This is a genomic window from Micromonospora rhizosphaerae (assembly GCF_900091465.1).
Lineage (GTDB): Bacteria > Actinomycetota > Actinomycetes > Mycobacteriales > Micromonosporaceae > Micromonospora > Micromonospora rhizosphaerae.
The window spans coordinates 2,758,332-2,814,492 of the sequence record NZ_FMHV01000002.1 but is presented as its reverse complement, the minus strand read 5'-3'; the positions used below and the strand labels follow the sequence as shown (position 1 = coordinate 2,814,492).

General features: G+C 69.5%; 53 protein-coding genes and 3 pseudogenes (2 of these 56 only partly in view). 24 read left to right on the top strand and 32 right to left on the bottom strand.

What is annotated here, in order from left to right; all coding sequences use genetic code 11:
* Positions 1-317, top strand: partial view of a TIGR03943 family putative permease subunit gene (locus GA0070624_RS13600; RefSeq protein ID WP_091341014.1) — the end only. 403 nt of this gene lie to the left of the window's left edge; the window shows 317 of its 720 coding nt (coding positions 404-720); the start codon falls outside the window, past its left edge; its stop codon occupies positions 315-317.
* A 153-nt stretch (positions 318-470) separates the two neighbouring features.
* On the top strand, positions 471-1,655 hold the full coding sequence (locus tag GA0070624_RS13595; protein ID WP_245718773.1) for a low temperature requirement protein A: 1,185 nt from the start codon (positions 471-473) through the stop codon (positions 1,653-1,655).
* A gap of 86 nt (positions 1,656-1,741) precedes the next feature.
* Here the strand turns inward: GA0070624_RS13595 and GA0070624_RS13590 are convergent, their stop codons facing one another.
* Together GA0070624_RS13590 and GA0070624_RS13585 are read right to left on the bottom strand one after the other, a co-directional pair.
* Positions 1,742-2,179 (bottom strand): PPC domain-containing DNA-binding protein, encoded by a 438-nt coding sequence (locus GA0070624_RS13590; protein WP_091341009.1) that lies wholly within the window; start codon positions 2,177-2,179, stop codon positions 1,742-1,744.
* A 33-nt stretch (positions 2,180-2,212) separates the two neighbouring features.
* A complete protein-coding gene (locus tag GA0070624_RS13585) occupies positions 2,213-2,788 on the bottom strand; it encodes a Dps family protein (protein WP_091341007.1) in 576 nt (191 codons plus the stop codon).
* 195 nt (positions 2,789-2,983) lie between these two features.
* On the opposite strand from GA0070624_RS13585, the gene GA0070624_RS13580 reads away from it, so the two are divergent.
* From GA0070624_RS13580 to GA0070624_RS34700, 6 genes are all read left to right on the top strand, one after another.
* Positions 2,984-3,679 (top strand): NAD(P)-dependent oxidoreductase, encoded by a 696-nt coding sequence (locus GA0070624_RS13580; RefSeq protein WP_091341005.1) that lies wholly within the window; start codon positions 2,984-2,986, stop codon positions 3,677-3,679.
* Between the two features lie 30 nt (positions 3,680-3,709).
* Positions 3,710-4,483 (top strand): SDR family oxidoreductase, encoded by a 774-nt coding sequence (locus GA0070624_RS13575; RefSeq protein ID WP_091341003.1) that lies wholly within the window; start codon positions 3,710-3,712, stop codon positions 4,481-4,483.
* A gap of 138 nt (positions 4,484-4,621) precedes the next feature.
* Positions 4,622-5,797 (top strand): glutathione-independent formaldehyde dehydrogenase, encoded by a 1,176-nt coding sequence (locus GA0070624_RS13570; RefSeq protein WP_091348775.1) that lies wholly within the window; start codon positions 4,622-4,624, stop codon positions 5,795-5,797.
* Between the two features lie 44 nt (positions 5,798-5,841).
* The gene (locus GA0070624_RS34705) at positions 5,842-5,991 is read left to right on the top strand and encodes a hypothetical protein (RefSeq protein WP_176731684.1); all 150 of its coding nucleotides are present in this window, start codon (positions 5,842-5,844) and stop codon (positions 5,989-5,991) included.
* Between the two features lie 47 nt (positions 5,992-6,038).
* Positions 6,039-7,229 carry an MFS transporter gene (locus GA0070624_RS13565; protein WP_218105374.1) on the top strand — a complete coding sequence of 397 codons (1,191 nt, stop codon included), beginning with the start codon at positions 6,039-6,041 and terminating at the stop codon, positions 7,227-7,229.
* Positions 7,230-7,308: 79 nt separating this feature from the next.
* Complete coding sequence (locus GA0070624_RS34700; RefSeq protein ID WP_176731683.1) at positions 7,309-7,464, top strand: hypothetical protein; 156 nt, start codon at positions 7,309-7,311, stop codon at positions 7,462-7,464.
* A 46-nt stretch (positions 7,465-7,510) separates the two neighbouring features.
* Here GA0070624_RS34700 and GA0070624_RS13560 read toward each other — a convergent pair whose 3' ends face one another.
* From GA0070624_RS13560 to GA0070624_RS13530, 7 genes are all read right to left on the bottom strand, one after another.
* Positions 7,511-8,575 (bottom strand): SRPBCC domain-containing protein, encoded by a 1,065-nt coding sequence (locus tag GA0070624_RS13560; RefSeq protein WP_091341001.1) that lies wholly within the window; start codon positions 8,573-8,575, stop codon positions 7,511-7,513.
* A 104-nt stretch (positions 8,576-8,679) separates the two neighbouring features.
* Positions 8,680-9,738, bottom strand: a complete 1,059-nt coding sequence (locus tag GA0070624_RS13555; RefSeq protein WP_091341000.1) for a S8 family peptidase — start codon at positions 9,736-9,738, stop codon at positions 8,680-8,682.
* A gap of 162 nt (positions 9,739-9,900) precedes the next feature.
* Complete coding sequence (locus tag GA0070624_RS13550; RefSeq protein ID WP_281180973.1) at positions 9,901-10,587, bottom strand: DUF2637 domain-containing protein; 687 nt, start codon at positions 10,585-10,587, stop codon at positions 9,901-9,903.
* Between the two features lie 264 nt (positions 10,588-10,851).
* Complete coding sequence (locus GA0070624_RS13545) at positions 10,852-11,946, bottom strand: glycoside hydrolase family 172 protein (RefSeq protein ID WP_091340996.1); 1,095 nt, start codon at positions 11,944-11,946, stop codon at positions 10,852-10,854.
* Between the two features lie 20 nt (positions 11,947-11,966).
* Positions 11,967-12,797: a carbohydrate ABC transporter permease gene (locus GA0070624_RS13540; RefSeq protein WP_091340995.1), complete on the bottom strand. Its 831-nt coding sequence runs from the start codon at positions 12,795-12,797 to the stop codon at positions 11,967-11,969.
* The gene (locus GA0070624_RS13535) at positions 12,787-13,758 is read right to left on the bottom strand and encodes a carbohydrate ABC transporter permease (RefSeq protein ID WP_218105154.1); all 972 of its coding nucleotides are present in this window, start codon (positions 13,756-13,758) and stop codon (positions 12,787-12,789) included. The genes GA0070624_RS13540 and GA0070624_RS13535 overlap by 11 nt, the downstream gene beginning before the upstream one ends.
* Positions 13,759-13,809: 51 nt before the next feature.
* Positions 13,810-15,201, bottom strand: a complete 1,392-nt coding sequence (locus GA0070624_RS13530; protein WP_091340993.1) for an ABC transporter substrate-binding protein — start codon at positions 15,199-15,201, stop codon at positions 13,810-13,812.
* A gap of 553 nt (positions 15,202-15,754) precedes the next feature.
* Here GA0070624_RS13530 and GA0070624_RS13525 point away from each other — a divergent pair.
* Positions 15,755-16,753: a LacI family DNA-binding transcriptional regulator gene (locus tag GA0070624_RS13525; protein ID WP_091340991.1), complete on the top strand. Its 999-nt coding sequence runs from the start codon at positions 15,755-15,757 to the stop codon at positions 16,751-16,753.
* 102 nt (positions 16,754-16,855) lie between these two features.
* Here GA0070624_RS13525 and GA0070624_RS13520 read toward each other — a convergent pair whose 3' ends face one another.
* From GA0070624_RS13520 to GA0070624_RS13495, 6 genes are all read right to left on the bottom strand, one after another.
* The gene (locus tag GA0070624_RS13520; RefSeq protein ID WP_091340989.1) at positions 16,856-18,502 is read right to left on the bottom strand and encodes a fucose isomerase; all 1,647 of its coding nucleotides are present in this window, start codon (positions 18,500-18,502) and stop codon (positions 16,856-16,858) included.
* Entirely contained in the window at positions 18,499-20,037 is a 1,539-nt protein-coding gene (locus GA0070624_RS13515; RefSeq protein WP_091340987.1) for an FGGY-family carbohydrate kinase, read from the bottom strand. The genes GA0070624_RS13520 and GA0070624_RS13515 overlap by 4 nt, the downstream gene beginning before the upstream one ends.
* 107 nt (positions 20,038-20,144) lie before the next feature.
* Positions 20,145-21,782, bottom strand: a complete 1,638-nt coding sequence (locus tag GA0070624_RS13510; protein ID WP_091340985.1) for a RecQ family ATP-dependent DNA helicase — start codon at positions 21,780-21,782, stop codon at positions 20,145-20,147.
* Between the two features lie 465 nt (positions 21,783-22,247).
* Positions 22,248-23,183 carry a rhomboid family intramembrane serine protease gene (locus tag GA0070624_RS13505; RefSeq protein ID WP_091340983.1) on the bottom strand — a complete coding sequence of 312 codons (936 nt, stop codon included), beginning with the start codon at positions 23,181-23,183 and terminating at the stop codon, positions 22,248-22,250.
* A gap of 241 nt (positions 23,184-23,424) precedes the next feature.
* On the bottom strand, positions 23,425-23,712 hold the full coding sequence (locus GA0070624_RS13500) for a DUF1905 domain-containing protein (protein WP_091340981.1): 288 nt from the start codon (positions 23,710-23,712) through the stop codon (positions 23,425-23,427).
* A gap of 79 nt (positions 23,713-23,791) precedes the next feature.
* The gene (locus GA0070624_RS13495) at positions 23,792-24,193 is read right to left on the bottom strand and encodes a hypothetical protein (RefSeq protein ID WP_091340979.1); all 402 of its coding nucleotides are present in this window, start codon (positions 24,191-24,193) and stop codon (positions 23,792-23,794) included.
* A 628-nt stretch (positions 24,194-24,821) separates the two neighbouring features.
* On the opposite strand from GA0070624_RS13495, the gene GA0070624_RS13490 reads away from it, so the two are divergent.
* On the top strand, positions 24,822-26,183 hold the full coding sequence (locus GA0070624_RS13490) for an MFS transporter (protein ID WP_218105153.1): 1,362 nt from the start codon (positions 24,822-24,824) through the stop codon (positions 26,181-26,183).
* A gap of 123 nt (positions 26,184-26,306) precedes the next feature.
* On the opposite strand, the gene GA0070624_RS13485 is transcribed toward GA0070624_RS13490, so the two are convergent.
* The 3 genes from GA0070624_RS13485 to GA0070624_RS35255 all read right to left on the bottom strand — a co-directional run bounded on the left by GA0070624_RS13485 (position 26,307) and on the right by GA0070624_RS35255 (position 29,565).
* Positions 26,307-27,881: a DHA2 family efflux MFS transporter permease subunit gene (locus GA0070624_RS13485; RefSeq protein WP_091340975.1), complete on the bottom strand. Its 1,575-nt coding sequence runs from the start codon at positions 27,879-27,881 to the stop codon at positions 26,307-26,309.
* A 206-nt stretch (positions 27,882-28,087) separates the two neighbouring features.
* A complete protein-coding gene (locus tag GA0070624_RS13480; RefSeq protein WP_176731681.1) occupies positions 28,088-29,089 on the bottom strand; it encodes a lysylphosphatidylglycerol synthase transmembrane domain-containing protein in 1,002 nt (333 codons plus the stop codon).
* 119 nt (positions 29,090-29,208) lie between these two features.
* Positions 29,209-29,565: a hypothetical protein gene (locus tag GA0070624_RS35255; protein ID WP_091340971.1), complete on the bottom strand. Its 357-nt coding sequence runs from the start codon at positions 29,563-29,565 to the stop codon at positions 29,209-29,211.
* Between the two features lie 147 nt (positions 29,566-29,712).
* On the opposite strand from GA0070624_RS35255, the gene GA0070624_RS13470 reads away from it, so the two are divergent.
* Positions 29,713-30,168, top strand: a complete 456-nt coding sequence (locus GA0070624_RS13470; RefSeq protein ID WP_218105152.1) for a GNAT family N-acetyltransferase — start codon at positions 29,713-29,715, stop codon at positions 30,166-30,168.
* 15 nt (positions 30,169-30,183) lie between these two features.
* On the opposite strand, the pseudogene GA0070624_RS13465 reads toward GA0070624_RS13470, so the two are convergent.
* From GA0070624_RS13465 to GA0070624_RS13455, 3 genes and pseudogenes are all read right to left on the bottom strand, one after another.
* A pseudogene (locus GA0070624_RS13465) lies at positions 30,184-30,932 on the bottom strand (IS5 family transposase).
* A gap of 277 nt (positions 30,933-31,209) precedes the next feature.
* The gene (locus tag GA0070624_RS13460; protein ID WP_091340966.1) at positions 31,210-31,569 is read right to left on the bottom strand and encodes a cupin domain-containing protein; all 360 of its coding nucleotides are present in this window, start codon (positions 31,567-31,569) and stop codon (positions 31,210-31,212) included.
* 71 nt (positions 31,570-31,640) lie between these two features.
* Positions 31,641-32,363: an NIPSNAP family protein gene (locus GA0070624_RS13455; RefSeq protein ID WP_176731680.1), complete on the bottom strand. Its 723-nt coding sequence runs from the start codon at positions 32,361-32,363 to the stop codon at positions 31,641-31,643.
* Positions 32,364-32,487: 124 nt separating this feature from the next.
* Between GA0070624_RS13455 and GA0070624_RS13450 the strand changes: the two genes are divergently transcribed.
* On the top strand, positions 32,488-33,447 hold the full coding sequence (locus tag GA0070624_RS13450; RefSeq protein WP_281180971.1) for a GlxA family transcriptional regulator: 960 nt from the start codon (positions 32,488-32,490) through the stop codon (positions 33,445-33,447).
* A gap of 65 nt (positions 33,448-33,512) precedes the next feature.
* A pseudogene (locus GA0070624_RS36825) lies at positions 33,513-33,692 on the top strand (cell division protein DivIVA); the annotation flags it as partial.
* Positions 33,693-33,804: 112 nt separating this feature from the next.
* Here the strand turns inward: GA0070624_RS36825 and GA0070624_RS13445 are convergent.
* Both GA0070624_RS13445 and GA0070624_RS13440 read right to left on the bottom strand, forming a co-directional pair.
* Positions 33,805-34,983, bottom strand: a complete 1,179-nt coding sequence (locus GA0070624_RS13445) for a low temperature requirement protein A (RefSeq protein WP_176731679.1) — start codon at positions 34,981-34,983, stop codon at positions 33,805-33,807.
* Positions 34,984-35,277: 294 nt separating this feature from the next.
* Positions 35,278-36,147 carry an aldo/keto reductase family oxidoreductase gene (locus GA0070624_RS13440; protein ID WP_281180970.1) on the bottom strand — a complete coding sequence of 290 codons (870 nt, stop codon included), beginning with the start codon at positions 36,145-36,147 and terminating at the stop codon, positions 35,278-35,280.
* A gap of 185 nt (positions 36,148-36,332) precedes the next feature.
* Between GA0070624_RS13440 and GA0070624_RS13435 the strand changes: the two genes are divergently transcribed.
* Complete coding sequence (locus GA0070624_RS13435; protein WP_091340955.1) at positions 36,333-37,217, top strand: helix-turn-helix transcriptional regulator; 885 nt, start codon at positions 36,333-36,335, stop codon at positions 37,215-37,217.
* Positions 37,218-37,301: 84 nt separating this feature from the next.
* Here GA0070624_RS13435 and pdxY read toward each other — a convergent pair whose 3' ends face one another.
* The gene (pdxY, locus tag GA0070624_RS13430) at positions 37,302-38,153 is read right to left on the bottom strand and encodes a pyridoxal kinase PdxY (protein ID WP_091340952.1); all 852 of its coding nucleotides are present in this window, start codon (positions 38,151-38,153) and stop codon (positions 37,302-37,304) included.
* 216 nt (positions 38,154-38,369) lie between these two features.
* On the opposite strand from pdxY, the gene GA0070624_RS13425 reads away from it, so the two are divergent.
* The 4 genes from GA0070624_RS13425 (at position 38,370) to ddaH (ending at position 41,724) form a co-directional block, all read left to right on the top strand.
* Positions 38,370-39,617 (top strand): MalY/PatB family protein, encoded by a 1,248-nt coding sequence (locus GA0070624_RS13425; protein ID WP_091348764.1) that lies wholly within the window; start codon positions 38,370-38,372, stop codon positions 39,615-39,617.
* A 210-nt stretch (positions 39,618-39,827) separates the two neighbouring features.
* Positions 39,828-40,772 carry an FAD-dependent oxidoreductase gene (locus GA0070624_RS13420; protein WP_091340950.1) on the top strand — a complete coding sequence of 315 codons (945 nt, stop codon included), beginning with the start codon at positions 39,828-39,830 and terminating at the stop codon, positions 40,770-40,772.
* Positions 40,773-40,795: 23 nt separating this feature from the next.
* Positions 40,796-40,930, top strand: coding sequence for a hypothetical protein (locus GA0070624_RS36385; protein ID WP_281180969.1), 135 nt, complete (start codon positions 40,796-40,798; stop codon positions 40,928-40,930).
* 23 nt (positions 40,931-40,953) lie between these two features.
* The gene (gene ddaH / locus GA0070624_RS13415; RefSeq protein WP_091340947.1) at positions 40,954-41,724 is read left to right on the top strand and encodes a dimethylargininase; all 771 of its coding nucleotides are present in this window, start codon (positions 40,954-40,956) and stop codon (positions 41,722-41,724) included.
* Positions 41,725-41,787: 63 nt separating this feature from the next.
* Here ddaH and GA0070624_RS13410 read toward each other — a convergent pair whose 3' ends face one another.
* From GA0070624_RS13410 to GA0070624_RS13400, 3 genes are read right to left on the bottom strand one after another with little or no spacing between them, the layout of a single operon-like run.
* Positions 41,788-43,293, bottom strand: a complete 1,506-nt coding sequence (locus GA0070624_RS13410) for a tripartite tricarboxylate transporter permease (RefSeq protein WP_091340944.1) — start codon at positions 43,291-43,293, stop codon at positions 41,788-41,790.
* 20 nt (positions 43,294-43,313) lie between these two features.
* Positions 43,314-43,775, bottom strand: coding sequence for a tripartite tricarboxylate transporter TctB family protein (locus GA0070624_RS13405; RefSeq protein ID WP_091340941.1), 462 nt, complete (start codon positions 43,773-43,775; stop codon positions 43,314-43,316).
* Between the two features lies 1 nt (position 43,776).
* Entirely contained in the window at positions 43,777-44,799 is a 1,023-nt protein-coding gene (locus GA0070624_RS13400) for a tripartite tricarboxylate transporter substrate-binding protein (RefSeq protein ID WP_218105151.1), read from the bottom strand.
* Between the two features lie 176 nt (positions 44,800-44,975).
* On the opposite strand from GA0070624_RS13400, the gene GA0070624_RS13395 reads away from it, so the two are divergent.
* Positions 44,976-45,659 (top strand): response regulator transcription factor, encoded by a 684-nt coding sequence (locus GA0070624_RS13395; RefSeq protein WP_091340939.1) that lies wholly within the window; start codon positions 44,976-44,978, stop codon positions 45,657-45,659.
* Positions 45,660-45,665: 6 nt separating this feature from the next.
* Positions 45,666-47,147 carry a sensor histidine kinase gene (locus GA0070624_RS13390; protein WP_091340936.1) on the top strand — a complete coding sequence of 494 codons (1,482 nt, stop codon included), beginning with the start codon at positions 45,666-45,668 and terminating at the stop codon, positions 47,145-47,147.
* 38 nt (positions 47,148-47,185) lie between these two features.
* On the opposite strand, the gene GA0070624_RS13385 is transcribed toward GA0070624_RS13390, so the two are convergent.
* Positions 47,186-48,193, bottom strand: a complete 1,008-nt coding sequence (locus tag GA0070624_RS13385) for a TAXI family TRAP transporter solute-binding subunit (RefSeq protein ID WP_218105150.1) — start codon at positions 48,191-48,193, stop codon at positions 47,186-47,188.
* 169 nt (positions 48,194-48,362) lie between these two features.
* Positions 48,363-49,415, bottom strand: coding sequence for an FAD-dependent oxidoreductase (locus GA0070624_RS13380; protein ID WP_091340932.1), 1,053 nt, complete (start codon positions 49,413-49,415; stop codon positions 48,363-48,365).
* A gap of 279 nt (positions 49,416-49,694) precedes the next feature.
* Here GA0070624_RS13380 and GA0070624_RS13375 point away from each other — a divergent pair, with 279 nt between their 5' ends.
* Positions 49,695-51,029, top strand: a complete 1,335-nt coding sequence (locus tag GA0070624_RS13375) for an MFS transporter (RefSeq protein ID WP_091340930.1) — start codon at positions 49,695-49,697, stop codon at positions 51,027-51,029.
* 476 nt (positions 51,030-51,505) lie between these two features.
* Positions 51,506-52,432 (top strand): NAD-dependent epimerase/dehydratase family protein, encoded by a 927-nt coding sequence (locus GA0070624_RS13370; RefSeq protein ID WP_091340927.1) that lies wholly within the window; start codon positions 51,506-51,508, stop codon positions 52,430-52,432.
* Positions 52,433-52,561: 129 nt separating this feature from the next.
* Here GA0070624_RS13370 and GA0070624_RS36380 read toward each other — a convergent pair.
* Both GA0070624_RS36380 and GA0070624_RS13360 read right to left on the bottom strand, forming a co-directional pair.
* Positions 52,562-52,717, bottom strand: a pseudogene (locus tag GA0070624_RS36380) (helix-turn-helix domain-containing protein); the annotation flags it as partial.
* 87 nt (positions 52,718-52,804) lie between these two features.
* Positions 52,805-53,866 carry a saccharopine dehydrogenase family protein gene (locus GA0070624_RS13360; protein ID WP_091348759.1) on the bottom strand — a complete coding sequence of 354 codons (1,062 nt, stop codon included), beginning with the start codon at positions 53,864-53,866 and terminating at the stop codon, positions 52,805-52,807.
* 103 nt (positions 53,867-53,969) lie between these two features.
* Between GA0070624_RS13360 and GA0070624_RS13355 the strand changes: the two genes are divergently transcribed.
* Entirely contained in the window at positions 53,970-54,926 is a 957-nt protein-coding gene (locus tag GA0070624_RS13355; RefSeq protein WP_091340925.1) for a helix-turn-helix domain-containing protein, read from the top strand.
* Between the two features lie 539 nt (positions 54,927-55,465).
* Here GA0070624_RS13355 and GA0070624_RS33955 read toward each other — a convergent pair.
* Complete coding sequence (locus GA0070624_RS33955) at positions 55,466-55,657, bottom strand: hypothetical protein (RefSeq protein ID WP_141715006.1); 192 nt, start codon at positions 55,655-55,657, stop codon at positions 55,466-55,468.
* A gap of 261 nt (positions 55,658-55,918) precedes the next feature.
* Here GA0070624_RS33955 and uppS point away from each other — a divergent pair, with 261 nt between their 5' ends.
* Positions 55,919-56,161, top strand: the 5' portion of a protein-coding gene (uppS, locus tag GA0070624_RS13350; protein ID WP_091340923.1) for a polyprenyl diphosphate synthase. Its footprint extends 540 nt past the window's final position; the window shows 243 of its 783 coding nt (coding positions 1-243); the start codon lies at positions 55,919-55,921; its stop codon lies beyond the right edge, outside the window.

Sequence of the window (56,161 nt, the reverse complement as noted above, 5' to 3'; positions counted from 1 at the left end):
ACGGCTACCGCGCCATCTACGACGAGGGCCGCACCCTGCGGGGCCGCGAGATCGAACTCACCGGCTTCATCGCCACCGGCCCCGACGGCCAGCCCATGCTCGCGCGCATCATCCTCGCCTGCTGCGCCGCCGATGGCGTACCCATCAAGATAGGTCTTCGCGGTGATGTGCCCCGCCTCCCCTCGGACTCGTGGGTGCAGGTGCGGGGCCGCTGGATCCCACACACCGCCAAGGACCGGATCAACGACTCCCACATCCCGTACCTCGAGGTCGACAGCTGGCAACGGATCAGGCCGCCCACCGAGCAGTACGAGTGATCCGGGGCGGGCGGTCACCCGGGGCCCGTCAAGCACCGCGAGGTCGCGCACCTTGCCCACGGAATCAGCTGCGGAGCGGCGGGTAAGGCAGCAGCCCCGAGACGGAGCACGGCTTACAGGACTGGCGATCTGATGGCGACGAGCAGGGCAGCCTTGCTGCTGCGCGAAAGGGGGGGCCCGGAGCGCGCCACCTTCCTGGAACTCTTCTTTGATCTGGTGTTCGTCTTCGCGCTCACCCGCGTCTCGCAGCAGGCCGTTGAGCATCTGACCGGGGATAAGCGAATCGCCCTCCTGGAATCCGGCCAGCCACTTCTGCTGCTGCTGGCGCTGTTGATGGTCTGGTACGCCACGACGGCCGTCACCGACATTTACGACCCGCAACGGCCGGAGATCCAACTGCTCGTCGTCGCGACCATGCTCGGCGCCCTGCTGATGGCGGTCGCCGTCCCGCAGGCGTTCGGTGAACGCGGCCTGGTCTTCGCGGGAGCCTACGTCGCCATCCAGATCGGGCGTGGACTCTACTTCGTGCCCGCCCTGCGCGGCCATCCGGCACAGCGCCGGGCGGAGCGCGTGCTCTTCTGGTATGGAATGTCTGCCGTCCCGTGGATTGCCGGCGCCCTGGCCCCCGGAGCTGTGCCCCGCGCGGCGCTGTGGACGCTTGCCCTCGCCATAGACTACGGCGGCATCGCGCTCGGCCAGCCAACACCGCGCCTCGGCCGGCAGCCCGCGGCGGAGTTGCCGGTCGTGGTCGAACACCTGTCTGAGCGGTATCGGCAGTTCTTCATCGTCGCACTCGGCGAGCCCATCCTGATCACGGGTATCACGTACAGTGGCAGCAACTTTGAGGCCGACCGGACCACGGCCCTTCTGGTGTCATTCGCCACCATCGTGCTGATCTGGCGGATCTACATCTACCGCGCGGGCGAACTCTTACCGGCGGCCATGCGGGCGTCCCGCCATCCCGCCCGTCTGGCCGGCTTGACGGCATTCGCCCACCTGCTCATGGTGATCGGCATCGTGGCCATCGCCACGGGCAACGATCTTGTAATTGCCCACCCGGCTACGCGCACCGACCCGACCTGGGTCGCCGTCATCCTCGGCGGACCCGCGTTGTATCTGGCCGGCAGAGCCGTCTTCGAGTACGTGGTGTCCGCACGCGTGTCCCGGTCGCGGGCGATCGGGACGCTCGGGCTGGCCGCCATGGCCCCGGCGATGACCCCCGCGCCGCCGCACATAGCCGCGATCGCGCCCGTCGTCGTCCTGGCCGGAGTCGCCGTCGCCGACGCGGCGCGCGCCCGGCGGGAGCGATTCGCCCCGCCGTCACCTCCCCCAAGATGATCACTGCTTCCGCACGTTCGCGTCACGGGTCCAAGTGCAGCAGGGCGGCGTGACGGCCACGGGCTGACCACGGGCCACCGGATCGCTCAGTCGGCCCCGGAGATCAAGGCCAGGCCGGTCTCCGAATCCACCCGTTTCGCCAACTCCGGCGCCACCTCCGAGATGATGACCTCCAGCGTCGGCCAGACCTCGCCGCGCAGCAGATGCCCGCCGACCGTGCTGCCGTCGGACCGTCCCAGCACCGCGTGCACGTGCAGGGCGGGCTCGCCGTCCTGCTCAGCGACGTCGCCGAGCAGGGAGAGCACCTCGACCTGCTCGGCGACCGGGATCCGCCGGTAGTCGCCGGCCTCCCGATCGAACCAGCCGACCTCGGCGTCGGCGAACCCGCCCACCGCGGACACCCGGGCGGCGAGCAGCCGCTGCTCGCGCAGGGCCGCCCCGACGGCGACGACCGCCTCCTCCCCCTTGTCGCAGACCACCACCAGGACCCGCCCGGTCTGGTGGCGCACCTCCCGCGCCCTCATCGTCGATCTCCCAGCATTTGCGGCGGGCTCGGTCTAGACCCGGACGATGGGGGTGTCGACGAGGTGCTCGGCGATGAACCACGTCTGCAGTTCATTGGTGCGGATCACGTTCGATACCAAAAGGTCGTTGCTGCCGTCGTCGCCAGCCTCCGCCACCCGCGCTGCGGCGTCGTGCGCGTCGTTGAGGATCAGCTCGTGCGCTTCCAGCAGGCGCGAGAGCATCGCTGGCACCTCCTCGGCGCCGTCGGGCGGGCGGGGCACCCTGGTCAACTCGGCGACGTGGCGCGGATCCCCCACCGCGATCCCGCCGAGCGTCTGAATACGCTCGGCGATCATGTCGATCAGCTCGAGCTGTTCGTTCGCGTGTTTGTCCAGCAGCAGATGAAGCTGGTAAAACGTCGGCCCGCGCATGAGCCAATGATGCTTCTTGTAGAGCGAGTGCAGAATTTGGGTATCGGCGAGGATCCTGTTCAACCGTTCACACGAATACATTCGCGCGTCGTGTGAAAGGCCGATCGGTAGCTGCCGCACGGTCCCGAACGCCTGGATTTCCCGGCCATGCTGGTGTAGTAGCGGCTGGCTGTCCGAACGGACCTTTTGCTGGGTCATGGTGTCTCCTCCGATGCCTGGTCCGCCACGCTGGGCCACGTCCCCCGCCGCGGCCGCCCTCGGCACTCACGGTCGGCAGGCGGTTCCACACGAGCGTAGGCGGCTGGGATCCCCGGGGTGGCCGTAATCCGAAGCGGTCAACCGTCGCCCGCCGCTGACCTACGCTGCCGAGTAGGGGGATATCCGGGGGGTCAGATGGCGGAGACGCAGCGGGTGGCCGTACTCGGACTCGGCGGCATGGGACGGCCGATGGCGGCGAACATTCTCCGCGCCGGCCTGCCCACGGTCGTCTGGAACCGCCGCCCGGAGCCGGCCCGTCAACTCGGCGAGCAGGGCGCGGAGGTGGCCGACAATCCCCGGGACGCGGTACGCGGGGCGGACGTGGTGATCACGATGGTGACCGACGCGGACGCGGTCGTCTCCATCGCCGACGACCAGGGAATGTTGGCCGCCATGGCGGACGGCGCGATCTGGGTCCAGATGAGCACCATCGGGGTCTCCGCCACGGAACGCATCGCCCGGATGGTGCATGAGCGGCGCCCCGATGTCGTGCTGCTGGACGCGCCGGTGGCGGGCAGCCGGGGCCCGGCGGAGAAGGGGCACCTGGTCATCCTCGCCTCGGGACCGGAGCAGGTCCGGGAACGGATCGCCCCGGTCTTCGACGCCATCGGGCAGCGCACCGTCCGCTGGTCTCGCCCTGGGCCGCCGAGAAACTGCAGCGGATCGGCCGGGACGACTACTCGGCGCAGTACCCGCTCTCCCTCGCCGTCAAGGACGTCAACCTGGCGCTGCGTGAAGTCGACATCGATCGGTTCGCCGTGGCGAACAGCCTGGCCGCGGAGTGGCAACGGGCGGCGGAACGCGGGCTCGCCCACGAGGATCTCACCGTGATCACCCGCGCCCTGCAGCACTGAGGCAACCATGGCGAACATCCTGATCACAGGAGCAGGCACCGGACTCGGTCGGGGCACCGCGCTCGGCCTGGCACGTGCCGGTCATCACGTCATCGCCGGCGCCGAGATCTGGCCCCAGGTCCGTGACCTGCGGTCCGAGGCACAGCGGCACGGTGTGCAGCTCGACGCGATCAAACTCGACGTGACCGATGAGATCGATCGGAGACACGCCTTCGGCTACGACGTCGACATTCTCGTGCTCAACGCCGGTGTCCAGGAGGCGGGCTCCGTGGTGGAGATACCCATGGCCCGGGTTCGCCGATCCTTCGAGGTGAACGTCTTCGGTCACCTGCAACTCGTCCAGGGCTTCGCCCCGCAGCTGCTCGACAGGGGAAGTGGGAAGATTTTCTGGGTGTCGTCGGCGGCGGGCATCCGGACCAGGCCGTGGGTCGGCATCTACGCCGCCACCAAACACGCCATCGAGGCTTTGGCGTGGGCGATGAGAATGGAACTCGGTCCGCGCGGCATTCGAGTGGCCACAATCAATCCCGGCCCCTACCGGACCGGGTACAACGACACGGGCGTGGAGGCGATGTTCCAGTGGCGGAACGACACGAGCGCCCTGCTGGAACGGCCGGACTTCAGTCAGTATCTCGACAACCAGTACGACCCGCAGGAGATGATCGACGCGATGGTCCGGGTAATTCCCATGGATCATCATCCATATCGGACCGTGTGCCCCGAGCTCAGCTTGGCGCAGGACAAGGAATTCGAATCCCAGGTCTGGGCGTCCACGGTATGAGGTCCAGCCACAGGTCCTGTCCAGGCGGGCGGTGATCCGGCGCTGCTGGTGGTGCTGACCGCCGCGGCTGGCTGCCTCGACGTGTTCTGCCTGACCCGGCGCACGGATGGCCCGGCTGACCGACCGGAGGAGGCGCGCATGAGAGCCGTGGTCTACGAGGACGTCCGGACCGTCGGGGTGCACGAGGTGCCCGACGCGACGCTGGAGGCGGAGACCGACGTGCTGGTGCGGATCACCTCCAGCGCTTTGTGCGGAACCGACCTGCACATGTACGACGGGCGGACCGGAGCGAGCCCCGGCCTGGTGCTCGGCCACGAACCGCTGGGCGTGGTCGAGCAGGTGGGCAGCGCCGTGCAGACCCTCCGGCCGGGCATGCGGGTGGTGATCCCCACGCACCTGTTCTGCGGCACCTGCGCGATGTGCTCCCGCGGGCTCTCCGCCGCCTGTCTCCGGGCCCGGGCCGAGGGGCCGGGCGCCGCGTACGGCTACGCCGGGATGGGCCCCTACCGGGGCGCCCAGGCCGACCTGCTCCGGGTGCCGTGGGCCGACGCGAACTGCGTAGCGGTGCCCGGGGAGCCCGGCGACGCGTACGAGGACGACTTCGTCCTGCTCGCCGACGCGTTCGTCACCGGCTGGCACGCCGCCGCCACCCTCGCCGGGGTCGAACCCGGCGACACCGTCGCCGTGTTCGGCGCCGGCACCATCGGCCTGCTCAGCGCGTACTCGGCCCTGCTCCGGGGCGCCCGGGTCGTGTACTGCGTGGACTGCGTGGACGCCCGGCTGGACAAGGCCGGCGAGATCGGGGCGGTCCCGATCGACTTCCGCCGCGGCGACCCAGTCGAGCAGATTCGCCGGGACCGGGCACGGGCCGGGCTGCCCCTCGGCGAGGAGATGTTGAGCGGGGTCGACAAGGTGATCGACGCGGTCGGGTTTCAGGCCCGCGATCGCGAACACCCCGAGCAGGAACGCCCCGACCAGGTCGTCGCCGACGCGGCCCGGCTGGTCAACCCGACCGGCGCGATCGGCGTTGCCGGGGTGTACCCGGACCGGGACCTGCACCCCCGCCCGGGCGCGACCAGCCACGAAGACCTGGTCGCACCGTGGGGGACGCTATTCGGCAAGGGCGTCGCGGTCCGGTTCGGCCGTACCCACGACCGCCGCTACACCCGGCTGCTGCGCGACCTGGTGGTCTCCGGCCGGGCCCGGCCCGGCGTCATCGTCACCCACCACGGCAGCCTCACGGACGCACCCGAGCTGTACCGGCGCTTCGACCGCCGCGAGGACGGGGTGATCAAGGCTTTGCTGCACCCGTAGTCACCTCGTGCGTGTAATCGACGCGGTCACGGGTAGGGACGCGCGTGACGTGGCAGCGGCGTCGAGTGGCGCTGGTAGTGCTGGTGGTGGTAGGCGGGTGGCTGGCCATCGCGCTCGGCACCGCCCGCGGCGTCAACTCGCACGAGTTCCGCAGGAACGAGGTGTGCATGGATCCACCCCAGGGCACGGCGTGAGCCGACGAGCCGCCGAGCCCCCTGGCCACCTGTCGGCGTGGCCGTTCGTGGTGTGGTTCGGCATCGTGGCGATGCTGGCCGATGTCGTCTACGAAGGCGCCCGGTCCATCACCGGACCCCTGCTGGCTCACCTCGGGGCGAGTGCTCTGGTGGTGGGGGTGATCACCGGCGTCGGTGAGGCGTCCGCGTTGGTGTTGCGGCTGGTGACCGGGCCGCTCGCCGACCGTACCGGTCGTTTCTGGGCGTGGACGATCGCCGGGTACGTCATCACCGTCGTTTCCGTCCCGCCGCTCGGCTTGACCTCGGTGCTGTGGGTGGCCTGCGCACTCGTCATCGGCGAACGGGTCGGAAAGGCCGTCCGGCAGCCGGCGAAGGACACCCTGCTGTCTCATGCGGCGGCCGTGACGGGTCGCGGACGCGGGTTCGCGGTGCACGAGGCGCTGGACCAGGTCGGCGCGTTGGCCGGTCCACTTGCGGTGGCCGGTGTGCTGGCGGCAACGGGGAACGACTACGGACCGGCGCTGCTCACGCTCGCGGTGCCCGGGGCGCTCGCGCTCATCCTGGTGGTGTGGTTGCGCGTCCGCGTCCCTCACCCTGCCCGCTACGAACCGGGCGCGACCACCGAGCCGACAGCGGGCAAGATGCCACGTCCAGCGCAGATCACGGCGGGTGTCGCCCGGCTGCCGGGCACGTTCTGGGTGTACGCCGGGTTCACGGGGCTCACCATGACGGGGTTCGCGACGTTCGGGGTGTTGTCCTTCCACCTGGTGCGCGCCGGCCTGCTCCCCGCCTCGGCGGTGCCCGTGCTGTACGCCGCGGCGATGGTCGTCGACGCGATGGCTGCCATCGCCACCGGATGGGCGTACGACCGGTACGGGGCCCGGGTCCTCGTCGTCCTGCCGGTCGCGGCCGCGTTCGTGCCCGCGCTGGCGTTCTCCGCCATGGTCGGGGTCGCCGTGGTGGGCGTGCTGGTGTGGGGCGCCGCCCTGGGCATACAGGAGTCGACGCTGAAGGCAACCGTCGCCGACCTCATCGAGCCGGGCAGACGGGCCACTGCCTACGGCGTCTTCGCCGCGGTCGTCGGTGTCGCTGCCGCGGCTGGCGGGGCGCTGGCTGGTTGGCTGTACGAGACGTCGATACCGCTACTGGTGGCCGTCACCGTCGCCCTTCAGTTGGTGGCCCTGGGCGTGCTGGTCACGACACTGCGCCGCGCCCGCGCCTCCCGACGTACCCGGTGAGTAGCGCTGCTCGCCAGCCGATCCGGCCGCCGCAATCGCCACCCGAAGCGGCAGGCGGTGGGTCGGTACGCTGAGCCCCGTGGATCGTTGCGACGAGTGCGCATTCGTCTATGCCAGCGCGTCCGGCGAGGAGCTGCCGCGGCTCCTGCGCGAGCTGGGAGCGCGGTACGCGGCCGCGCTGGCCGAGGTACGCGACCTGCGCCGGCGACCGGCCGAGCGGGTGTGGTCGCCGTGACGCCAGGTCGTCCGGTGGATGCCCTACGCCATGTGGCGACGCGGCTTCACAGGCCGGCGCACGGGTTGTCGTTGATCGTGCAGCCCTGGGGCGCCCTGGTGAGCGCGTCGCGGACGTCGAACCTGAATGTCTGCGCCTTCCCGGCCGGTACGGGCGGCCCGGTGAAGGTGACGGCCTGCCCGTCCTGCCGCCAGTCCGCCCCGCTGGCGCTCGCGATCGTGCCGCCCTCGGACAGGGTGACGACCACCGTCCAATCCCTGGCCGCCGCGCCGCCCGCGTTGTCCACCACCACCTCGCCGGTGTAGCCGAAGACCCGGGTCGACACGGTCTCGTAGCGGGCCGTCACGGGAGGGGCCGAGGGCGGGATCGAGGCAGGCGTGCGCGAGGCTTTCCCGGTGGGGGTCCGGCTCGGGCGGAGGTCGCTCGGAGTGGCGGTCCGCTTGGGGCGCGAGGCGGCGGTCGCCTCAGGTGAGCGGCTCGTGGCGCTCGGGGCGGTCGCCAGCACCGGCAATGGGTTCGGTCCGGCGCCGTGTTCCTGCTCGTCCGGCAGCACGGTCCACGCCGATACACCGATGGTCAGTGCTGCCGCGGCGAGGACAGCGATCAGCACGCGGCGGCGGCGGTCGGTCGGCACGTCATCAAACGCCTCCGTCACCGGCAACTCGGCCGTCATCCCGACCTCGCCGCGCCGCAGGTCGACCTGCTGGAAGGCCAGCCAGTCAAGGATGGCCCGGAGCCGCCCGTCCAGCGCCTGCTGGTAGCACTGCTCGCGGTGGACGCGCTGCTCGGCGGGCCAGGTGCCGTGCTCCAGGACCTCGCGGACCGACAGCCGGCAGCCCTCGGTCGTCGGGGTGATGGCACAGGTCAGGCGCGAGCGCCGGCCGGCCTCCTGGCAGTGCAGAGCGATCAGCTCCGGTGGCCGCCGATCGGTCACCTCCGCGTCGACGGCGGCGTCGAAGCCGGGCAGCCCCGCCGTGTGCAGCAGCAGCCGTCCCCGCGCCTCCACCTCGGCTTCGGTGAACCACCGGGCGAGCAACCCTCGATCCGTCAATGCGTGCCAGACCCGGTCAGCCGGGTGGGGCAAGTCGACCTGCGCGCCGATCTCGATCACGGCGAGACTCTACGGGTACGACATCGGCCGTACCGGACGGCCACCCGCCGCCAGCTGCATTCGATCCGCGCGAGAGTGGTGGCGGTGACGTTACCCGGTCGGAGTCAGGTGCGCGGCGCGGCCACGGCGGCTTGGGCGTCCACAAGGCCCCAGCCGTACGTCGGCGAGTAGACGCCGCGCAGGCCGGCGACCGGGGTGCGGGCGGTGGACATCAGCACCGAGTACACGTTGTCGAGGCTGCGGCCCTGGGCGAAGAGCAGAGCCGCGACTCCCGACACGTAGGGCGTCGCCATCGACGTGCCGGCGTAGGCCTCGTAGTCGCCCTGTCCACAGGCGGCCGAGCCGGTGCCCACCGGGACGCTGGACCACACGTCGTCGTCGCAGTTGACGAGGCCGGCGCCACCGGGGGCGGCCACCGCCTTCAGGTCAGCCTTCGCCCCCAGGTTGGAGTACCACGCCTTCACCTCGTTCCGGTCGGTGGCGGCGACGCACAGGGCACCGGGTTCCCAGGCCGGGGTGTCGCAGAGGGGTGCGGTCTCGTTGCCGGCGGCGGCGATGACGGCGACGCCCTTCGCCTGCGCGTACGCGATCGCCTCGGTCGCGTCGGCCTCGAGCCCGGTGAGGGTGAGGGCCTGGGAGCCCGGCAGCGCGCCGAGACTGAGGTTGACCACCTTGGCGCCGTGGTCGGCCGCGTAGCGGATGCCGGCGGCGATGTCGGCGAAGCTGCCACTGCCCGCCTCCAGCACCTTGATCGGCATGATCTTGGCGTCGGGGGCGACTCCGGCGACACCGACGCCGTTGCCGGTGGCCGCGGCCGCGATGCCCGCCACATGCGTGCCGTGCTCGTCGTCGGCGTCGGGCTTGCCGTTCGGGCCCCGCCAGTCGCCGTTTCCGCAGGAGGTCGGGCCGCAGTCGACGAAGGTCGCGCCGGGAACCAGCTTGGACTTGAGGTCCGGGTGGCCGAGGTCGACGCCGGTGTCCACCACCGCGATCACCACGCCCGTTCCGGTGCTGGTCGCCCACGCCTGTTCGGCGTGGAGCTGCCGCAGGCCCCACTGCTTGTCGTACAACGGATCGTTGACGGCCGCCTGCACGGGCGTGGCGGCGACGGCCACCAGGGCGGTGGCCACCGCGGTGCCGGCGAGTAACCGGGCGATCGACATGAGACCTCTCCTCAGGATGCGACAGCGCTTCATCAAGGGAATCGGTGATCAGGCGGGAGACGTAACAGCGGCAGCCGACACGGTGGTCTCGGCGTCCTGCCGGACCGGCAGCAGGAGGCGGCAGCACCGCGGCGCCGGCGCGCCGCACCGGTCCAAGATCAACTAGCCGACGGGCGTCCCGTTGAGGTGTCGTCGCGCTGTCCGGTCGGAGACGCCGGCGTGGCGGGCGATGTCCGCGATGGTGGCGGTGGGGTTGGCGGCTCGCGCGGCGCGCACACGATCGGCAGCGGACGGTTGGCCGGCGCTACCGGCCGGCTTCTTGGCGACCGTGCCGGTGCCACGTGCCGGCTTCCTGGCCACCGTGCCGGTGCTGCCCGACGCTCGAGATGCACTTGACCGGGGTGTCACATCGGCGCTCTGGTCGTCCGATGCGGGGACGTCAGCGCCCTTCGAAGTCTGCGTTCCGGCAACGGCAGGGGTGGCGGCCGGTCCTCCTCCCGTCAGCATCTCCACCACCAGCAGTAGCGCCAGGGCCGGCCAGGCGGAGATGAATCGCGCGACGATGTTGTCCGGCGCTGCCAGGACGTTCGCGATGATCGACGCTACGACGCCGATGGTGAACGAAACGCGTGCGGACAGGCGACCGGGCCGGCCGGCGGCCCGGTCGTCGGCCAGCACCGCTGAGGCCACGATCAGCATTCCGTCGACGCTGACGGGCAGCAGGTTGGCGAGGAGGGGTGACTGGCCGTGCTCGGCCGCGAGCTGCCGCATGTGGCTGTAGCTGGCGACGGCGGCCACGCCGGCGACGATGGCCGCCGAGGCCGTCCGCGCGACCCTGGTCAGGTTCATGCGTCCCCGCCGCGAGCCGCTGTGGTACGTGTTGCTGCGAGGTGGTCGACCTGGTCGACCGGCCGGCAGAACATCTCCACGCGGTGCGCGGGCCTGGTCCGCTTCCTGGCAAGGCCGCGCCGATAGCCCATCGTGAGGCTCACCTCCGGGTGGTTGTCCGGCGTGACCGTAGCGCACCGGGCCCGGCGGAGCCGACGGTGGCATCGGTTCGTGTGCGGGCGCGATCCGGAGCGCTGACGTTCGGTGACGGTCTAGTGGCCCTCATCAACTCCTTGCGAAACGTATCCGCTCGGCGACCGGCATCAGGTCGAACGGACGATGGGGCAGGGACTGATACCAGTACGCCACCGATGAGAAGTCGTCGGAGCGCTTGTTGGCGTGGCCGTGCTCGATGGTCACCCGGATCGATTCGGCGAACGTCACCGGATCCTCGATGTGGAAGCGGTAGAGCGAGATCTCACCGCTCCAGTTCTCGCCGCCGGGCAGGGTGATGCCGTGGTACGGCGCATGGTGCGACTGCGTGGGGCACCACGCCGTGTTGAAGTAGTCCTCGGTGCCGGTTCCGTGCAGGGACGGCGGGAAGGGTTCGCCGTCGATGAAGATCATGTCGTCGCCCTCGCCGTACCAGTTCCAGTCGCTCGTCTGGCGCAGGTTGCGAATGTTGAGGACGCAGCCGACGTAGTGCCCCCGGCCGACCGCGTCCAGGATGACGTAGTTGCCGTCACCGGTCAGGTTGGTGCCCTCCACCTGGAACTGCCGGTTGGTCTCCGCTCCCTGCGGCACGCCGTCGGTCGGCCGCTCGCAACGCCACTGGGCGTGGAAATAGCCGAGTTCGGCGGTGATGTCCTCGGCGGCGGCGGGCTCGAAGACTTCATAGTCGACGTAGTAGTAGAAGAAGACCGGCTCGTGCTCGAGCTCGCTGATCAGCTCGACCCGCGCACGCCGGGCGAACGGCATGTGGAACCACGAGTTGAAGGCCTTGCCGTCCTGCGGGCTCATCTGCAACGGCGCGGACACGAAGTTGGCCGTCCTGCCGTGGCCCATGCCGAAGAAGTCCCCGAGCGGCACGAGCACGCTGGGCGCCGCCGCATCGTCCCAGGTGATGCGGAGGACGAGTCGGCGCAGGTAGTCGCTCTCCACGGCGTCGGGAACGTCGCGGTGCGGCAGCGCGACCGTGCACCAGATGTGGTTGATCGAGCCGGGGCCTTCAACATCGGCCAGCAGCGCGGTGCTGCCGGGGGCGATGGTGAGCCGGTCGTCGTTTCCGCCGGTACGGTCCCAGCTCGAGGCCCGACGTCGCCGGCTCTTCCGCAGCCTGGGCAGGTCGCGCAGGCTGGAACCGTATTGGCCGTAACTCATGTTGTTTCCCTACTTGTGGACTACTTCAGACCGGAGGTCTTGATGGCGTCGACCAGCCAGCGTTGGCCAACGAGGAAGGCGAGCACGGTCGGGACGGCGGCGACGACGGTCGCGGCGAGCACGTAATGCCAGCCCGAGACGTACTGGCCCTGCAGGGTGGAGATGCCGACCTGCACCATCCGCAGATCGGGATCCTGGGTGGCGATCAGCGGCCAGAGGAAGGCGTTCCAGTTGGCCAGGAAGAACAGCACGCTCAGCGAGGCCAGGGCCGGCTTGCTCAGCGGCAGCACGATGGTCCACCAGCGCCGGAAGTAGCCGCAGCCGTCCAGGTCGGCGGCCTCCTCCAGCTCCTTGGGGATGTTCAGGTAGTACTGGCGCAGCAGGAAGATGCCGAACGCGTGGAAGATCGCCGGCAGGATCAGGCCGGCGTAGCTGTCCAACAGGCCGAGTTCGCGCACCACCAGGAACAGCGGTACGAGGATCACCGGCAGCGACACCAGCAGCGTGGAAATGATCACGCTGAAGATCAGCTGCCGGCCCGGGAAGCGCAGCCGGGCCAGCGCGTACGCCGCCATCGAGTGCAGGGCCAACGCGATCACCGTGACCGCCACCGAGACCACCGCGCTGTTGAACACGTACCGGCCCAGCGGGATCTGGGTGAGCACGTAGGTGATGTTGTCCAGGGTGAGCCGGCTGGGCAGCCCCGGCCGGAAGACCTCGTCGCCCGGCTTGAACACGGTGACCAGCAACCACAGCAGGGGCGCGACGGTCAGCCCGGCGATCAGGTACGCGACCAGGGCCCGGATACCGATGCGGGGCCTGCGGCGTCCGACGCGGGTCTCACTCTGCATGGAACCGGCCTCCCCGGGTCGCGACGAACATGATGCCGGTGGTGACGACCAGGAACGCCACCACCACGGTGGTCAGTGCCGACGCGTAGCCGTAGTGGTTGAAGCCGAAGGCCTGCTGGTAGATGTAGAAGACGACCGTGGAGGTGCTGTTGGCCGGGCCGCCCCGGGTCAGCACGTACACCAGGTCGAAGGCCTGCAACCCGGTGACCGCCCCGACCATCGAGTTGACCACCACGAAGAAGCTGGTCGGTCGCAGCAGCGGCCAGGTGATGTGCCGGAACCGCTGCCAGGAGCTGGCTCCGTCGATCAGCGCCGCCTCGGTGAACTCCCGCGGGATGTCCTTCAGCCCGCCGAGCATGATCAGCATGTTGTAGCCCATGAAGAACCAGACGCTGATCAGGACGTAGGTGGCCATGGCGAGGCCGGGGCTGCCGAGGAACGACACGTTGCCCAGGCCCACCGGGCGCAGCACGTTGGACAGCATCCCCTGCTTGTCGATGAGCAGGAACTGCCAGACGATACCGACCACGACAAGGCTGATGACGTTCGGCGCGAACAGCGCCGCGCGTACCCCGCCGACCCCTGGAAAGTGGTCCCGCACCAGCAGCGCCAACCCCAGGCTGACCAGGAAGCAGAGCGGGACGAACGTCGCCACGTACGTCGCGGTGACCCGCACGCTCTGCCAGAGTTGTTCGTCGGACGCCATCAGGCGGAAGTTGTCCAGGCCGACGAAGGTGTATCCGCCGAAGCCGTCCGCCTCGTACAGGGAGACGCCGAGCGCGAGCGCCATCGGCAGCCCGACGAAGACGATCAGGCCCAACAGGTCGGGCGCGACGAACGCGTAGCCGGCTAGGGCCTCCCGGCGTCGCCGCCCGGCCAGAGACGCCCTGCCCCGGCCCGGCCCGGGGGTACGCCCCGGCCGGGCCGTGCGGCCCGGGCTCGGTCGTTGAACGACTGTCACTGTGACTTCGCTCCTTCTCCGTGCCCGGGCACCCGGGCGGTGGGCGATCCGCTACAGGATCGACGCGCCCTTGTATCCCTTCACGAAGGTGTCGATCTTCCCCGCCGCGTCGGCGGCGGCCCCCGCGGGGTCCGCGCCGTTGAGCATGGTCGCCTGGAGAGCGTCGGAAACCGCCTTGTAGACCTCGGGCGTGTAGCGCGGCTCGCCGCGGCCGCCCGGGGCCACCTGCTCCATGAAGACCTTCAGCGCGGGCTTCTCGAAGGCACCGGCCTTGGTCGCGGCGTCCCGTACCGACTTGCGCGCCGGGATGTTGGTCTTTACCACGGTGTTCCACTGGCGCATCCGCTCGACGCCGTCGGCGTCGGTCGAGCCGAGCGCCCAGGCGATGAACTTGGCCGCCGCCTCCGGGTTGCCGCCCTTGGCGTTGGCCACGAACGCCCAGCCACCCAGGTCAGTGGTGTAGGTGCCGCCGGCGGGGACCGGCAGCGGGAAGACGCCGTACTTGACGTTCTTGGCGTCGGTCTCCATCTGCGAGACCGACCAGATCCCGCTCTGCTGCATGGCGCAGTAGCCGGCGCCGAGGTGCGCGGGCAGGTTTCCGCCGCCCTCGGCCTTGGTCTTCTTCGGTGCGGCGCCGGACTTGACCGCGTCCTGCCAGAACCCGAGCGCCTTGTGCACGGCCTCGGTGTTGAAGCCTGGCTTGCCGTTCTCCGGAATCGCCGAGCCGCCACCCATCCACATGAACGGGTACCAGGTGAAGTTCTGGTAGTAGCCGGGAGCGGTCTCGAACATGACCCCGAACCGCTTCGGGTTGGTCAGCTTGCCGGCCACGTCGAGCAGCGCGTCCCACGTCTTGGGGAGGTCGGCCTCGGACAGACCCGCCCTCTCGAAGGCGTCCACGCTGTAGTACATGGCCAGCGGTTCGACCTCCATCGGCAGCCCGTAGACCTTGCCGTTCACCTTGCGGGTGTCCAGCACCCCGTCAGTGAAGTCGGAGATCGCGTCCCCGCCCAGGTGGGGGGTGAGGTCGGTGAGCACCTTGCCGTTGTAGTACCGCAAGAAGTCACCGGGGCTGATGATGAAGATGTCCGGGCCCTTGCCGGAGGAGAATGCGGTCTGCAGGGCGGTGCCGCCCAGGTATTCGGTGACCGGCAGGTAGTGCAGCTTGATCTTGACGTCGTTGTTCTTGTTCCACTGGTCGACCAGGTCGACGAACCACTTGCTCTGCGGGTTGCCGTCCGGGTTGGGGCCGTAGAAGTTCCAGAACGTCAGCTCCTTGGCGTCGCCACCGCCGCTGCTGCCGCCACACGCCGACAGCAGCGGCGTGGAGCCGAGCAGGGTGGCGCCGACCAGGCCGCCGCCGATGCCGCGCAGGAGCGAGCGGCGGCTGAGCTGAGCCGGAGGCCGGGACGGAGTCCAAGAAGGAAGGTCCGAGCGAAACATATGCAACGCCTCTCTCTGGTGTGGGGGATGCACCGCGGACCGGGGCCTGTGGCAGGCCCTTTGCTGCGCCAACGGGAGGTGGTGGGGTAGGCGAGCAATCGATTTCTCAGCAATGTACGAGGCTTGCCAGGATCGCGTCAACCCTTCCCGCCCCTCGGCCTCCGGCAGCGGAGCCGGCGGGCTGGGGAACGCCTGCTGGCGGCCCGTCGGGGAAGGGCCGGGTCACGGCGAAAGGACCGGGGCCGGTTCCACGGGTCGGCGGGGCGACCACGGAGGTTGGGCTGATCATGCCCGCCTGGGCCCGCCGGGCGCCAGCCGGGTGTGTCCGCCTCCGCCGCCGCTGAGCCCGCCGCCCGTCTCACGGTAGCGGCACGTCATGCGGCCGGTCGGGGGCTGGCGCCGCGGCTGCTCCCGGTCCGCCACGCCAGTCGCCCCTCGGCTTGGAAATCGATTACCGAGCCGTAGAATGACGGTGGCGAGCCCGAGTGGTCACCGCTGTCGTCACCGCGGGTCGGCGATCGCCAGCGTCGACAGACGTCAGGACAGGAGACCGATGACGACAATCTACGACGTGGCGCGGCATGCCCAGGTATCGCCGGCGACCGTGTCGCGGGTGCTGAACGGGCGGGCTTCCGTCGATCCCGTCATGGCCGAGCGGGTCCAGCAGGCGATGCGGGAGCTCAGCTACCGACCGAACGCCGTGGCCCGCAACCTCCGGCTGAACCAGACAAGTCTCTGGGCGGTCATCATTTCCGACATCGGCAACCCCTTCTTCACGTCCATGGTCCGGGGGGTCGAGGACGTCGCGCAGAAAGCCGGCTTCTCCGTGGCGCTGTGCAACAGCGACGAGGACCCGGAGAAGGAATCCCGTTATGTCGCCGCGGCGCTGGCCCAGCGGATGGCCGGCGTCATCATCTCCACCTCGGGCCGGGCGAGCGTGATCAACAAACTCGTCGAGGCGGAGATCCCGGTCGTCGCGATCGACCGACAACTACGCGGCGTGAACCTGGACACCGTGCTCGTCGACAACACTCACGGGGCGGAGATGGCCACCGCTCATCTCCTCGACGGCGGGTACCGCCGGGTCGCCTGCATCACCGGTCCGCGCCGAATCTCGACCGCCGCGGAGCGGCTGCGCGGTTACCAGCAGGCGTTGCGGTCGCGTGGCATCCGGCCGGCAGACCGCCTGATCCGGTTCGCCGACTTCCGGGAAGAGGGCGGATACCAGGCGATGGCGTCGCTGCTGGACGAGACGGAGCCGCCGGACGCGGTCTTCGCCACGAACAACCTGATGACCGTCGGCGCCATGGAGTGCCTGGTCGACCGCGGGGTCGAGGTGCCGGCGCGGTTCGGCGTCGTCGGGTTCGACGACATCCCCTGGGCACACCTGGTCAAGCCGTCCCTGACCACCGTCTCGCAGCCCACGTACGACGTCGGCCGGACGGCCGCGCTGCTGCTTACCGAACGCATCACGAACCCGACAAAAACCCCATCGACCGTCACCCTCCGTACCGGGCTTCAGGTACGGGAGAGCTCCAGCCGGCCGAGCTGAGGCCCACACGCGTCCCGGGTCGGGGTCGTGCTCGTTCTTCGGCCCGGGTGTGGGAACGAAGATCGTCCCCACACCCCGCCGGAACGGTCGATGATCAGAGATTCAGCCGAGGACCTGCTCGTTCACCGCACCGCACAGGTGCACCCGCACGCCGAGCTCGGCGAACATCGCCGCCTTCGCGCGCAGCGCGCGATCCGCGGTGGCGGCGTCCGGCGCGTAGGCCACGTTGACGTGGTTGGCCTTGTGCCGGGCCATGAGCTGGTCGCGGCCGACCCCGTGCAGCACCGCGTGCATGATCGGCCACTGCGGGGTGGTGGCGGCCAGCCGCCGCTCGGTCTCCTCGGCGGGCAACTCGACAACCGTGCCGCGGCCCAGATCGACGTGCAGTACGCCGGCCATGATGAAGACCCGGGACCAGACGATCTCTCCCGGCTTGGACACGCCGCTCAGCGTGCCGCCGCCCAGGGGGAAGTACATCGGCGGCTGCCGCATGCTGTACGACTTGTCGTAGCCACCGTGGTGGGACGCCGGCACCGAACCGGAGATCTCGAACACCCAGACGAAATCGTCGCCGTACCGCTCCCCCCACCGGATGTCGTGCAGGGTGGTAGCCGGGTCGAGACCCATGGCGGTCCACAGGCGGTTGGTGATGAGCGAGTCGACGGCGACGCCTTCATCCACCTCGTTGAAGTGCGGGAGCGCCGCGCCCGCGTACAGTTCGCGGCTCCCGTCGCGGCTGAGCACCGGCGGGCGCTGGACGTTGTTCAGCAGCCCCTCGGCGAGGTCGCTCGCCGGCACCGTGTCCTTCAGACCCTGCTGATACTGGATGCCCACCGCGTCCAGGCCGTAGTCGTCGGCGAGGCGCAATGCGGCGATGTACATCTTGAACTGGGAGAGCAGTTGCTGCTCGGTGAGTTCGGTGGCTTCGTCGGTGCCGGTGTGGAAGGTCATGCCGGCCTCGTCCAGCCACCGGCGCACGGCGTACGCCTCCTCGTCGGAGACCCGCGCCATCTCGGCGACGAGCGTGCTCTGCGACAGGCGCTCCTTGTAGATGCCGAGCGGATTGATCAGTTCGTCATCGAAGATGGCGTTGTACATGCCCATGCAACCCTCGTCGAAGACGCCGATGACGGCCTTCTCCGTCGCCAACTGCACAGCCAGCGCCCGGCCGAGTTCGGTCTCGGGGCTGGCGGGGAGGGGAGGCAGGTCGCGTACGTGGCTCTCGTCGTGGACCAGCTCGCCGGTTTCCAGCCAGGTCTTCAGCCCTTCGCGCGCCCACTCGTCGGTGAAGTCCTCGCTCCACAGCACCGAGTACGGCACCCGCGCCTTGGTGAGGCTGCCCGCGAGGTTGAGCAGGCCCACCAGTCCGGGGAACTCTCCGCTCCAGTTCGCCACGATGAGGATGGGTCCCCGATGGCTGCGCAGCCCCGCCAGCACGTGGTGGCTGTACTGCCAGACCGCCTCCACGACGATGAGTGGCGCGTCCCTGGGAATCGCCTTGAAGACCTCGATCCCGGCCCGCTGGCTGTCGATGAAGCCGTGCCCCTTCTCCAGGCTGAACGGGTGACCGCGCTGAACCTGCCAGCCGAGCGCGTTGACCGCTGCGGTGAGATCGGCCTCGAGCTGTTCCTGAGTCGGCCAGCCGGTGACGTTCGCGCTCAGCCGGAGGTCGCCGCTGGCCACCGTGTAGACGGTCATCGGCGCGGCCGTCGGCGGCTCGGCCGGTACGGGCAGGGAGTAACTGGTCATGGGGTGACTCCTTCGCTGCATGGTTCTTCGAGCGCGGCGGGCTGGGGTTCGGCGGACAGGCGGGTCTGTCGGGCGGTGAGGACGTGCAGGACCGGCTTCGAGCCGTCGTACAGCTGGCGGTACAGCCCGTACAGCTCGTCGTAGTCGGCGGCGTACTCGGGTCGCGGTTCCCGGACTTCCTTGATCGGGTTCCACTCGTCGATCGAGACGTCCCGAACGGTCCGGGCGGCCAGAAAGGCTGCCCCGTAGCTCGCGCCGATGGTCTGCGACGGGATCAGCTGGACCCGCCCGGTGATGTCGGAGACGATCTGCGTCCAGAGCTTTCCCTGCGTGCCACCACCGACGGCGACGATGCGCCCGATGTCGCCGCCGGCGGCCTCCATGGTCTCGATGTTGTGGCGCACGCCGAGACCGGTCGCTTCGAGGGCCGCCCGGTACAGATCACCGCGGGTATGTGAAACGGTGAGGCCGGCGAGAATGCCGCGGGCGTCCGGATCCAGGATCGGGGTGCGCTCCCCAGCGAAGTAGGGCAGCATGAGCAACCCCCGGGCGCCGGGACCGGAGAGTTCGGCCAGCCGTAGCAGTTGGGGATAGTCGGGTGAGCCGAAGAGCTCGCGGAGCCATGCGGTGATCGCGCCGGACGTCGCCATGCCCCCGGCGAGATTGCGCGTCCCGGGAAGCGCACCGACGGTTCCCCACAGCGACGGGCTGGCCAACCGGGTCGGGACCGTGTGGATCAGGAACATCGTCGTGCCGTACATGAGCATGAGGTCACCCACGCCCTGGGCGCCGACGCTGATCGCCTCCGACCAGGCGTCGATGGTGCCCACGATCACCGGTACGCCCGCCGGCAGCCCGGTCACCGACGCCGCCTCGGCCGTCACGCGGCCGGCCACGTCACCTGGCCAGTGCAGCGGAGGCAGCACCAGGTCGGGGGCGATCTGCGTGGCCCACGGCCGGTACCAGTCGCGGTTGTCGGTGTCGTACAGCGGTGTGCACTGGCTTGCGGAGTGCTGGTCGAGCACGTACTGATCGGTGAGCTTGAAGCCGAGCCAGGAGCTGGGCATGAAGACCCGGCGGGCACTCTGGAAGAGTTCCGGTTCGGCGTCGGCGACCCAGGCGATCTTCGCTCCGGCTGCCTGGGTGGAGAGGGCGGAGCCGCAGCGGCGCATGATCTCGTCCGCACCGAACCGCTCGTTCAGGCGGGCGATCTGCGGGGTCGAGCGGACGTCGACCCCGTACAGGATGGCGGGCCGCAGCGGGGTCCCGGCGTCGTCGGTGAGCAGCACGCAGGGACCCATGCCGCTCACCCCGACCGCGACCACGTGCGCGTCTCCGGGGGCCAGCAGTTCCTGGGCAAGGTCGACGAATTCCTGCCACCAGATCTCGGCGTCCATCTCGACCCAGCCGGGCCGCGGACGGTCCACCTCGTGTTCCCGGGTGGCCGAGCGGACCACGCGGCCGTCGAGGTCGACGAGTACGCCCTTACTGCTCGACGTACCGATATCTATGCCGACGACTGCCGCTACGCCCATGCCGCCACGATCTCAGAAATCGATTTCTCGGTCAAGCATGAACGTCGAGGTTCTCGGGAAGGACGACGTAGCTTGCTGGCTGAGCCGCGGACCGGCCGGTGCTGCCGTCAGCGACGCGCCTCGACCGCCAGCAGGCCCTGCGCCTGCACGACGGAGACCGACAGGGTCTTGTAGCCGACATCGTCGAAGAGCACCGTCATGCGGTCCTTTTCGTACCCGAGGACCATGCCTGATCCCCATTTGGCGTGTCGCACCGTGCTGTGCAGTGGGTACGGGCCGTCGTCCGGGAGCACCTCAGAGGTGCCGCCGTGGCAGCTGTCGCAGTGCCCGCAGGGGCGGCTCAACTGCTCGCCGAAGTAGCCGAGCAGCGACTGCATCCGGCAGCCCCGGCCCTCGGCGAAGCGCCGCATCATGTCGGTGCGCGAACGCTGCCCGGCCTGGTAGCGGGCGTACTCGGCCAGCGCCTCCCGGGCGGCCTGATCGGGCAGGGGCGAATACCGGGCGACGCTGAGCTCGCCCCGTGGCCCCGTCGCCACCGCACCGATCTGCTCGAGCAGACTGATGTGGCCGGCCAACTTGCGCGGGCCCAGGCCGGTGGCCTGTGCCAGCGCGGTGCGCGTCTTCGGGCCGCCGTGCAGGGCCGCCGCGACCGCTCGCAGCTCTGCCAGGTCAGGTGCGCCCCCGGTGAAGAAGCGTTGCAGGGCGATGTCCTCGGCTCGGTAGAGCAGCAACGCCCGGGCCGGCTCTCCGTCGCGCCCGGCCCGGCCGATTTCCTGCAGGTAGCTGTCGGGTGAGTCGGGCAGCGCGACATGGGCCACCCAGCGGATGTTCGGCTTGTCGATGCCCATGCCGAACGCCGACGTGGCGACCATGATCGGAACCCGGTCGGCGAGGAAGTCTTCGTGGCGACGGTGACGCACCCCCGCCGCCATCCCGCCGTGGTAGGCCTGCGCGGGGAAACCCGCGTCGGACAGCCGTTCGGCCAGTTCCGCGGCGGCGCGCCGGGTCGGCACATACACGATGCCGGGCCGGCTGGCCTCCTCGAGCAGGGCGAGCAGCTTGCGCCAGCGGTAGTCCTCGCTGGGGCAGTGCGTGGCCGCCACGAAGAGGTTCGGCCGGTCCAGTCCGGACAGCACGAGCCGCGGCTTGCGCATGCCTAGCCGCGCGGTGATGTCCTCGCGCACCGGCGGCGATGCGGTGGCGGTCAGCGCCACGACCGGCGGTCGGCCCAGGTCGCGAATGAGGTGGCCGATACTCAGGTAGTCAGGGCGGAAATCGTGTCCCCACGACGAGATGCAGTGGGCCTCGTCGACCGCCACCAGCGCCGGACGCAGCGCGCGGACCTCGGCCAGCCGCCCCGGCGAACTGAGCTGCTCCGGCGTGATGAACAGGAACTTCGCGGCACCCGAGCGCAGCTCGGCCAGGGCCGCCGCCTGCTTGCTGGGGCTCTCCGCGGAGCTGATCCGAACCGCCCGCAGGGCCGGATCGCCCCGCTCGTTGAGGTTGCCGATCTGGTCCTGCTGCAACGCCAGCAGCGGTGAGATCACCACCGTGGGACCGCGCAGCAGCGTGGCCGGAACCTGGTATACGGCAGACTTCCCGCCCCCGGTGGGCAGCACCACGAGCGCGTCACGGCCCGCCAGCAGCGCGCGCATCGCGCGTAGTTGCGCCGGGCGCAGCTTCTGCCAGCCGAAGTGTCTACGGGCGGCACGGCGCAGCCGCAGCGAGCGAAACATGAACATCATCGCCGGGCATGCTAACCAACTGCACAGACCGGCTTAAGATCATCCCGCTGCCGTCACTCCGAGTCGACATCTCGTCACGAGATCGATTCATGTAACAACGATGTCGGGTGCATCGCCGATGATGTCGGGAGGCTGGGGCAAGCGGCTTCCCGGCCCGGGCGGCACCTCCCCCACCCCACGAGGAGAGCCCCGCCCGGGCCCCGACTCCCGTGAGGAGGCAGCATGAGCCAACACCCACCGCAACCTTCGCCACCTGAATGGACACCAGGCGGCGCCAGCGCGGGGTCGGCTCCACCACCCGGCTGGAACCTGCCATACCCGCCCGCCCCACGAGCCTCAGGGCACCGCCCAGTGGTGGCCGTACGCCCTCTTCGGCGGCGTCACGCTCCTCGTTGGCTGCATCGCCCTGGTGGTCGTCGCCCTCGGCAGATAGGAGTCTCGTGCTCGGACCGGTGCCCCTCCCGGTCAGGGCGCCGCGCCGATGCTCAACGCCTTGAGCATGACCACCGCCACGAGGAGCGCCAGGAGTGCCACCGCCACGGCCGCCTGCACGAGGCCGCGGCGCTGCTGCGGCGCGTACGCCATCCCCACGGCCGCGGCACCGCCGACAAGCAGGCCGCCGAGATGGCCCTGCCACGCCGTGAACCCCGCGGAGACCACCATCCACACCGTCAACCAGATGATCATCCGAGTCCGGTCGAGCGGCTCGTAACGCAGGCGACGGCTGACCACGTAGTAGCACGCCGCCAGGCCGTAGGTCGCCCCCGAGGCGCCGATCGCGCCCTCGGTCGGCGCGATCAGGAAGAACAGCACCGAGCCGCCGAGCGCCGCGAGCAGGTACACGGCGAGGAAGCGCGCCATGCCCAGCCGCTCCTCCAGGATCCGCCCGAGCAACCAGAGCCAGTACATGTTGAACAGGATGTGCGTGATCCCGAAGAAGCCCTGGGTCGGCAGAGTGTGCAGGAAGACCGAGGTGATCAGGCGGTACCACTCGCCGTGCGCGATGCCGACGTACTGGTAGCCGTCGTAGCTGCCGCCGTCGTCCAGGAAGTACCGGCCGCTGTCATCCACCAACCCCGTGCCCAGGTTGTCGAACTGGTCGACGATCGACGGCCGCACCAGCTCGACCAGGTAGACCAGAACGTTCAGCGCGATCAGCACGTACGTCACCACGGGCTGGCTGACGGCGCGGCCGCCGAAGACCGTACGTGACTGCCGGATCGTGCGGTTCTCGTCGCGGACGCACTCCGGGCAGCGGAAGCCGACGGGCGCCTCCCGCATGCAGTCGGGGCAGATGGAGCGGTCACAACGGGTGCACCGCACGTACGTCTCCCGGCGCGGGTGCCGGAAGCAGGTGGTGTTCGCCTCGGACGGCGGCTGCTCGGTGTTCAGCGTGTCCATCAGGTGGTGCCCCCGGTCGTGGGAGGTCTGGCGTGACGACGGCCTGGGTTCGCGTCGGCGGCTGGGATACCGCCGCCGGACGCGTCAGCCGCGTCATGGTAGCGGTCAGGACCCACGCACGCGGCCCCGTTCCGGCCGATGCGTCCACCCGATCGATCAGGGGCAATGGCGTCCCAGCGCGGGCGCGACCTCGCGCTGCTCGAAGCGCGCTGGGAACGCGACTCGTCGCTTCGGCGGCTGGTCAGACATCGACGGCCAGGCGGACCGTCACCAGGTCGCCCACCTCAAGCCCTTCGGCCTTCCGCACCCACGCCTTCACCGGCACGATGTACCGCCCATCCTTCGGAAACAGCGACGTCTTCCACCGGGTTCCCCCGATCTGTGCCGTGGCCGGAATCATGCCCCAGCCGTAGGTCACGAGCGCGGCAGCCGCTGCCAACTCACCGCACTCCTCCTCGGGCGCGGTGATGAAGTGCCACGGCGCCGGGCCCTTCCAGAACCACATCTCGCCGCGGAACTCCAGGTTCATTCGATCAGGATAGGAGCCAACCAGCTCCAGCAGACACGCCCCACGGCCCGGCAGCCGGCGATCGGAATGTCGACGGCCGTCAGCTGGCGCGATTCAGCCCGCGCCTGCTGTTGCGTACCCGGCCGTTCTCCACCTGTACGCGATGACCGTCCTCGCCGAGCATCCGGCGCGCGGCCTCGAGCCCGGTCAGCGCCGACCCATAGGCGGCAACCTCGCGCTGGAAATGCTCGACCTTGGAGTACCAGAACTTGAGCTCGGGGTTCATCGTCTTGGCGCTTATGTAGTTGACGATGTCGGCCTCGGGTGTGATGCCCTGGCGCGCGTAGCAGCGGTCGAAGCGCGCCTTGGTCCGCTCGTACCTCCCGGTCATCGCGGCCAGGCTGGCCTCGGCCTCCAGCAGCCTGGCCTGCAGATACAGCACGTACTTCGGGGGAATCGCCGGGACGGCGAGCGCCGGACGGGGCGCGGGCAAAGCGGACATGGCGCTCACCGGGCCGGGCGAACGACGGGACCGTGCCGCTTGCGGGAAGGCCATACTCCCGCCAGCCCAATCCACCGACTAATGAAACCACCCTGGAATAGCATGATCGGCCGCCCTCCTTCATTCGCTGCAAATCACGCCGCACCGCCAGCGGGTCAGGGCGGGTGGGAACCCGTGGAGCCAGTCGGGAAGACACCGCCCCTACCCGTCCCGGCGCAGTGATGTCCTTCTACCCGCCGCGACGGCTGAATATGCCTGGCGCGGGTGGAGGTGCGCTCCCGAGAGGTTCCAGCAGCGCTGGCGGTCGGCTGTCTGTCCGCTGTCCGCGCCCGCCGAGCCGGCCGCGATGCGGTCAGTGACCGGCCAGAGCACGGACAGGCCGACCCACGACGCTCCTCGTGTCACACCGATTCCCGACCGAGGAGGTCAGCGTGCACCTCATCGTCACGCCCGAACCCCCTCCTTCTCACAATCCGAGGACGAACTCATGACACAACAAGCCATACGTTCCCGCCGCGCCGCGGCAACCGAGCAGCGGCATCAACCAGCCGCCTCCGCCCCGTCGTCGGTGCCGTCACACACTGACGACGCACAGTCGCCTCGCCACCCGTGGACCACTCTGGGACTGATGCTGCTGGCGCAATTCATGGTGATTCTCGACGTCAGTGTCGTGAACGTCGCCCTGCCCACCATCGGGCGCGCACTCGACTTCAGCTCCGGCGACTACCAGTGGGCCATCAGCGCCTATGTCCTGTTCAGCGGAGGTCTGCTGCTGTTCGGTGGACGGCTGGCCGACCTGATGGACCGCCGTGGAGTCTTCCTGACCGGCCTGGTCGTCTTCACCGCAGCGTCCCTGGCCAGCGGGCTGGCGACATCCGCCCTCATGCTGATCCTGTCGCGAGCGGCACAGGGCGCCGGCGCCGCCATGCTCACACCAGCCGCTCTGTCGATCATCATGACCACGTACCGCGGCCGGCAACGCGGGGCTGCGCTGGCGGTCTGGGGAGCCATCGGGAGTACGGGCATCGCCGCGGGTGTCCTGTTCGGCGGTCTGCTCACCAGCTTCCTCGGCTGGCAGGCCGTGTTCTTCATCAACGTCCCCATCGGCGTCCTGGTCGCGGCGCTGACCTGGCGCGTTGTCCCGGCGGGCACCACCGCACCCGCCAGCCGGCGGCGCCTGGACGCCCCCGGCGCCGTGACCCTGGTCAGCGGCCTGGTCCTTCTCGTGTACGCGATCGAAGGCACCCACACTCACGGGTGGGACTCGATGCGCACGGGGCTGCTGCTGGGCGCCTCGGTCGTGCTGCTCGCCGTGTTCGGGATGATCGAGCGGAAGACCGCCGCTCCGCTGGTGCCACCGCACGCGTGGAAGATCCGGTCGCTGATCTCGGCCTCCACCGTCATGGCCGGGGTCACCGGAGTGGTCGTCGGTGCGATCTTCCTCAGCTCGCTGTACCTGCAGCGGGTCGTCGGATTGTCAGCCGTGCAGACCGGTCTGGCGTTCCTGCCGCTCGCGGCGGTGATCACCGGCACCGCGGCGGTCGCGTCGAAGCTGCTCGGTCGGGTCAGCTCCCGCACCATGATCGCGTTCGGGCTTGTCGTCATGGGCGCTGGCGCCCTGCTGTTGGCCAGCAGCGAAGGCGGCCAGTCATACCTCGCCGATGTGCTGCCGGGCTTCCTTGTGCTGGGTGCCGGGGTCGGCCCCATGTTCGTGGCCATCTCCGTCGCCGCCATGAGCGACGTGCCGCCAACCGAGTCGGGACTGGCGTCCGGGCTCATGATGACGGGGCATGAAGTAGGTGCGGCCCTCGGTGTCGCCATCCTTACGGCCGTTGGCGGTGACCTGACATCACGAGCCGGCCTCATCGCGGCCTACCCGCGGGCGTTCGACGGCGTCCTGATGATCCTCGGCGCGCTGCTGGTGGTCACGCTCATCGCGGTCCCGAACCGGACGGGCTCGGACGCGGGTCACGCGACGCCGCACCACTGAGACCTGACGACTCGAGGGTTTGTCAGCCGCAGAACCGCGGCTGACAAACCCTCGTGAGAGTCGTGGCGAGGCGGCACCAACCACCGCAGCGCCACCCGCAGGGGCAGCCGTTCGACGGGCGCCCTAGTGGATGACGGCGGGTGCCTTCGCCTGCTGGTCGTCGAGCAGGTGCGACGGCTGGCGGCGGCGGGGCAGGAACGCGGCCGGGATGAACGTGGCCAGCACGAGCACGAACCCCACCCAGTACGTAGTGGCGAACGAGCTGGCCGCGAAGTCGAGCCCGCGCTCGATGAGCGACGGATCGATGGGGAACTGCTGGGTCAGCTCCGGGCGCTGCTGGGTGGCGATGGCCAGCCCGGCCTCGGTGACCGGCCTGCCGCTCGGATCCGCCAGACCGGGGATCGGCCGGGAGCCGTTCAGTTCGTTGGTGAGGATCACCGACATCACCGCGGCGCCGACGGAGCCGCCGATCTGCTGAAGGATGTTGACCAGCGTGGAGCCGCGGGCCACCTCCTGGGCGTGCAGGGTCTTCAGCGCGGAAGTCATGATCGGCATCATCGTGCCGCCCATGCCCAGGCCCATGACGAACAGCGACCCGCAGAGCAGCCAGTACGAGGTGTGCGGGTCGATCTGGGTGAAGGTGAAGAACCCGAGGGCGATGAGCGCCAGCGCGAACGGCACCGTGCGACCGACGGGCACCCGGTCCGCCAGCATCCCGGCGACCGGCATTGTGATCATCGCGCCGATGCCCTGCGGCGCCATCAGCAGGCCGGCGGCCAGCGTCGACTCGCCGCGGACCTGCAGGAAGTAGCTCGGGAACAGCAGGCCGGCGCCCATGAACGCGATGATGAACACGAACAGGGTCACCGCCGCGATGGTCAGGTTGCGGTTGGCGAACAGCCGCAGGTCGAGCAACGGGTGCCGAGGCTTGAACGAGTAGAGGACGAACCCCACCACGAGCGCGGCGCCGATCAGCATGGGCACCCACACCTCGGCGTCGGCGAACGTGCCGGCCTCGGGCAGCGAGGACACCCCGTAGAGGAACAGGGCGAGCCCCGGCGAGAGCATCAGCATGCCGAGGAAGTCGAACGACTCCGACGGCTCGGGGTTGTCCTTCGGCAGTGCCAGCAGGGCGTAGACGAGCGCGACGGCACCGATCGGCAGGTTGATCAGGAAGATCCAGTGCCAACTCGCCGTGTCGATCAGCCAGCCGCCGAGGATCGGGCCGCCGATCGGCCCGAGCAGCATTGGGATGCCGAGGACGGCCATCAACCGGCCGATCCGGTTCGGCCCAGCCGCCCGAGTCATGATCGTCATGCCCAGCGGCATGAGCATGCCGCCGCCGAGGCCCTGCAGGACGCGGAAGCCGATCAACTGCCCGATCGTGTCGGCGGTGGCGCACAGCCCGGACCCGATCGTGAACAGCGCCAGTGCGATCATGTAGAGGCGCTTGGTGCCGAATCGGTCGGCGGCCCACCCACTCAGCGGGATCACCGTGGCCAGTGCGAGCGTATAGCCGGTCATCGTCCACGCGACTCGGGCGTAGGACGCGTCGAACTCGCTCTGAAACGTCGGCAGCGCGACACTGACCACCGTCACGTCGAGGATCGACATGATCGCACCGAGAACGACGACCCCCGCCACCTTGAGAACCGCGGCGTCGAGCTTGTCCGGTGTCGCGACAGGTTGCTGGGTCACAGAAACTCTCCTGAAGTCGGTTCGGCCGCGGACGGTGGGCGGCGCCGCGCCTACCGGGCGCGGGGCGTCACCCGAACGCGACGTCCGCAGGCAGACTAACTACCGGCGCCGACACTTGGCGCTCGGTTTACCGCACCGCCCCTCCACGCCCGGAGCGCCGGTTCCGCAGGCCAGGATTCGATGGAGGATCCCGGCTGGCCCGGGAGCTACCCATTGTCGCCCGCCCGCTGGGCCGCCATCCGCTTTTTGTGGCCGGCCGTGACCCGCCACCAGAGGAACATCAACGCGCCGGTGAGCACCTGGGGCACAAAGGTCCCCGCGCGCCACACGAGGTCTGCGGCGAGAGCCTGGCTGCCGGTGGCACCGAAGGCAGTCAGCAAGCCGGTGAGGCCGGCGTCTACGGTGCCCAGACCGCCGGTGGTCACGGGAATGAATGACACGATCACCGCGAACGAGTAGGCCGCCAGCGACTCCGGCCACGTCACCCCGAAGCTGACATGGTCGCCTTTCTCGAGGCCTCGCTGTGTGAGGAACAAGATCGACCACGAGGTCAACTGCGGGATCAGGGTCGAACCGACCACGGCCGGCCACCGGGTCTTCATGACCTCGACCACGGCAGCCCGGAAGTCGAGTACCTTCCCAGTGAGGTTGACGGTCCGGCCGTGAAGCAGACGCTGCGCGGGCGCGTTGACGAGCCGGTCTGCCGTGCGCCCCACCCTGCGGGCTCCGCCCTCGCTATGCAGGATCGCCGCGAAAGCGGCCACGGCAATGCCGACGCCACAGACTCCGACGACTGCGATCAGGAGAAAGTGCCACCTCACCTCGCCACTGATCAGCAGCGCCAGGACGCCCACGACCGGCATGACGAGCGTGGCGAAGACGTTGAAAACGGTTGAGATCGCAGTCGCACTCGCGGCCGCGCCGGTGCCGAACCGGTAGGACCCCAGCATGTCGTACTCCACCCCGAGGCCGATGACGCCGCCGGCCGGTACCGCATTGCTGAAGGCGAACGAGGTCTGGCCCACCACGAAGGCCGGTCCGTAGCGGAGCCCGGGCAGCGCGGCCTGAAGCGGCCACGCGGCGACCGCGATGTTGACCACGGCCGCCGCGACGAGCGCGACGAGGTAGACGGTTGGCATCCGCTGGATCGAGGACCACGCCTGAGAGTAGTTCGCGAATCTCGGGAAGACGCCGACGAACACAGCCACGAGGACCACGATGGTGACGGCGGACAGGATCAGCGCCCGCCAGAGACGCCTGCCGCGCCGCACAGAGACGCCCCGGCCCGGACCTCCCCCGCCTGCGGCTGCCTTCGGCGAGTCCGACGTCATGGGCCCGATCGCCGCGGCGGCACAGCTACCAAGGTCTGACTCCTCGCTCGCTTCCGATTCAGGGCCTCCTCGCCAGTGTCGCTGACGTGACGGCCCCGTTTGACCGCTTCCGCCCACGGCTGCGCATTCTTGCGCTCCGCTGGGTGGCGAAGGGCTTCAGGGGTACCCGGCGGCTCCGCGGGGCCGACCTGCCCGTACCCACAGCCGTAGTTGAGGATCACGAGCGCGATCAAGCCCAGGACCAGGCACATCGTCGGCAGGAGCAGCGACAGGTAGCCGTTCGGTGCCCGCAGCGCGGCTTCGATGGCGTACGCCACCGAGGAAACCGGGTCGGCCATGCCCGCCGTCACCATCCGGCTAGGGTCTGTTGCGAAAGTCGCTGGTCACGGGCCTTTCGACCGTGTTTCCATGCCGCAGTGAAGAGCGAGAGCGTGTCCGGCGCGGACGTACCCCCGAGTGCCCGACAGCGGACTGACCGCGACCTCAGTGACTGTGTGCGGGTGCTGACAGAGGTCCATGAGCACGACGGCTATCCGGTGAACTGGCCCGACCTCCCGGGGGCATGGCTCACGCCGCCATCGCTCATTGCCTCGTGGGTGGCGGAACTGGACGGCCGCATTGCCGGCCATATTGGCCTGGCTCGGAGCGACGTGGGAGACGCGGCACCTGGGCTGTGGAGCGCTCGTGCAGGGGTAAGTATCGACGCGACCGCCGTGGTCAACCGGCTGTTCGTCGCTCCGTGGGCTCGCGGCCACGGGATCGGTGTGCTGCTGATGGCGCAGGCTGTCACAGAAGCACAGGATCGCGGCTTGCATCCGGTGCTCGACGTGGTGGCTTCTGACACTGCGGCGGCAGCTTTGTACGAGCGACTCGGCTGGCAACTGCTGGCCACAGTCGAACAGCAGTGGAGTGCGGAGCAGAAGGTGGCCGTCCGGTGTTATGCGGCGGCAACCTGACGGTGGTACCCCTGGTCACAGCCACTCGTTGAGGACTGCGATCAGCACGGTCGCCTCGTAGCGGACGGCGAGCTTGTCGTATCTCGTGGCTACGGCCCGGTGGCGCTTGAGGCGATTGATACCGCACTCGACCGCGTGGCGCTCGCGGTAGTCGGTCTTGTCGAACTTCGGCGGCCGACCACCGCGAGAGCCGAGCGTCTGCCGGTTGCGAACGCGGTCCGCAGGGACTGGGATCGTCGCCTTGGTACCGCGTCGGCGCAGGTAGGAGCGGTTCCTGCGGGAGTCGTACGCCTTGTCCGCCCGCACACGGTCCGGTCGCTTGCGCGGCCGCCCCAGACCCAGCCTCGGCACCCGGATCGCTTCCAGAACTCTTTCGAACTGCGGGGTCACCCCACTGACCCGCCGTGATCACCACGGACAGCGGCTTCTGCCGCTGCTCGACTGCCAGCTGGATCTTGCTGCTCAGCCCGCCCCGGGACCGACCGAGCCCGTGGTCGGCCGGCTCGACGAAAACCCCGCCGGGCGGCTCCTTCTGGAGATCCCCTTTTCGCTCCAAGCCGAGGCGGACGCGAAGGACCTGATCACCTGGGACGTGAACGAACCTTTCGGGCACGTCCCGCCACGGGGCGCCGGTCCGGGTCCGCCACCGTATGCCGTCTATCAACTGCCGCCGCGTCCACACCGGCGACGGTCCGCCTCGATGCCCTCGGCAGCAACGGCGCCAGCCGAGTCCACTGGCCGTTCGTCAGATCCCCACGTCCCACAGAACGTGATCATTCACGGCCAAGATCCACCTTCCCAACAGACCCTAGCCGGAAGTGTCACCCACGTCCCGCGACGGTCTGGTCACGGACGTCCTGAGACCCGACATCGCCGGCAGATCGCTGTCCGGTCTCGGGACCTGCCGGCAGAACGCGGTGCCGCAGCGCAGGTCTGAGGCCGGCGACGGCAAGCTGCGCCTCCTCCGCAGGCCGCATCGCGAACCGAGTCTCGTGACCTGTGAACCCAAGATTGCGCGACATCACCGGCCCGGCAGAGGTCCTACTGTTTCCAATAGATGGAGAACACGTGCAGCGTCTCGGTTCCGTCGTTGCGTACCTGGTGCGGAACCTTGGTGTCGAAGGCCACCACATCGCCGGCACGGATGCCTCTACTCTGATCGGCCCAGTGGACCTGACCCTCGCCCGTGACGACGAGCCATACCTCGCGAGAAACATGAACATCGAGGTCATTGGCTGTTCCAGGGGCGACCGACCAGCGCGCGATCTCGAACGGGGCAGGAGCCTGGGCGGAGAACGGAAGGGTGCCGGACTCCACCGGCCCGCCTTCCGAAAACGTGTACCAAGGCTCGAAGGTCACCGGTCCACTTGTTGGGCTTGATCCACCGGAGATAACGGTCATGGGTTGATCCTCTCGGCCGCGCCGGCACAAATCTCGCGGCTTCCAGACCTGGTGTTACGCCGCGTCGCCGGTCAGTGCAGTTGGGACCGGGCGGTGGGTGCCAGTGTCAACTGCTGCGGGGCAGACGCGAGGCGGGTCAACAGCTCCGGGAGCACCTCCTCGTTCCACCGCTCCGAGCGCGCCAAGCCGTCGAGGTAAGCGCGGTGATGGGCCGGACTGCCGAGGCGGGCGAACCAGACGAAGACGTTTTCCCCGGTGCGCACCGGCAACCTCGGGAACGTGTTCGGTGCGGGCTCGGTCTCCAAGCATGCCAGCGGGTGGGCGCCCAATTCCGCCATCACCGGCGCGACGTGGTCGTCGAAGAACCGGACGAACTCGTCGTCCACGGCAGCATCCCGGTAATAGAGTGTCGCGACCACGCGGGAGTCGGGGGTTTCGGTGGCGCCGAGCGGGGGCCGGGGTCCGATCGGCGGCGGAAATCCGGACCCGGCTCGCACGGGCCGCAGCAGCAGGGCGTTCGAAGAGTCGACCATGGTGGCGTTGGCCGCGGGACCGTGCGCCTTCCACACCGGGCCTTCGAGATAGAAGGCCGTCAGCGCCGCGGCGCGCGAGTCCATGTCCGGGAAGGCGCGCAACCATACGAAGCGATCGGGGTCGTTCACGTCCCGGAACTGTCCGATGATCTGCATCCCGACGGCCTCCTGGCTTTCCACGAATTCCTGGTCGAACAGGTCGATCAGGACGTCTCGCTGGCCGGAGTGCAGGGTGTACTGCCTGAGTTCGACGACGGTCATCTCTCCTCCTCTGGCCTCACCCTGGCATCTATTGATCATGTCCAGCGAGTGGCAGGACTGACGACGAGCGCAAAATTACTGCCGTACGCTTGCCGCCGTGAGCCCTGGTTCCGTCGCTGTGGCCGTGATCGACGACATGCCCCTGTACGAGTTGGCCATAGCCTGCGAGGTGTTCGGCGGGGAATGGCCGGATCTTGCTGACCCCTGGTATGACCTGCGGCTGTGCGCGCTGCGGCCGGGCGTCACTCGCACCGAGTCCGGGTTCGTGCTCGACACCCGCCACGCGCTGGCGGACCTGGCCGGCGCGGATACCGTCATCATCCCGGCCGTGCCGTACGGGTGCCTGAAGTCCGACCGCCCCCTGCCCACCGAGCTGATCGAGGCGGTGCGCGAGGCCAGTGCCGCAGGCGCGCGGATGGTGTCGCTGTGCAGCGGGGCGTTCGTGCTGGCCGCCAGCGGACTCCTCGACGGCCGGCGGGCGACCACCCACTGGCTACACGCCGCCACTCTGGCCCGGCGACACCCTCAGGTGCAGGTCGACGCCTCGGTCCTGTACGTAGACGACGGCGACGTGCTGACCAGCGCCGGTCGCAGCGGCGGCCTGGATCTGTGTCTGCATCTCGTTCGCCGCGACCTCGGCGCGTACGTGGCCAACCAGGTGGCCCGCCGCATGGTGGTTCCCGCGCACCGGCCGGGCGGCCAGTCACAGTACATCGACCTGTCCGTGCCCGACACCGACGACGGCGGCCTCGGCCCGGTGCTGCAGTGGGCCGCCGAAAACCTCGACCGGCCGTTGACCGTGGCCGACTTGGCCAGGCAGGCCAACATGAGTTCCCGCACGTTCGTCCGACACTTCCACGCCGCCACCGGCACGACGCCACTGCAGTGGCTGCTGAACCAGCGCCTCGCCCATGCCCAGAGCCTGCTGGAATCGACGAACCTGTCGATCGAACAGATCAGTGAACGCAGCGGACTGGGAACCGCGGCAAACCTCCGCCGCCATTTCAGCATCAACGTCGGCGTGACGCCCACCGACTACCGGCGCGCATACCGGTTCGGCCCGAGCAACGCCGCCATGACCTGACCCAACCGGTACCGATCTGCACTAGCGAGCAGGCGCGCACCGGCTGGGCACCCTCGGAGCCGCCGAGTGAGCGTCCGCGACTCGCCGAGCTGGGTCCCAGAGTCGAGCAGATCCTTCGCTTGGCTGAGGAGCAGGCTGAGAACCACCGGAACAAGGCCATGCGCGAAGCCGAACGCACGCTGTCGGAAGCCCGGTCAGAGGCTCGCGTCATCTTGGACCAGGCACGCGCTGACGCGGCCGGGTTGACGACAAGGGCCTCGAAGCCCGAGGTCGACCGGAGTTCGTCCGAGAAGTGAGCATCCCGACTGTCCTTGCAGGCTCGGCCAACTCCTGCCCCAAGGTGACCATCACCGGCGGTCAGCCGGTGCGCCCCCGCAGCATGGGCCGGGTCAACCGCCCGCCCATGGCGTCCCCGACCACCACCCCGACCAACACCAGCACGACGAGGGTGGTGACCAGCACCGGGGGCCAGCCGCCCACCCACGGTGCCGCGGCCGCCAGCACCAGCAGCCAGGGCATCCGATGCCACGGGAACATGCCGGCGATCCGATAGGTGAACAGGCTGCGCCCGAGCAGGAACAGCGCGGGCCCGCCGAAGATCAGCGCGGTCCAGCGCGCCGGTGTGTCGCCGGTGGGCCGGTCGAGGACCAGGTCGAAACCGGCGGCGGTGCAGACGACGCCGGCCAGCATCACCAGGTGGGTGTACGGTGCCAGCCGTGCCAGCCGCCGGCGCATCTGTGCGGACCACGACATCCGCAGGATGGAACCGGTCCCCAGGACGTAGATCTGCCAGAGCAGCAGCATCGTGACGAAGGCGGCCAGGAAGGCGGCCAGCCGTGCGTGGGTGAACTCCGCGGTGCTGATCTCCAGGGTCGGTAACAGGATGATGTCGCCGAGCGCCAGGATGACGAACTGCTGGTACCGCTCACCCAGGTGCTCGGTCGTCTTCTCGTACTGTCCTACCGGCACCCGGCCGAGCCAGGGCGTGGGATAGCGCGCCGCAGCCGCGACGTAGTCGATCGCCACCGCGACGGTCCAGAGCGTCCATCGCGGCGCGTCCGGCAGCAGCGCCCCGCCGATCCAGAAGACGCCGGAGACCAGGAACCAGAAGAGAAAGCGCGCCGCACGCTCCTCGGCCTGATGCCGCTGCTTGTGCAACACGCTCACCAGCACCAGACCCCGCACCACGTGCGGGGTCACGTAACCGACCGCGAAGATCAGCGCGTGCGCCGCGGCGGCCAGCGCCGCCGCCATCACCACGGCACCGAACATGGTCACCATCAGGATGGCCCGGATCGGACGCTGATCAGGGTCGTAGAAGTCGGTGGTGGTCGAGGTGACCGACCAGGTCCACCAGACCGCCATCAGCATGAGCACGACCCGCCGGACGCCGGCCCACGAGTCCTGCTCGGCGATCAGCATCGAGGTCAGCGCCAGGGCGGCCACGAAGACGACGTCGAACAGCAGCTCCAACAGAGTGGCCCGGGTCGACCCGCTCGGCCGGCGCACCAGCTCGGTGCTGCCTCCGGTCGTCATGCCCAGCCTCCAGCCGCCCGTCCCACCCGGACGCGGGCGACGCCGCCACCGCATTGCGAGCCGGCCGCCGGCGTACGGCCTCCTGGGCGCTGCACCCTCGAGAATTATCGGTGCCGCCGGGGTGGCCCGTCCCCGAATCGGCGATTCCGGCCGTCGGCCGGATTGCCGGGATCGAACCGGGCGACGGCCGGCGATACAACTGCTGGTCACCGCGACCATGCTTGGCAGCTGGGTCGTCGAGCCCCTGGTCGCCCAGGCCGATGAACCCGATCGCAGGTTGCGCCGTGGTCGTGCTCATGAGGCAATGCGGTTCAGCTCGGTCAGCGCGTCCTCGGGGAGGGTCAGCTCAGCAGCGGAGACGTTCTGGCGCAGGTGCGTAACGGATGAGGTGCCGGGGATGAGCAGGATGTTCGGGGAGCGCTGTAGCAGCCACGCCAGCGCGACGGCCATCGGTGTGGTGCCGAGGCGGGTGGCGACCGCGTTCAGTTCCTCGGACTGCAGTGGGGAGAAGCCGCCGAGCGGGAAGTAGGGCACGTAGGCGATGCCCAGTACGGCGAGAGAGTCGATCAGGTCGTCGTCGTCCCGGTTTGCGATGTTGTAGAAGTTCTGCACACACACGATCGGCGCGATGGACTGTGCTTCGGCGATCTGCTCGTCGTTGACGGTGCTGAGACCGAGATGCTTGATCAGTCCCTCCTGCTGCAGCTGCGCGAGCACGCTGAACGGCTCGGCGATCGAGCCGGGAGTGGGCCGGTCGAACCCGCCGACGCGCAGGTTGACGACGTCCAGTGCGTCGAGTCCGAGGTGCTTCAGGTTGTCGTGCACGGCCTGGCGCAGCTGCTCGGGAGCGAGCGCGGGCAGCCAGTTCCCCTCGGCGTCTCGGAGCGATCCGACCTTCGTCACGAGGTGCAGATCGTCCGGGTAGGGGTGCAGGGCCTCCCTGATCAGCTCATTGGTGACGATGGGCCCGTAGAAGTCGGCGGTGTCGATGTGGTTGATGCCCAGGCGCACGACCTCGCGCAGTACGGCCACGGCAGCGTCGGGGTCCGCCGGTGGGCCGAAGACGTGCGGGCCGGCCAGCTGCATCGCGCCGTATCCCATGCGGGTGACCGTCAGATCCTCGGCCATCGTGTACGTGCCGCCGGGCGGTCTGGTCGATGTCACGATAATTCCTCTCATTGTTGTTGTAAGCCCATCATGCTTCCCGCCGACGCGGCCGCCTAACCGCGGCGGCGTCAGCAGGTGATGGCTTCACTCTCCGCCACGCGGCGCGTAACAGGCTGAGCCCCGGCGATCCTGGGAGTCGCAGGGACAGGCAGACCACGATCCGCGCGGTTACCGTCGGTTAAGTGAGCGACACCAACCTGCTCGGTGACTACCTCCGGGCCCGCCGTGAACTCGTCCATCCGGAAAGCGTCGGCCTGCCTGCCGGCGGGGTGCGACGCGTCCCCGGATTGCGGCGTGAAGAGGTCGCCATGCTCGCCGGGATCAGCTCCGACTACTACCTGCGACTCGAGCAGGGCCGCGACCGCAATCCCTCGATTCAGGTCCTCGAGGCTCTCGCCCGCGTCCTGCGCCTCGACGACGCCGCAACCGATTACCTGCTGGGCCTGGCCACGCCACGGCCCCGTCACCGGCGACGCCGTCCCAGGCGAGAGACCGTACCGGCCAGCATCCGGCAATTGCTCGACGTCTTGGACCTACCGGCCTTCGTCGAGGGCCGCTACTTCGATGTCCTCGCCGCAAACAACCTCGCCCGCGCACTGTCACCCAACCTGCAGGTCGGCCAGAACCGGCTCCAAGCGGTGTTCCTCGACCCAGCCGAGCGCGCGATGTACCCGGACTGGGACCAGGCCAGCGCCGAACTGGTCGCCAGCTTCCGCGAGTCGGTGGGAAGCGATACGGACGACCCACGTTTCGTCCAGCTCGTCGGCGAACTATCCCTGTCCAGCGAACGGTTCCGACAGCTCTGGGCACGGCACGACGTTCGGTCTTGCGAAGGCATGCCCACCCGGATCCAACACCCTCAGGTCGGGGAGCTCACGCTCAGCCGCGAGAAGCTGGCCATCGGCGGCGCCAAGGATCAACTGCTCGTCATCTACCACGGCCAACCCGGCACGAGCAGCGCCGAAAAGCTGGCGCTACTAGCCTCCCTGGCCAGCCCGACCGCCACGTCTCGCCCGCGACGCGATGCACCCGCCAACGCCGCACCTGAAGAACCCGGACAGGTATAGAGATCGTCGAAAGAAACGTGGAGCCGGGCTCACTCCGACCGGCTTCTGCGGCCGAGCGGCCCTGGGGAGCAGCACCGAGTCATTTCAGTACAGCCGCCGGGCGGCGAACCTCGCCGGCGGGTCGGCGATCGCATCCTGGGCGGCGACCAACTGGATTTCCCGAGCAGCCGCTGCGAGAGTCGCCTCGAGGACAGCGAAAATGGAGTTCGTGGTTCGCTCCAGTGCCGCCGCGGGCGAGCCGGTCGTCGACAGGTGCGCGAGGTACAGCGCTGCGGTGACGTCGCCGCCGCCGTTCGGGCTGATCGGCAGGAGCGGCGTGGTAACTGCCCAGGCGCCCTCGTCAGATACGGCCACCACTTCCAGCGACCCGTCGGGGACGTCGCCGTGGAGCACGCTGGTGACCAGCACATGCCGTGGCCCCATCTCACGCACGATGTCGACCGCCTCCAGCAACTCCTTCGGCGAGTTCGTCGTACGGCCCGACAGGAACTCCAGCTCAAACTGGTTCGGGGTGACGATGTCCGCGCGCGGGACGACCGTGTCACGCATGTACTCCGGGATGCCCGGCCGTACGAACATGCCGCGGCCGACGTCGCCCATCACCGGGTCGCAGCAGTAGACCGCAGCGGGGTTGGCCGCCTTCACCCTGTCCACCGCGTCGAGGATCACCGCGCCCATCGCCGGGTCGCCCTGGTAGCCCGACAGCACTGCGTCGGCTTTTCCGAGGACCCCGCGGTCCTCGATGCCCGCGATCACCTCGGCGACCTCGGCCGGTGCCAGCAGCGGGCCGCGCCAAGCGCCGTACCCGGTGTGATTGGAGAAATGGACGGTCAGCACCGGCCAGACCTCGTGCCCCAGCCGTTGAAGGGGAAAAGCGGCGGCGGAGTTGCCGACGTAGCCGTAGGCGACCGAGGACTGGATGGACAGGATCTTCACCAGCCAATGGTCGCATCACCCGAGTTCGGACACTGGCGCGTCGGGCGGGGTCTGCTCTGCTTGCCCGGGTCGATGGCGGGCGGGATGGCCTGTCGCCAACCACCCACGCACCCGGTCGCGGCCGACGGTTTCGGCCATGCCGGAGCCGGAGCGACAGCGGAACAGCACCGGGCGTCGCGCTCGTCGCCGTCGGACCGGACGCCTAGGGTGGGCGGCATGGCAAGCCCTGCCCCCTCCGCCAACGGCGCCGCGGCCCAGAATCCGCTCACCCTACTCACGCTGGACGAACTCCGGCAGCGCACCAGCGTGAAGTGGCGCATGCACCCGCCCGACGTGCTCCCCCTCTGGGTTGCGGAGCTGGACGTACCCCTCGCTCCCCCCGTGGCCGACGCGCTCCGCCGCGCGGTCGACCTCGGTGACACCGGTTACGCGTACGGGACGGCGTACGCCGAGGCGCTCGGCAACTTCGCCGCCCAGCGGTGGGGCTGGCACGACTTCCGCGTCGACCACACCACGGTCGTACCCGACGTGATGATGGGCATCGTCGAGGTACTCCGACTCGTGACCGACCCCGGAGACGCGGTGGTGGTCTGCTCCCCCGTGTACCCGCCCTTCTACGCCTTCGTCAGCCACGCCGGCCGGCAGGTGATCGAGGCCCCTCTCGGACCCGACCTGCGGATGGACCCCGCCGCTCTCGACGAGGCCTTCCGCCGCGCGCGGGAGTACGGCCGGCGGCCGGCGTTCCTGATGTGCAACCCGCACAACCCGACCGGCGTCGTCCACCGCCGCAACGAGCTCGAGGCCATCGCCGACCTCGCCGACCGCCACGGCCTGCGGGTGATCTCCGACGAGATCCACGCCCCCCTCGTGCTCCCCGGGACGCACTTCACCCCGTACCTCACGGTGGCCGGCGCCGAGAACGCGTTCGCCCTGATCTCCGCCTCGAAGGCGTGGAACCTCGCCGGCCTCAAGGCTGCGCTCGCGGTCGCCGGGCCACAGGCCGCCGCCGACCTAAACCGCATGCCGGAAGAGGTCAGCCACGGGCCCAGCCACCTGGGCGTCATCGCGCACACCGCCGCGTTCCGCGCCGGCGGGCAGTGGCTCGACCTCCTCCTCGACGGCCTCGACACCAACCGCACGCTTCTGGAAACGCTGCTGCCGAAGCACCTCCCGTCCGTCACATACCACCGCCCCGAGGGCACCTACCTCGCCTGGCTGGACTGCACGGCGCTGGGTATCGCGACAGAGCAACCGGACGGCGAACCCGGCGTGGCCAGCGACGTCGCCGGGCCCGCGAAGATGTTCCTGGACCGCGCGCGGGTCGCCCTCAGCTCCGGGCACGTCTTCGGCACCGGCGGGGCAGGCTTCGTACGACTCAACTTCGCCACCTCACCCGCGATCCTCACCGACGCCGTCACCCGAATGGGCCGGGCAGTCGACACGTACCACCCGTCGGCCGGCTGAGCCCGCGGTCCCAGGTGCCTCGCCTCCACGACCCGGCCCTGGACCGATCAGCCGCCGGGTCGAACGTACGGACGCCAGCTGATGGACGCCGAGTAGGAGGTGGTGTTGATCTGGCCGCTCCCTCGAGCAAATCTGAGGCGCCACAGATGTGCGCTCTGCCCGTGCGCCCGCTAGGCGTAAGGGCACTCCGATGTGGTGTGATCTCTAGGCATGAAGGTCAGGGTCGTCGGCGCCGGTGTTGTGGGCTTGACCAGCGCACTCCGTCTGGCGCAAACCGGTCATGAGGTCGACGTAGTTGCCGCGAAGATGGGAAATAGCACGACATCGTCGGTCGCCGCGGCTCTCTGGTATCCCTACCGCGCATACCCGGAGGCGGACGTAACGCGATGGTCGGCGACCACCTACGAGGTGCTGTGCGGCCTGACCTCCGACCCGTCCGCCGGCGTTCGGATGCGCCTCGGGCAGGAGTTGTTCCGCCAGCAGACCTCCGACCCGTGGTGGCGGGATGCGGTTCCCGAGCTGGGTCGGGTTGCCGTCGAGCGACTGCCGGCCGGCTACGGCGACGGTTACGAACTGAGCGTTCCGGTGGTGGACATGGCGATGCATCTGCCGTGGCTGCTCGGTCAGTTGGAAGCTGCGGGGGTCGCCGTCCGGACCCGGTACGTGGGTGATCTAGCCGGGGCCTTCGAGGACGTGCATGCCGTGGTGAACTGCACCGGGCTGGGATCCAGGGAGTTGATCAACGACGAGACCCTCACACCGGTGCGGGGACAGGTGATCGTCGTCGCACAATTCGGCCTGACCGAATGGCTACTCGACCAGAACGATCCCGAACAACTGATCTACGTCGTACCCAGGAGTGACACGGTGCTGCTCGGCGGCACCGCCGAGGAGGGCGACGAGGAACTGGACGTCAGGCCGAAAACGACCGCGGACATCCTGAAGCGGTGCACCGAGCTCGTACCCGCGCTCGACAAGGCCCGCATCCTCAGCCACCGCGTGGGCCTACGCCCCGGGCGCCCGAGCGTGCGGCTGGAAACCGAGTTCATCGACCGCGGTCCGGTAGTGCATTGCTATGGCCACGGTGGCGCCGGAGTCACACTGTCCTACGGCTGCGCCCAGGACGTCGCCGAACTCGTGTCAGGACTGTCCTGACCCGATCCGGTGGAGCCAGCAGCATGAGCACGATGACGAGGTCGACGGCGATCAGCAGCAGCGGAAGCAGCACCCACCAGAACAGAGCGGCGGCCGCGATGGCCGCGACGAAGTGGGCGCAGCGCGAGCTGCTGCCTGCCCTGCTTGAGCTTGGCTGACAGGCGCACGGCAGACTGGTGGCATGACGCGAGGCATTGCCCTGGTCCGGCGACCCAGCGGCCGGCTGGCCGAGGGGCTGGTCACCCACATCGAGCGCAGCGACGTGGACATCGCGCAAGCCCGGCGCCAGCACGAGGCGTACCGGGCCGCGCTCACCGAAGCCGGCTGGCAGGTGCGCGAGGTCGCCCCCGCCGACCAGTGCCCCGACTCGGTGTTCGTCGAGGACACCGTCGTGGTCTGCGACGGCCTGGCGGTGATCACACGGCCGGGCGCGCCAGAGCGCCGTCCGGAGATCCCCGGCACGGAGAAGGCGGTACGCGACGCCGGGCTGGAGGTCGTACGCATCGAGGCTCCCGGGACGCTGGACGGCGGCGACGTGCTGCAGGTCGGCACCACCGTGTACGTGGGCCGAGGCGGCCGCACCAACGGTGAGGGCATTGCCCAGCTGCGTGCCCACCTGGCGACCCGCGGGCGCAGGGTGATCCCGGTCCCGCTCCGCGACGTGCTGCACCTCAAGTCGGCCGTGACCGCGCTGCCCGACGGCACCCTGCTCGCGCTGCCGGAACTGCTCGACGCGACCGCGCTCCGGCAGCCGGTGCGCACGGTCGACGAGGAGGCCGGCTGCCACGTCGTACCGCTCGGTGGGGACCTCGTGCTGCTGGCCGCGTCGGCGCCACGCACCGCGGCGCTCGTGGCGGACCTCGGCTTCACGCCGGTCGTCGTCGACATCAGCGAGTACGAGAAGCTTGAGGGCTGCGTCACCTGCCTGAGCGTGCTGATCCCCGAGGTCTGACCCACGCCCCAGCCGGTCCGGTCGGCGGCAGAAGTAGCGGCTCGTCCAAAGATGGCTGGGGGATCACTCCTCCTCGGCGAACACGACCTCGCGGCGCTTTCGAACCGTCGGCAGGACGGCGACGACGAGCGCTGCCACGGCCAGGGCCAGGAGCACCGCGGAGATCGGGCGGGTCAGGAAAACCGACACATCGCCACGGGAGATGATGAGCGCGCGCCGCAGGTTCTCCTCGAGCAGCGGGCCGAGGACGAAGCCGAGCAGCAGGGGCGCCGGCTCGCAGCCGCACTTGATCAGGATGTAGCCCAGGAGCCCGAAGAACACGATCGCGTAGACGTCGTACGCGTTGAAGCTCAGCGAGTAGGTACCGATCGCGGCGAACAGAATGATCATCGGGAACAGCACCTGGTACGGGATGTGCAGCATGCGCACCCAGACGCCGATCAGCGGCAGGTTCAGCAGCACAAGCAGCACGTTGCCGATCCACATCGACGCGATCAGGCCCCAGAACAGCGCCGGCTCGTCGGTGATGACGTTCGGGCCGGGGGTGATGCCGTGGACGATGAACGCGCCGACCATCAGCGCCATCACCGGGTGGGCGGGCAGGCCCAGGGTGAGCAGCGGGATGAACGACGTCTGCGCGGCGGCGTTGTTCGCCGACTCGGGGCCGGCGACGCCCTCGATCGCGCCGCGCCCGAACTCCCGCTGCCGCTTCGAGATCCGCTTCTCGACGGCGTACGAGGTGAACGAAGCCAGCACGTGGCCACCGCCGGGCAGTACGCCGAGCGCGGCTCCCAGACCCGTGCCCCGCAGGATCGGGCCGACGATTCGGCGCCGGTCCTCGCGGGTCGGCCAGAGGTTCGTCACCTTGCCGACGATGGCCGTGCGGGTCTGCTCGTTCTCCAGGTTGCGCAGGATCTCCGCCACCCCGAACATGCCGACGGCCAACGACACGAAGTCGATGCCGCCGTACAGCTCGCGCTGGTCGAACACGAACCGGGGCGTGCCGGTGTAGATGTCCTGGCCGACCGTGCCGAACAGGATGCCGAGCGCGATCATCGCCAGTGCCTTGAGCGCCGAGCCACGGGCCAGCGTGATCGACACGATCAGGCCGAGCAGCACCAGCGAGAAGTACTCGGCCGGGCCGAACTGCAACGCGACGCCGGCCAACGGTGGGGCCGCGACGGCCAGCGCGACGGTGGCCAGGGTGCCCGCGATGAAGGACCCGATCGCGGCGGCGGCAAGCGCCGGGCCGGCCCGGCCCTGCCGGGCCATCTCGTGACCGTCGAGCGCGGTGACCGCCGCCGACGACTCACCGGGCAGGTTGATCAGGATGGCCGTCGTCGAGCCGCCGTACTGTGCGCCGTAGTAGATGCCGGCCAGCATGATCAGCGCCGTCACCGGTTCGAAGTTGAACGTGATCGGCAGCAGCATCGCCACCGTCGCCGTCGGCCCGATGCCGGGCAGCACGCCGACCGCCGTCCCGAGCAGCACGCCCACGAAGCAGTAGAGGACGTTCTGGACCAGGAAGGCGGTCGAGAAGCCCAGCACCAGATTGTCGAAAAGTTCCATACCTCAATCCGGAGGACGCGTCAGAACGAGAGCCACGGGCCCCACAGCGGGATCCGCAGCTGAAGGCCGACGACGAAGATGAGCGCGCTGGCCACGGTCAGGGCGACGGCCACGGCTACGGCCGTGAGCAGCCGCACCTGCCGGCTCGCCAGGGTGGTGAGGAGGGCGGTCACCGCCGACGTCGGTACGAATCCGAGGCGTCGGACGGTGAACCCGAAGAACAAAAGCGCGAGCACGACGAAGCCGACCGCACGCCAGGGGATCGGCCCGAATGAGATCACCTCGCCGGCGATGAGTCCCTTGATGACGATCGCCAGGCCCAGGGCGGCCAGGATCACGCCGACCAGCAGTGGAAAGTAGCCGGGGCCCATCCGCAGTGGGGTGCCCAGCGCATAGCTGAGCGACCCCACCACGAATGAGCCACCGATGAGGACGAAGATTCCTCCGGCGAGGATGTCCGGAAAGGATCGCCGGCGTTCCACCTCAGGAGGCCTTGACCCCGGCGTCGGCGATGATCTTCGCCCAGGTGCCGAGCTGCTCCTCGAGGTGCGCCCGGTGTGCCTGCGGGGTCGCGTCCTCCGCCGGGACCGGCGCGGTGCCCAGCTTGGCCATCTGGTCGATCACCCCTTGGTCGGCCAGTGCCACCTTCAGCGCCTCGGACAGCTTCTGGACGACGTCCTGCGGCGTGCCGGCCGGGGCGTAGAGGCCGTGCCAGACGCTGACCTGGAGCTGGGGCAGCCCCGCCTCGGCCGTGGTGGGCAGGTCGGGCAGGCTCTTCACCCGCTCCGGGGTGGTGACCGCGTACGCCTTGACCTTGCCCCCGGCGATCTGGCCGCTGGTGTTGGTCGTCTGGTCGCACATGAAGTCGACCTGGCCGCCGACGAGGTCGGTCAGCGCGGGGCCGGTCCCTTCGTACGGGACCTCCTGGAGCTTGACACCGGCGGCGTGCTGGAACAGCAGGCCGCACAGGTGGGACGCGGCGCCGATGCCGGCGTTGGCGAGGGTGACCTTGTTGGCGTTCGCCTTCACGTAGGTCACCAGGTCCTGGAGCGTCGCGGGCTGGAAGTCCTTGCGGGCGACGATCGTCATCGGCACCTCGGTGACGAGGCCGATCATCTCGAAGTCCTCGAGCGGCTTGTAGCCCAGGTTCTCGTAGAGTGCGGGCGCCGTGGACATGCCGATGTGGTGCATGAGCACCGTGTAGCCGTCGGGCTCGGCCCGCGCGACCTCGCCGGCGCCGACCGTGCCGCCCGCTCCCTCGACGTTCTGTACGACTATCTTGGCGCCCAGCTTCGCGGCCATCGGCTCGGCGATCATGCGGGTGACGGTGTCCGTCGGGCCGCCGGCGCTGAAGGGCACGACGAACGTGATGTTCTGCTCCGGGTAGTTCCCGGCGTCGCCTCCGCTGCCACCGCCGCCACCATTGCCGGAACAGGCGGCCAGGAGCGAAACGGCGCCGATCGCGGCGATCATCCGCGCGGCGGCCCGGTGCCTGGTCGTTGTCATATCGGGGCCTCCTCGTCAGCGCATGCGCATTCGTCGGTGAGTGCGCGGCCTCAGTCTCGGCTGGCAGGGACGCGGATGGTGTCAGAGGAATCCCAAGGAATACGCCGGATGTCAGAGGAATCCCAAGAACTGGAGGGCTGACACGAGCGTCGATCCGGGCCGTACAATTCGCCGGTATGCGGATCACCGTCATCGAGGATGACGACCGCGTGGCGCGGGGTCTGGTGACCGTCCTGGCCCAGGCGGGCTTCGAGGTCCACCGCATCGCCACCGCCGCGGAGGCCGTGCGTGCCGCCCCGTCCGATGTGGTCCTCGTCGACCTCGGTCTGCCCGACGGCGACGGACTCGACGTGATCCGCAAGCTGCGTGACCGCCCGGAGACCGCCGTCATCGCCGTGACAGCGCGATCGGAGGAGCACGAGCGGGTCCGTGGCTTGCGCGCCGGCGCCGACGACTACATCGTGAAGCCGTTCGGCATCCCGGAGTTGCTGGCCCGGATCGACGCCGTCCTGCGGCGCACCCGGGTGGCTCGTGCCCTGAGCCACCCGGACCAGCCGCTAGTCCTCGGCCCGATGCGGATCGGCGTCGGCACCCGCGAGGTCACCGTCGACGGCACGCCCGTGACGCTGACCCGCAAGGAGTTCGAACTGCTCCTGCTGCTGGCCCGTCGGGCGCCGAACGTGGTGAGCCGCGACGTCATCCTCGACCAGATCTGGGGCGCGACCTGGGAGTCCTCGAGTCGCACCCTGGACACCCACATCGCGGCGTTGCGGCACAAGCTCGGGCCGGCCGTGCTCATCCGCACGGTCCACGGGGTCGGCTATCGGCTCCTGGCCGACCAGCCGGAGCTGATCGGCTGACGCGCCATGCACCGTCGCCTGCTCGTCGTCCTGGTGCCCCTCGCGGTGCTGCTCGTCGCGGCACTCGGGGTGCCGCTCAGCGTCACCGTGGCCGAGCGGGAGATGCAGGAGACCTACGTCGACCGGCTCAACGACGTCGGCCGGTTCGCGTCGCTGGCCGAGACCGCGCTGTCAACCGGGCGGACCGAGGCGCTCCACCAGGAGCTGGCGCGCTACCACAAGCTGTACGGCATCCCGGTCGCGGTGATCGACAAGTCGGGCACGGTGCTGCTCGGACCAGCCGGTGCGTACCAGGAGGCGGCGCGGGCCGAGCCGGCGTTGCCCCGGATCGTGACCGCGGCGCTGGCCGGAGCGAGGTCCGAACCGTCCGGGGAATGGGCGCCGTGGGACGACTCCGCACTCGTGGTCGCGGAGCCGGTGGGCCGGGACAGCGAGGTCGTCGGCGCCGTCGTGACGATTTCCGACCTGTCGACGACGCGCGATCGCATCCTCGTGCGATGGGCCCAGCTCGCCGGGCTCGGGCTGCTGCCGTTGATCGCGCTGGTGGCCGTCGCCTGGCCGGTATCGGCGTGGGTGCTGCGGCCGGTGCGGGAGCTGGACGCGGCGAGCTCGCGGATCTCACAGGGCGACCTCACAATCCGGGCCGACGCCGAGGCCGGCCCGGTCGAGCTGCGGCGGCTGGCGGAGTCGTTCAACACCATGATGGACGCGGTCGAGAACGCCGTGCAGCGGCAGCGGGCGTTCGTGTCCGACGCGTCGCATCAGTTACGCAATCCGCTGACCAGCCTCCGGCTCGCCGTGGAGAGTCTGGAACCGCATCTGCGTCCGGACGGCAACGGGCGGCAGGTGTACGACGTCGCCGTCGACGAGCTGAAGGCGATGCAGCGGATGCTGAACTCGCTGCAGGCCAGTGCGCGGATGGAGAGCATGCGGACGGCGTCACCGGTGGATCTCGACGCGGTGCTGGCGACCCGGGTGGACCGGTGGCGGGCGTTGACGGCGACGGCGGGGCAGACACTGGCGGTCGACGTGCCGCCGGGGCTGCGGTTGCTGGAGCCGCCGGGCGGACTGGGCAGCATCCTGGACGAGCTGATCAGCAACGCGTTACGGCTGTCGGACGCGCAGGTGGTGGAGGTGACCGCCCGAGTCGTCCCCGGTGGTGCGGGCGCCGGACACGGCAACGCCTCCGCGGCCGAAGGCGTAGTCACGATCGCTGTCCGTGACGACGGCCAGGGCATCGACGTTTCCGAGCGGGCCCAGGCGCTACGGCGGTTCTGGCGGTCGCCGCGGCACCAGAACGTGGCCGGGACCGGCCTGGGACTGGCGATCTGCGCCGACCTGGTCGGGGCGGCCGGGGGCGAGCTGCGGCTGGAGGAGGGCCTGCCGCGTCCGGACGGGTCCGGGCACGGATTCGCCGCGGTGGTTGCGTTGCCGGTCGTTCCGCGGGTGGCGTCGTCGTCCGATGCCCCGGCTCCGTCGCCGGTCTGAGGACCCGGGCTCCGTCGCCGGCCTGTCGCTGTCTCGGGTCAGCGCTTGCGGTCGCGGAACCAGGCGGCCGCGCCCGGATGGAGCGGGACCGATGCGGTGGAGATCCCGGTACGCACGTTGATCTGCCACGCTTCGGGAACGGCTTCGGCATCGTCGCGGCTGGCGGAGGTGATCGTACCGGTGTGCGTGAAGATTGTGTCGGTGATGGCGTAGACCAGGTCATCGGGCAGGTCGTTGCGCACGAGAAGCACGTTCGGCACAGCGACGGTGCGGGTGGCCGGGACGCCGGCGTAGGCAGTCGCGGGGATCATGGCCGGAGTGTAGGGACCTGGGTACGCCGTGAAGAGCGCATCTGCCTGTGCGTCCAACGGGATCAGCCGGATCGGGTGCCGCTGCGCCAACTCCGTGATGGCGGGCGTCGGGACGCCGGTCAGGGAGAACATCGCGTCGATCTCGCCGCCGCGCAGTGCCGCCGCCGATTCGGCCTGGCTGAGGTACCGACCGTCGGCGTTCACCCGGCCGAGCTTTAGAACCCGCAGCGACGTGAACTCTGTGCCCGAATCGCGGGCACCGAGGGATACGCGCTTGCCCTCGAGGTCTCGGAACTCGTCGATCGCTGAACCGGCCATGACCACGAGATGCAGGTGACTGTCGTAGAGCCGGCATATCGCCGAGAGCCCCTCGGGCGCGCTGCCGTCGGTCGTGATCAGCGCGTCCAGGCTGGTCAGCCCAAGGTGCACCTCGCCGGCCCGCAGCATCCGGATGTTGTCGGTGGACGCCCCGCTCGGCACGGTGGTCACCGTGGCACCCGGCACCTGCTCGGAGATGTGTTCGGCCAGCGCACCGCCGATACGCCGGTATACCGCCCCCGCCGGCCCGGTGGCCAGTCGCAGGTGGACCTTGTCGCCCTCGGGCTGCTCGGAGCAACCGACGAGCAGCCCTCCGGCGGCCAGGAGCACCGCCCGCCGGCTGAACCGTACCTCCAGGTTCAGCACCATGCCGAGATGATACGGACGGCCGATGCGGTGCAGGGCGGCATATTTCAAGGTAAGTTGCCCGGGGATCTCGGCGCCTGCGCAACAGCCCGCCCGCCCTGCCGGTCGTCATAGACTCGCCTGTTCTGCCGGGATTTTAACCAGGCTGAAGCAGTCATATCACGCCCGCACGCCTCCGACGTCAACCAGAAGGAACCGGCAACGGAAGACCCCTCATGCGTCAGACCGGGGCGGGCGCCGCCAGAAGCGCGCGCAGCTCGCGGACCGCTGCCCGCCCGGCGCGGTTCGCGCCGACTGTGCTCGCGGACGGCCCGTAGCCGACCAGGTGGATCCGGGGGTCGGCGACCACCCGAGTGCCGTCCACGACGATGCCGCCGCGGGGCCCCCGCAGCCGCAGCGGGGCCAGGTGGTCGAGCGCCGACCGGAAGCCGGTGCACCAGAAGATGACGTCCACGTCCTGTGCCGTACCGTCGCGCCACTGAACGCCGTCGGGGACGATCCGGTCGAACATCGGCCGGCGGAGGAGGAGCCCGCGTTCCCGGGCCTCGAGCAGCTGCGGCGTCCACGCCAGCTCGCTCGCGCTGGCGATGCTTCCCGGGGGCAGGCCGGCCCGTACCCGTGCCTCCACCTTGGCGACCACCTCGCGTCCGTAGTCCGGCGTGAACGGCCCGTCCCGGAACACCGGCGGCCGGCGGGTGACCCAGGTCGTCGACGCCGCGACGTCGGCGATCTCGACCAGGAGCTGCACGGCCGACGCTCCGCCCCCGACGACAACCACCCGCTTCCCGGCGAACTCCGCCGGCCCCCGGTAGTGGGCGGTGTGCAGCTGCCGCCCGCGGAACGTTTCCTGTCCCGGGTAGTACGGCACGAACGGCCGGGTCCACGTTCCAGTGGCGTTGATCAGTGCCCGGGTGGTCCAAGTGCTGTTGCCGGATTCGACGAGCAGTCGTCCGTCGCGGGCGTTCCGGACGGCCGTGACGGCGACCGGCCGCTGCACGTCGATACCGAATTCCCTCTCAAAGGCGGCGAAATAGGCCGGCAGGGCGTCGGCGGCTGGTTCGTCCGGCGGCGGAGGCGTGAAGTGCATGCCGGGCAGGTCGAAGATCCCGTGCACGGTCGCCATGCGCAGCGTCGGCCACCGGTGCTGCCAGGCGCCGCCGGGTGCCGGGTTGGCGTCCAGGACGGCGAAGTCAAGACCGGAGGAGCGCAGGTGGTACGCGCTGGACAGCCCCGCCTGTCCGGCCCCGATAACCACCACATCCGTCTCCGGCATGTGCCGGACAACGCCTCAGGCTCACCCGGACCTTCCCACGGGCGATGGATGTCACACCGCCCGGACGTCCCCGCCGAACCCGGCCCCTGGCCCGCTCGGTTCTCGGCGGCGACTCGGCGGTCGACGTCGTCCACCGCGGGGCCGACCTGGTCGAGTTCGACCGGGTCGCGGCGGATCAGCTCCAGGATCCCAGCACGTACGCGGCTGGGCGAGGCTCAACCTTCTGCCCTCAGGCGATTTTCGTTGATTTGAGCGACCTGTGTCGTGTCGGGTGGCAACATGCCGCCCGAGACTGTGCCGCTCCGTTTCCCGCGTTCCTCGCCCTACTGGCCGGTCGTCAGCCATCCCCTGCTGCGACGGGTCCTGCCCGGACTGGCGGTGTCTGCTCTCGGCGACGGCATGGCGTTGATCGCGGTGACCTGGCTTGCCTTACAGCTCGCGCCCCCGGGCCAGCGCGGCACCTGGACCGCGGTCGCGGTGGCGGCATACACCCTGCCCAGCGCCGCCGGAACCATGATCTTCGGCCGGTTTCTGATCGGTCGAAGCGGCGCCCAGCTCGCCGGCTGGGACGCCATCCTGCGGGCCGCCGCTCTCGCGGCGATCCCCGCCGCCCACCTTTTCGGTGCGCTCAGCATCGGCCTCTACGTGGCCCTGCTCGCCGCGGCCTCGCTGCTGCGCTCGTGGGGTTCCGCCGGGCGCTTCACCTTGGTAACCGAACTCCTGCCCCAACGACACCACCTGCCGGCCAACGCGATGCTCGCCATCATCGGCGACGCTGCCACCATCATCGGTCCCCCGCTGGCGGGCATCCTCATCAGCTGGGCCGGTCCCGTGTGGGTTATCGCGATCGACGCAGTGACCTTCGCCGTCCTGGCCCTCACCTACCGCCTCGCCGTCCCCGCCGTAAAGAGAACAGACCCGACAGAGACTGTCACGCCCAGCACGGCCGGGTTCGGGATCATCCGCCACAACCGATCTCTGCTCGGCCTACTGGCGCTGACCTTTGGGTTCTTCTTTCTCTTCGGCCCGTTCTACGTGGCCATGCCCGTCCTCGTCACCGAGGACCTGCACGCCTCCGCAACGACCCTCGGGCTGTACTACACGGCGTTCGGTGCCGGCTCCCTCCTCGGCGGCCTCGCCACCGGCTACCTACACCGCTGGCCGCTGTGGCCCACCACCATCGGCATCGTCGTCGGGTTCGGCGTCGCCATGCTGCCTCTAGGCCTGGACACGCCCGTCGGCCTGTCGCTACCGGCCTTCGCCCTCGCCGGCCTCATCTGGGCTCCGTACATGTCCACGTCGATGGCGCTGTTCCAACGCAGCACCACCACCACGAAACTCCCCCAAGCCCTGGCCGCCAACAGCGCTGTCACCGTGCTGGCGGTGCCACTGGGCACCATGCTCGGCGGCCCTCTGACGACCGGCATCGGCGCCCGCCAAACGCTGTTGCTGTGCGCTGCAGCGACCATCGCCCTCGGCGTAGTAGCCGCCGGGCTCACCATCTTGTCCCGCCAACCGCTCGCAATCGGCGGCGATCCATCCCTGGCGAGCCCTGCGAAAGACCGGCAGCACCATCCTGACGTTCCCACCGATTCGGGAGCCGTCAGACGTTGAAGCGGAACTGAGGGCGGCGACCCCACCACCAGCGGGACGTGGCAGACGGACTGGACGCGGACCGCGTGCAGCGTGATGATCACGGGTTGAGCCGCGTCTCACGGCGGCAGCAGTCAAGCTCGATGTCCCATCAAAGCCCTGGCCAAGCTACGTGCCGAGAACGCCTAACTGCGCGCCGACAACGCCCAGCTGCTCGGTGAGCTCATGACCCTGCGCCCCACTTCGCCGCCCAACGCCGTCTGACTCACGCAGGGGTAGGGCTGCTACTACAGACCGGTCGCCGGTTCGTCGTCGAAGGGCGATGCCATTGCGTCCCCGAACCTGGGGTGAAGCCGGTCGAGCTTGATCTTGCCCGTTACCAGGGCCTGGGGCACCAGGGACGACGCCGGCTGCGCGAGACAACACACCGCCAGGTCGTCACACGCCCGACCGGTACCCCGTCTATCGCGGTGAGACCTGCAGGAGGAACCGAAGCCATGAGAGTACTGCTCGCCGGCGCCTCGGGCGCCGTCGGTACGCCCCTCGCCCGCCAACTCATCGCCGCCGGCCACGAGGTCGTCGGCATCAGCCGCAGCCAGAGCAACGCCGAGCGGCTGCGCAACGCCGGCGCCGAGGCGGTGGTGGCCGACGTGATGGACCGCGAAAACCTGCTCGCCGCCGTACGGGGCGTGCGGGCCGACGCGGTCATGCACCAGTTGACCGCGTTGCGTACCACGAACATGCGGGAGGCGATTCAGGGCACGAACAACCTGCGTACCACCGGGACCGCTCACCTGCTCGCGGCCGCCCGGGCGGTCGGCGCCCACCGCTTCCTCACCCAGTCGATCGTGCTCGGGTACGGCTACCGCGACCACGGCCCGCACGTGATCACCGAGGACGACCCGTTCGCGGAACCCGTGAGCGGCCAGCTCGGAGATGCCGTCGCGGCCATACGCTCCACCGAGGAGCAGGTGTTCTCGGCCGACGAGATGGAGGGCATTGCGCTGCGCTACGGATTCTTCTACGGACAGGACAGCATGAGCAGCATGATCGTCAACCTGGTGCGCAAGCGCCGGTTGCCGGTGCCCTCCTCCGGCGGCTTCGCCAATTTCATCTACCTGGAGGACGCCGCCGCGGCGACCGTAGCGGCCCTGGAGAAGGGGCGTGCCGGACAGGCGTACAACATCGTCGACGACGAGCCGGTGCGCTGGGGGGACTACCTGGACACGCTCGCGGCCGAGCTCGGGGCGCGCCGGCCGTGGCGGCTCCCGAGCTGGATGCTGCGGCCCATCCCGTACGCCCACGCGATGATGACCACCTCGATGCGCGTCTCCAACGCCAAGGCCAAGCGCGAGCTGGGCTGGGCTCCGGCGGTGTCGACCTACCGCGAGGGCATCCCGCTGATGGCGAAGTTGAGCCGCTGACCGTCCGCTGTCAGGGGGTGTAAAGTACGACCCGCGGTTGCTGTCAGCGTTGCTGCCGACAGCCATTTCGCCGGCAGCCCAGCCGATCTCGATTTCGGGGCTGGGCAGCCGCGGCGGCTGCGCCGGCGACAGTCGGCCGGCCGACCCGCCCGGACCTTTGGACTCCAGCGCCGTCTGCCCCCCTGCCCGCCAGCGGCGCCGCCACTGGTAGACCGACTTGGTCGACACCTGCAAGCTTGCCGCGATCTCCTTGGCCGGTAGGTCCTGCTCCGTACACCGAGCCGAGACCTTGGCCTTTCAACCTCTGTAGGTCGTGACGGTGCGGCGCGCCGACACCGGGGACTATCCGGGTGGTCACCCGTGGCTGGGCGATCAGGCGAACTGTGGCGAGCGAGACTCGTGGCGCGGTTCGAGCGAGATGTACGCGGACAGCGCGCGGAGGAAGTCGGGCGCGCCGAAGATCTCGCCGGCGGAGGCGACGCCGCTCGTCCTCGTCTGACCGGCCAGAATGCGACGGACCGCTTCGACCGCCAGTGGTGCGCTGATGGCGTAGATGTCCTGGCCGCTGGCGACGACGCGTCGTTGCGTGTCGCCGGAGCGCACGATGACGTCGACAGTGAACGTCTGTGCGGACCGGCCGCGCTCGTCGACCGCAGTCGGTGCGGGTGTGTCTGGAGCGGCCAGGTCCTTGGCCGCGTCGGTGGTCATGTACGTGCGCACCTCGGGGATGGACAGGTGGCTGGGGACGGTGACGACGTCGGCCATCGTGAACTCGCCGAGGACGGTCCGGGGGCCCATCGGAGCGGGAAAGTCCCATTCCAGGGTCGGCAGGTCGCACTTGTCGACGTAGTACTCCAGCCGGCCACCGGTGTAGCGGACACGTCGGCCATCGCGCCGTTCCCGGGAGACGGTGCCGGAGGCGAGGGTCCCGGTCGTGGGGTGCCAACTGCTCAGTCCGTACGCGACGTGCGCCTCGTCGGCCGCCGTCCAGTCGCCCATCGCCGTCGTGACCAGCAGATCGCCGAGTCCGCCGAAGAAGGCCATCGCCGGGACCACCGCGACGCCTGCGGTCCGAGCGCGGTCGGTGAAGTGCGTGAACGTGTCGAGGTTGGCCTCGATCTCGGCCGCCACATCCACGTACGGGATGCCGGCGCGCAGGGCGGCCTCGATCAGGGGGGCCGCGGTCGAGGCGAACGGGCCGGCGCAGTTGATGACCGCGGCCGCGTCCTTCAATGCCTGGTCGAGCGAGGCCGGATCGTCTGCCGACGCCACCCGGTATTCGAGCCCCGGATGCGACGCCGCCAGCGCCTGGAGCTTGCCCGCGTCGCGGCCGAGGAGAAGCGGGACGAACCCGCGATCACGCAACTCCGTCACCACGAACCGCCCGGTGTGCCCGTACGCACCGAACACCGCCACGGTCTGACCCGTACCCATCTGCATTTCCTTGTGCTCCTCGAAAGATCGACTGGGGAAATCCTCTCGGCAGCGGCCGGACCGGACCAGTGTCTGGAACGCCATGCCCCATACAATTTCGGACATGACCACCATCGCGCTCGCCGCCACCGACGGGATGCTGCACTTCGAGCTCGCCATGGCCTGCGAGATCTTCGTCCGCGACCCGTCCGGCCTGGCAGACCCGTGGTACGACCTCGTGGTCTGCGGCCCGGGCCCGGTCCGGATCGGCAGATTCCGTATGGAACCTGACGACGGGTTGGACCGACTCGCCCGCGCGGACACCGTGATCGTCCCTTCCGTGGAAGACATCGACGCGGACGTGCCACCCGACCTGCTCGACGCCGTCCGCGCGGCCCACGAGGCGGGCGCTCGGATGGTCTCGCTGTGCACCGGCGCGTTCGTGCTGGCCGCCGCCGGCGTGCTGGACGGGCTGCGCGCGACCACGCACTGGGCCCACACCGAGGCGCTGGCCGCCCGCTATCCCCGGGTGAAGGTCGACCCGGACGTCCTCTACGTCGACAACGGCAACGTGCTCGCCTCTGCCGGCAAAGCCGCCGCGATCGACCTGTGCCTGCACCTGATCCGCCGCGACCACGGCTCGACGGTCGCCAACGCCGTCGCCCGCCGCCTGGTCGTGCCGCCGCATCGCGCCGGCGGCCAGGCCCAGTTCGTCACCACCCCGGTGCCCGCCCGCGACGACCATCCCCTCGCCAACCTGTTCCCGTGGGCGATGGAGCGGCTGAACCGTCCGCTGACTGTGGAGGACCTGGCTCGCCAGGCGAATATGAGCTCGCGCAACCTGGCCCGCCACTTCAAGTCGGTAACAGGCACCACCCCGCTGCAGTGGCTGTCAACGCAGCGGATCCGCCGGGCCCAGGAGCTGCTGGAGAACACCGACAACAGCATCGACGCCATCGCGCAGGCGGCTGGCATGGGAACCGCCACGACGCTGCGCCGACACTTCAACCGCACCGTCGGTGTACCTCCGGACGCCTACCGTCGCACCTTCCGCAGCGCCTGGCCCTCGTCAGAATCGTGATCACCATCCTGTCGGCGGCCTGACAGCTTCGCGGTTTAGCAGCCCGCCGACTTAAGCGCGCACCTAGCCCGAGGATGGGCCCCTTCGTCCCGAACGGCCGCCGGTCCTGTCATCCGCTATCGGCCGCTGCCGCTCGGTCGCGACGACGCAGGGTCGGCAGCCGTCTGCGGCTCGTTGATGGGGAACCTCCCTGTTAGCTGTTGGCTGACTTCCTGCTGACGCGTCGGCCACCTGATCCGTAGATTCCCAAGACCACTTCGCAGCCGTTCGGCGCCGTTCGCGACGTCCCGGTCGCCGCGCCCTCGGCAACTGGATCGGTCCCGTCTCGTCCGGCTACGTTCGCCGGTGGCTCCCATCTATGGCTCCCAGGCCAGACCCTCTGATCCGTAGCTTCGGCGAGACTGCGCGGAACGGTCCGCCCCCGGCGTCCGTGGCTGGCCCTGCTGCTGTGGGCGTCTTTATCCGTACCTCATGGTCCGAAGCTGTTGCTGTCAACGGTTGCTGTCAGCCATCGCGCCGGTCCCGGCAACGACAAGGGTTCATGGAGCCGGGTAGGAGTCCAGTCGCCCATCGAGCCGCCGTACCAGGAGGTGGCCGTCTTCAAGCCAGATCGTCTCGCCGGCATACACGAGGACCGGTTGATCCAATACGAAGTGGTGCCAGCGATCAATCAGCGTGAGGCGATCAGCCTGTTCGCCCGACGCGGGCTGTCTCCTCCTGGCCGTGGTCATGCTCAACAGGATCGGCCAAGCGGTAGACGAGCTGCAACAGGCCGCGTGGGGGTCCTGTATAGCTCCGGGACGGGATCGCAGCGACCTACGAAGTACGACCGTTCCGACGCGCTGGTCCATCGCCTGGTCCTCGTGCCCAGGGTGGTGTCGTGGTCTGCGGTCGTCCGCTGGCGCTCGCCGGGTTGGCTGCTCGCATGCTGCTCGTAAAGCACGCAGGCATACGGGCCACCAGTGGCATCGATGAGGTGGTTTCATCTGATCATGATTCAGCCCGTACGTCGCGCAGCCTACCGGCTCTACACTCACCGTCTGCGAGCCCAACTGGCCGGCACCTCACTGCCGAGGCACGTGGCCATGGTCATGGACGGCAACCGACGGTGGGCCAGGCAGATGGGCTTCGACAACCCGGCGGTGGGCCACCGGTACGGCGCGGAGCATATCCACGAGGTACTTGGCTGGTGTGCCGAAATAGGCATCCGCCACGTCACCCTGTTCGTCGCCTCC

Coding starts and splice junctions, on each gene's coding strand:
- GA0070624_RS13590 (WP_091341009.1), bottom strand. CDS start 2,179: ATGAGGGCGCGGGAGGTGCGCCACCAGACCGGGCGGGTCCTGGTGGTG.
- GA0070624_RS13585 (WP_091341007.1), bottom strand. CDS start 2,788: ATGACCCAGCAAAAGGTCCGTTCGGACAGCCAGCCGCTACTACACCAG.
- GA0070624_RS13580 (WP_091341005.1), top strand. CDS start 2,984: ATGGCGGAGACGCAGCGGGTGGCCGTACTCGGACTCGGCGGCATGGGA.
- GA0070624_RS13575 (WP_091341003.1), top strand. CDS start 3,710: ATGGCGAACATCCTGATCACAGGAGCAGGCACCGGACTCGGTCGGGGC.
- GA0070624_RS13570 (WP_091348775.1), top strand. CDS start 4,622: ATGAGAGCCGTGGTCTACGAGGACGTCCGGACCGTCGGGGTGCACGAG.
- GA0070624_RS13555 (WP_091341000.1), bottom strand. CDS start 9,738: ATGTCGATCGCCCGGTTACTCGCCGGCACCGCGGTGGCCACCGCCCTG.
- GA0070624_RS13550 (WP_281180973.1), bottom strand. CDS start 10,587: ATGAACCTGACCAGGGTCGCGCGGACGGCCTCGGCGGCCATCGTCGCC.
- GA0070624_RS13545 (WP_091340996.1), bottom strand. CDS start 11,946: ATGAGTTACGGCCAATACGGTTCCAGCCTGCGCGACCTGCCCAGGCTG.
- GA0070624_RS13540 (WP_091340995.1), bottom strand. CDS start 12,797: ATGCAGAGTGAGACCCGCGTCGGACGCCGCAGGCCCCGCATCGGTATC.
- GA0070624_RS13530 (WP_091340993.1), bottom strand. CDS start 15,201: ATGTTTCGCTCGGACCTTCCTTCTTGGACTCCGTCCCGGCCTCCGGCT.
- GA0070624_RS13525 (WP_091340991.1), top strand. CDS start 15,755: ATGACGACAATCTACGACGTGGCGCGGCATGCCCAGGTATCGCCGGCG.
- GA0070624_RS13520 (WP_091340989.1), bottom strand. CDS start 18,502: ATGACCAGTTACTCCCTGCCCGTACCGGCCGAGCCGCCGACGGCCGCG.
- GA0070624_RS13515 (WP_091340987.1), bottom strand. CDS start 20,037: ATGGGCGTAGCGGCAGTCGTCGGCATAGATATCGGTACGTCGAGCAGT.
- GA0070624_RS13510 (WP_091340985.1), bottom strand. CDS start 21,782: ATGATGTTCATGTTTCGCTCGCTGCGGCTGCGCCGTGCCGCCCGTAGA.
- GA0070624_RS13505 (WP_091340983.1), bottom strand. CDS start 23,183: ATGGACACGCTGAACACCGAGCAGCCGCCGTCCGAGGCGAACACCACC.
- GA0070624_RS13500 (WP_091340981.1), bottom strand. CDS start 23,712: ATGAACCTGGAGTTCCGCGGCGAGATGTGGTTCTGGAAGGGCCCGGCG.
- GA0070624_RS13495 (WP_091340979.1), bottom strand. CDS start 24,193: ATGTCCGCTTTGCCCGCGCCCCGTCCGGCGCTCGCCGTCCCGGCGATT.
- GA0070624_RS13490 (WP_218105153.1), top strand. CDS start 24,822: ATGCTGCTGGCGCAATTCATGGTGATTCTCGACGTCAGTGTCGTGAAC.
- GA0070624_RS35255 (WP_091340971.1), bottom strand. CDS start 29,565: ATGGTGACGGCGGGCATGGCCGACCCGGTTTCCTCGGTGGCGTACGCC.
- GA0070624_RS13460 (WP_091340966.1), bottom strand. CDS start 31,569: ATGACCGTTATCTCCGGTGGATCAAGCCCAACAAGTGGACCGGTGACC.
- GA0070624_RS13455 (WP_176731680.1), bottom strand. CDS start 32,363: ATGACCGTCGTCGAACTCAGGCAGTACACCCTGCACTCCGGCCAGCGA.
- GA0070624_RS13445 (WP_176731679.1), bottom strand. CDS start 34,983: ATGACGACCGGAGGCAGCACCGAGCTGGTGCGCCGGCCGAGCGGGTCG.
- GA0070624_RS13425 (WP_091348764.1), top strand. CDS start 38,370: ATGGCAAGCCCTGCCCCCTCCGCCAACGGCGCCGCGGCCCAGAATCCG.
- GA0070624_RS13420 (WP_091340950.1), top strand. CDS start 39,828: ATGAAGGTCAGGGTCGTCGGCGCCGGTGTTGTGGGCTTGACCAGCGCA.
- GA0070624_RS36385 (WP_281180969.1), top strand. CDS start 40,796: ATGAGCACGATGACGAGGTCGACGGCGATCAGCAGCAGCGGAAGCAGC.
- ddaH (WP_091340947.1), top strand. CDS start 40,954: ATGACGCGAGGCATTGCCCTGGTCCGGCGACCCAGCGGCCGGCTGGCC.
- GA0070624_RS13410 (WP_091340944.1), bottom strand. CDS start 43,293: ATGGAACTTTTCGACAATCTGGTGCTGGGCTTCTCGACCGCCTTCCTG.
- GA0070624_RS13400 (WP_218105151.1), bottom strand. CDS start 44,799: ATGACAACGACCAGGCACCGGGCCGCCGCGCGGATGATCGCCGCGATC.
- GA0070624_RS13395 (WP_091340939.1), top strand. CDS start 44,976: ATGCGGATCACCGTCATCGAGGATGACGACCGCGTGGCGCGGGGTCTG.
- GA0070624_RS13390 (WP_091340936.1), top strand. CDS start 45,666: ATGCACCGTCGCCTGCTCGTCGTCCTGGTGCCCCTCGCGGTGCTGCTC.
- GA0070624_RS13380 (WP_091340932.1), bottom strand. CDS start 49,415: ATGCCGGAGACGGATGTGGTGGTTATCGGGGCCGGACAGGCGGGGCTG.
- GA0070624_RS13375 (WP_091340930.1), top strand. CDS start 49,695: ATGCCGCCCGAGACTGTGCCGCTCCGTTTCCCGCGTTCCTCGCCCTAC.
- GA0070624_RS13370 (WP_091340927.1), top strand. CDS start 51,506: ATGAGAGTACTGCTCGCCGGCGCCTCGGGCGCCGTCGGTACGCCCCTC.
- GA0070624_RS13360 (WP_091348759.1), bottom strand. CDS start 53,866: ATGGGTACGGGTCAGACCGTGGCGGTGTTCGGTGCGTACGGGCACACC.
- GA0070624_RS13355 (WP_091340925.1), top strand. CDS start 53,970: ATGACCACCATCGCGCTCGCCGCCACCGACGGGATGCTGCACTTCGAG.
- GA0070624_RS33955 (WP_141715006.1), bottom strand. CDS start 55,657: ATGACCACGGCCAGGAGGAGACAGCCCGCGTCGGGCGAACAGGCTGAT.